We start from the raw sequence: 57,671 nt of genomic DNA on the forward strand, positions 1-57,671 counted from the left end.
GGAGCTGACCGGTACTAATAGGCCGAGGACTTGACCTCAAAGCAGACTTTTCTAGTCGTGTTGCTCGCGTCCATTATGTGATTCTGAGACAGCAAGCAGTTGCTGTTTCGAGGGGTTACGGCGGTTATGGCGGGAAGGAAACACCCGGTTACATTCCGAACCCGGAAGTTAAGCTTCTCTGCGCCGATGGTACTGCACTCGGGAGGGTGTGGGAGAGTAGGTCGCCGCCGGACAATCTTTGTAGGGGCTCGACGCCTTGTGCGTCGGGCCCCTTTTTTTGTTGTCTGGGCGGGTCTGGGTGGCGCTGTGCGGCGCTCTCCCGTACGACCGGCTGCTCTCCCGTACGACCCGGTTGCCGGTTCCGCACCTGAGCACCTGACGCCCGAGGCGCGCCTTCACGCGCCCGCGGGACTGGCTCAAGGCACGCATTCTCATACGCGCGTCCACTGCACTCATCCACCCAGCTGTCCATCGGCCCGCACGCCGCACCGAATTCGCGCCCCCTCGCTGCCTCCGTTGAATAGAAGACGGGGATCTGGTGCTCCAGCAGGTGACCACAGAGGGTGACTTCGAGCGGCGAGAGGGGGCCGGCGGGGCGAATTGGCGAGGCTCCGCGCGGTTCATCCCGGTGGCTACTCTCTGCATCCGACCATGAGTAACCGGAGTGCCCAGCAGGCGGAGCGCCGCGGGATTAGGCTTGAAAACCTTGCTGGTGAAGGGGCGTCGACAGTGAAGAGGCGCACGTGGCCGTAGGCGGGCGGTGGTCGGATATCCAGATGCAAGCGGGCTGCAAGCCGTACAAAATGGAATTAGGGCTGGGCGTGTCGCGTGGCGAATGCGGAATCGTCGGTTACCGTCCAATGTGTAGGGACGTGCCGATTACGGTGAGTTCCTGAGGAAAGGACAAGCCGATGGGGGCAGTGCGCAAGGTGGTGAGCTACCTTGGCCTGAGCGGGGTCGATCACTACGACGAAGGCTATGACGACGACGAGAACTACGAGGACGAGTACGTCCCCGCGACCGAGCGGGCCGCCAGAAGGTGGCGCGCGAACGTCGACTCGTCACGAATCGTGATGGTCCAGCCGCTCAAGTACAACGACGCGCCGTTGATCGGCCAGCACTTCCGCGACGGACAGACCGTGATCATGGACGTCTCGGGCATGGCGATGCCTGAGGCGACGAGGATGGTCGACTTCGCCGCCGGGCTGGCCTATGGGTGCGAAGGGCGGATCGAGCGCATCGCCGACCGCGTCTTCCTGCTCGCGCCGGCGCACGTGGAGATCGAGACCACCTGAGGGTGGTAACCGGCCTGCTGGGCCGTGGTCGGCGCGCGGAGGCGGGCTGCGCTGGCCACGACCGCCCGGCGGGGTCGAACCGGTGGCCAGGTACGGCGGCGGATCGTCGATGCGCCCCCGACCTGGGCCATTCAGGCGGGCCGACGACGAACCGCGGCCCGCTGGTCCTCGGCCGGCTTCTCCACGACCAGCCCCCTACGCCAGCCCGGCCGAGCCGTCGCCGGGCGACTCGCTTACGTCGGCTCAGGTGTGGCCCGCCGGACAACGGACGGTAACCGGCGGGCCACCCACCCACAGCATCCGAAGCCAGGCCCCCAGCCGCGAGCCACCGGCCCCCGACGGCTGTGGCAATGACCATCCAGCACCCCAGCCAAGTAGGCGCCGACCGCAGGCATCCGGCTCATCCATCAGGGTCCGATGGCCGTGAGCGTCCAGCTCATTGGCTATGCGTCGACGGCCAGCCGATGGCCGATCCGCTGGTCAGGGGCCGCTGGCACCCAGCCCATTAGGCCAGGGTCCAATAGCCGCGAGCGCCCAATCCCTCGGCCGAGCGCCGACGGCCGTGAGCGTTCAGCTCGATCGTCAGGCGGCCGATGGTTGTGAGCGCTCGGCTCGATCGTCAAACGGTGTGCTCAGCCCGTTCGTGAAACGGTCGACGGGCACGGCCGGGTTGGCTGACAGCTGGGCTAGCTGGCGCGTGGCCCGCGGCGGATGAGGCGGGTCAGTTCGGTGGCGTCCTCCATGGCCTGCGTCGCGCGCTCGTCCGCCTCCCTGGCGTACGCGTGCAGGGCCCACACCGCCCCCTCCGCCAGCTCCTTCAGCTCGCTGACCTGCCCGGCCACGTACCGGGCGTCGGCTTCGACGAGCTTGCGGCGCTGCCAGAGCTGCCATCCGGCCAGGCCGATCATGGCCACCGCGGCGGCGGCGAACAGGCTGCTGGAGATCACCGCACCGACGAGGCAGGCGATGCCGGCCACGATCAGTAGCATGGCAGCCCACGGACGCGGCCGGGGCACGACGCCGTCCGTGAGGATCGCCGTCTCGGCCGCGGCCAGCGACGAGGCCTCGGGGCCCTCCGGGCGCAGGTGGATGCGGTGGCCGAGAAGGGCGACGGTGAGCGTGGTGGGCGGCGCGAGGCGGCTGTCGGCTTCGAGCTCCTCGGCCACGCCACGCAGGATCGGCCCCGCCACGTGCAGGGCGATCGCCGCCAGGTGCGGGTCGGAGTTGGGGCGGAGGTCTTCGAGCAGGTACGCGTTGAGCGAGGCCATCGGGCCGGCCGGGCCGCCCAGGCCGATCAGGGAGCGCAGGATGGCGAGCGGCTCGTCCTCGGCCCAGCTGGCGGCCGGGCTGCCGGAGCTGTTGTCGAGCGAGACGACGGGGTCCTGCTCGGTCTGGCGCGTCGAGGTGATCTCGGCGCACCGTCCGCGCAGCCGCGCGAGGCGGGCGGCCGCCATGGCGGGTCTGGCCAGCTCGGGGATCTCGGCCATCTCGGGGAAGTCGACCAGGGACGGCGGCACCACGACCGAGGGCTCGCCCGGCACCAGCGCCTGCACCCACTGCTCCGGGTCGGTGTGTTCCTGCACGGCCAGGGCGTCGAGTTTGCGCAGCACGAAGATCTTGCCGGCGGGGCCGTACGCCCCCCGGGCGGCGGCCAGCCAGAGCGAGCGCTGGCCGTGGGAGACCGGCCGGTCGAGCGAGAGCTCGCCGAAGGCGGTGCCGAGCCAGGAGGCGTGGATGCGACTGCCCTGCCCGGAAACCGCGAGGGCCAGGCAGAGGAAGAGCGCGGTCTGCTGCTGGTCACGCCCGGCGGCCCTGCTCAGGGGCTCCAGCGGGTCCTCGCCCGCGAGGATGGCGACCAGCGCTTCGATGGCCGGAGGCAGCCAATAGCCGGGTATATCGCGAAAATCTGGTGCGGCGGGAGGGGCGGCGCCCTTGGCGGCGAGGTGAGCGAGCAGCGCCTCAGCGTAGCGATGCAACTCCGTAGGTGCATGGGGGCTCGCAGTCAGGTCCGTGCTCAAGGCAGAGAACTCCCCCATTTCGGCCTCAATTCATGACCGCGTAAAGCCTAGCCGTTCGGGCGCGCCAACCAGGTGAAGACGCGCCCACGGCGGATCTGCGGACTTTGAGGCAACTGCCTGTTACATACGCTCCGGAACGGGGACACCCAGAAGATCGAGCCCCTTCTCCAGGACGTCCAGGACCAGCTTGCACAGGGCCAGCCGGTGCTGCCTGGTCTCCGGGTCGACACCTTCCTTGGTCACCGGGCACTCATCGTAGAACGTACTGAACAGGCTGGCGGTCTGGAACAGGAAGTTGCACAGCCGGTGCGGCTCGGATTCGGCGGTGACCTGGGAGATCAGCTCACCGAAGCCCAGCACGTGCAGGCCCAGCGCGCGTTCGGCCGGGGCGGTCAGCACGATGGGGCCCGTCGCGTCCGCCGGGGTCACGCCCGCTCTGCGGAAGATGGAGCGGATCCTGGCGGTGGCGTACTGCATGTACGGGCCGGTGTTGCCGGTGAAGCTGAGCATGCGGTCGAAGTCCAGGACGTACTCGCTGTCGTGGCTGACCGACAAATCGGCATATTTCACTGCGCCCATGCCGACGGCGTGCGCGATCTCCGTCGTGGTGGCTTCGTCGTAGCCCCGGTCGGCGATGGCCGCCCTGGCCCGTTCGATGGCCTCCTGGAGCAGGTCCATCAGCTTGACGGACTCGCCGGACCGGGTCTTGAACCTGCGCCCGTCCTTGCCCAGCATCATGCCGATCTGGACATGCTCGGCCGAGACCGACTCGGGCAGCCAGCCGGCCAGCCGCGCCGCGGCGAACACCATCCGGAAGTGCAGCGCCTGCTCGTTGCCCACGACGTAGAGGATGCGCTCGGTCTTCAGGTCGTGGACGCGGTAGCGGATCGCCGCCATGTCGGTGGTGGCGTACCCGTATCCGCCGTCGCTCTTCCTGATGATCAGCGGCAGCGGCTTGTCGTCGGAGCCGGTGAAGCCGGGCGGGAACACGCAGAGCGCGCCGTCGCTGATCACCGCCGCCCCCGACGCCTCAAGGTCGTCGCACGTCTTCTGGAGCATGGGGTTGTACATGCTCTCGCCGGCGAGGTCGGCGTCGGTCAGCGTGACACCGAGCAGTTGGTAGACCTTGTTGAAGTAGCGGACCGTGGCGTCCATGAACACGTGCCACACCCGCATCGTCTCGGGGTCGCCCGACTGCAGCGTGGTCACCCGCACCCGGGCGCGCTGCCTGAACGCGTCGTCGCCGTCGAACTTCGCCCGCGCCGCCTGGTAGAACTCCGTGCCCTGGCCGGCCTCCAGCTGCGCGACCGCGGCCTCCTCGCCGATCTCGAGCAGGTGCTCGATGAGCATGCCGAACGGCGTGCCCCAGTCGCCCAGGTGGTTCTGCCTGATCACGGTGTTGCCGAGGTGCTCGTGCAGGCGGGCCAGCGAGTCACCCACGATCGTCGTACGCAGGTGGCCGACGTGCATCTCCTTGGCCGCGTTGGGCGCGGAGTAGTCGATCACCACGGTCTGCGACGGCGTGATCGTGCCGGCGCCGAGGCGCGGGTCGGCCAGCATCCGCGTCGCCTCGGACTCGATCCACGAGTCTTCGAGGGTGATGTTGAGGAAGCCGGGGCCGCTGACCTCGATCGTGCCGGGGAAGTCGGACAGCTCCGCCTTGATCGCCTCGGCGACCTCCCGCGGCGCCCGTCGCAGTCGCTTGGCCAGGCTCATCGCGACGTTCGCCTGGAAGTCGGCGAACTGGGAGGGCCGGATCAGCGGATCTGCGTCGGCGTGCTCCTGGCCGAACGCGCGGGCCAGCGCCTGCTGGACGCGTTCGGTGAGCACTATCTGCGGGTCGGTCATGTTCTAAGGGTACCGGCGACCTTGACAGCGACGCTTATCATTACGGCCGCCACGAGCGAGATGCCGACGGCGGTCAGACTGTTGCCGATGCCGCCGGGTTCGAGGGCGAAGAAATGCCGTACGAACGGGATCGTCAACCCGATCGCGAACGCCGCCGCCATCGCGGCGACCAGCGCGATCCGCCACCAGTTGAGCGGCCTGGCGATCAGCACGAGCACCCACCAGGTGGTGAGGAAGAGCGCGATCACCGCCGACGTCTGGTTCTCGACGAGCGTGGACGTGCCGCTGTGGGCGGCCCAGAACGACAGCAGCACCGCCGCCGCGCACAGCACCCCGGCGGGTACGGCGAAGCGCAGCACCCTGGGGACGAACCCCGGCTTCGAACGCTCGAACGTGGGCGCGAGCGCCAGGAAGAGCGCGGGAACGCCGATGGTCAGGGCGTTCGTCAGGGTGGAGTGGCGGGGCGCGAACGGGAACATGACCCCCGCCACGCCGACCAGCAGCGACAGCACGATCGCGTAGAAGGTCTTGGTGAGGAACAGGTTGGAGACGCGTTCGATGTTGGCCAGCACCCGCCGGCCCTCGCCAACGACGTGCGGCAGCGTGGCGAACTTGTCGTCGAGCAGCACCACCTGCGCGACCGCCTTGGTGGCCGGGCTGCCGGCGCCCATCGCGATACCCAGGTCGGCGTCCTTCAGCGCGAGCACGTCGTTGACGCCGTCGCCGGTCATGGCCACGGTGTGGCCCCTGGCCTGGAGCGCGGTGACGAACTGGCGCTTCTGCTGGGGGCTGACGCGGCCGAAGACGGTGTGGGAGTCGAGGAGCTCGCCCAGCTTGGCCTGGTCGTCGTAGGGGAGGTCGCGGGCGTCGATCGAACGGTGCGCGTCCGGGATCTCGAGGCCGGCGGCGATGGCGGAGACCGCGACCGGGTTGTCGCCGGAGATGATCTTGACGGTGACGCCCTGCTTGGCGAAGTAGCGGAGGGTTTCGTGGGCATCGGGCCTGACGCGCTGCTTGAGCGTGACGATCGCCACCGCCTCGACGCCCCCGCCGCCGCGCTCCTCGTCGACTGGTGAGCCGTCGCCGCGCTCCGCGCCGGGCCCTGAGCTGCCGCCGTCGTTGCCGTCCCCGGGTGTGAATCGGGGTCCCGTCTGAGGCGCGGGCAGGGTGCGGACGCGGCACAGCACGAGCACGCGGGCCCCGGTGGCGGCCAGACCGGCGGCCCTGTCGTAGGCGTCCCCGCCGTCGAGCAGCACGTCCGGCGCCCCCAGCAGCCACGCGCCCCGCTCGCCGAAGTCGGCCCCGCTCCACTTGCGCGCCGACGAGAACGGCACCGTCTCACCGGCCGTCCACCCGTCCCGGGCGCCCGGGTAGCGGGACCGGATGGCCTGGGCGGTGGCGTTCGGCGAGTGGTCGAGGTGGGACAGGGCGGCGAGGGCGTCCTCGACCGGGTGGCCGTCGCCGAGGGGCAGCACCTGGTCGAGGTCCATGCCGCCGGCGGTGAGCGTGCCCGTCTTGTCCAGGCACAGCACGTCCACCCTGGCCAGGCCCTCGATCGCGGGCAGCTCCTGAACCAGGCACTTGCGCCGGCCCAGCCGTACGACGCCGACGGCGAACGCGATCGAGGTCATCAGCACCAGCCCCTCGGGGATCATGGTGACGATGCCCGCGACGGCTCCGGTGATCGCGGTGCCGAAGTCGGCGGAGTGCTTGAGCTGGCTGTAGATCAGCAGGGCGCCGATCGGGATGACCAGCCAGGTGATGTACTTGATGAAGTTCGCCACGCCCTCGCGCAGCTCGGAATGGGCGAGGTGGAACTTGCTCGCCTCTTCGGCCAGCTTCACCGCGTACGCGTCGGTGCCGACCCGCGTGGCCACGAACGCGCCCGCGCCCGCCACGGCGAAGCTGCCCGACAGCACCTGGTCGCCGGGCTGCTTGTGCATGGGATCGGCCTCGCCGGTCAGCAGCGACTCGTCCACCTCGAGCCCGTCGGACTCCACCACCTCGCCGTCCACCAGCAGGCGGTCGCCGGGGCCGAGCAGGATCAGATCGCCTAAGACCACGTGGCGGGGCTGGACCAGCCGCTCCTCGCCGTCCCGCCGGACCCTGACGGGGGCCTCGTTGATCACCGCGAGCTTGTCGAGCGTACGCTTGGCACGTAGCTCCTGGATGATGCCGATCAGCACGTTGGCCACGATGACCAGGCCGAACAGGCTGTCCTGCCACTCGCCGAAGATCAGGACCAGTGCCCAGAGCACGCCGATGACGAGGTTGAACAGGGTGAAGACGTTCGCCCTGACGATCGCGCTGAGCGACCTGCTCGACCGCCGCGGAACATGGTTGGCCTTCGCCCCCGCCACCTGCGCCGAAGTGAGCCCGTTGGTCACCGTGGAGAGCCGGTCCACATAACCCCCTGTTTCTGTGGATCGGTCACACCCTACGGGCTCACCACAATCTGTGGGAGCGATGTGTAACAGCGATCTTGTCGCCGATGCGGGCCACGATTCCGGCTGAGGACAGGTCGGCCGCCAGCTTGCAGGCCGCGCTGATCCCGTCGGCCCTGGACGAGCCGTGGGCGATCACGACGGTGCCGTTCAGGCCGAGCAGCACGGCGCCCCCGTACGCCTCGGGGTCGAGGCGGCGGCGCAGCTCGCGGATGCGCGAGCGCTGCATCGCGGCGCCCAGCCTGGCCAGCCTGCTGTCGGTGACGGCCTGCCTGAGCTCGGAGAAGGCGTAGCGGACCGCGCCTTCCATGGTCTTCAGCGCCACGTTCCCGGTGAACCCGTCGGTGGTGATCACGTCCACCTTGCCGGTCAGCAGGTCATGTCCCTCGATGTTCCCCTCGAACCGGAGGCCGGGGGAGGCTAGCAGCAGCTCGTGCGCGCGTTTGACGAGCTTGTTGCCCTTCTCGGCCTCGCTGCCGATCGTGAGCAGGCCGACCCGGGGCGCCTCGGTGCCGTACGCCAGCTCGGCGTAGGCCGACCCCAGATGGGCGAACTGCACCAGCATCTCCGGCTTGACCTCGGCGTTCGCGCCCGCGTCGATGAGCAGGGTGGGGTTGGGGAGGGTGGGGATGGCGACCGCTATGGCCGGTCTGAGCACCCCTTGCTGGCCTTTGAGCCGTAGCCTGCCGGTGGCCACGATGCCCGCCGTGGAGCCCGCGGACACGACCGCGCCGGCGTCGCCGCGGCGTACGAGGTGGCAGGCGACGGCGATGCTCGAACGCGGCCGGCGCAGGCTCGCCAGCGCGCCCTCGTCCATGGCCAGCGCCTCCTCGGCCCGTACGATCGGGACCTCCTTGGTGGCGTCGTGGTCGGCGAGCGCCTCGTAGAGCACGCGGGGCGAGCCGACGAGCACGACGGACAGGCCGCGTTCCCGCACGGCGTGCACCGCTCCCGCCACGATCTCGTGCGGTGCGTGGTCGCCGCCCATGGCGTCGATCGCGATGGGCCTGCTGTCGGACAATGATCACCTCGTACGGCCTCGAACCCGCCGCCACGGCTTGACCGGAACGCGGGCTCGGTATGTCCGCATCGTAGGCAAGGCAGATGCCAGGTTAACCGGCGGGTAGGCCCTGTTGGTTCCCCCGAAGGCCCCCTCCAGTCTCGCCGACCCCCACCAAATCCCACCGCCCGCTCCCCGCCCGCCCTGCGCTCGCCTGCCCAAGGGACGCCGCGCCTGCGCTTGCCCGCCTGGGACGCTCGCCCTGGGATGCCGCGCCTCCGCTTGCCCGGTCTGCAATTGCCGCGCCCGGTGGAAGCGTTGGGTTGTGGAGGGCGGGGGCGATCAGTGGAGGTTCCAGTCGTCCATTCCGCGCGACACGATCACCTTGGAGAACTTCGACGCCCCCGTGATCCGGATCAACGGCCCGTCGGCCTCCGAGCCGCCCGTCACGTTGCGCTTGCCGAACATCGAGCTGCCCTCGTCGATCACATGCGCATTGTCCGGAACGCGCACGATCAGCTTGCTGAACCAGGCATCGGTCTCGATGGTGATCTCGCGGCCGGGCAGCACCGCGTCCGAGAGGTCGATGATGAGGGCCCCGAAGCGGGCGGACAGCCGGGTGTTGCGGGAGGCCACCCACCGCCCCTTGCGGACGATCTTGCTGAACTTCGAGTCGATGACCTGCTGCTCGATGGCGGCGGGCACGTTGGACGCGGACACCTCGGGCAGGTCCCGGGTGATGGGGACGAGTTCGCCCACCGTCTTCGCCGCGTAGGCGACGTCCAGGCGGTCGGCGTGCTCGACGCTGGTGAGCCTACCTGTGGCGAGGGCCTCTGAGAGGACCGCGGCCACGCGGTCACGGTCGGCGTCTGAGGCCCGCTGGTCAGGGTCATGAGTCACGGTAAATCAGTGTATGCCTAATCGCGATATGTCGCGAGTGCCCGCAAACCTCAAGGAAAACTTGGAGTCCAGCGGAACCGCTGACGTGCCTGACAGCGTCCGGGTATTAAGAACCGTAGACGCGCGACAGGGTCGTGAGGTTTACACCCGATCGAACAAAAAAGATGGGAACGGCCTAGTGATCTTGAACCAAGCTGGCACGCGACGCTTCAAGGCGTACACGTCCAAGCACCTTGACGAGCTCTTGAAGCGTGCGGGGCTGGGCGACGAGGAGCGGCTGAAGGTCCGCGCCGTCGCCACGGTGCTGCCGTTCCGGACCAACGCCTATGTCGTCGATGAACTCATAGATTGGTCGGCCGCGCCCGACGACCCCATCTACCGGCTCGTCTTCCCGCAGGAGGACATGCTCCCCGCGACCGACGTCGCCCGGCTGGCGGACCTGCTCAAGGCCGAGGCGCCGAACAGCGAGATCCAGGCGGAGGCGAACCGGGTACGCGCACAGCTCAACCCGCACCCCGCGGGCCAGAAGGAGCTCAACGTCCCGAAGATGGGCGACGAGCCGGTGCCCGGCATGCAGCACAAGTATTCAGAGACCGCGCTGATCTTCCCCAAGCAGGGGCAGACCTGTCACGCGTACTGCACGTACTGCTTCAGATGGGCGCAGTTCGTCGGTGACGCGGACCTGAAGTTCGCCTCCGACGACATCGACCAGATGGTGGCCTACATTCGCCAGCATCCCGAGATCACCAGCGTCCTGATCACCGGCGGCGACGCGATGATCATGGGTGAGCCCGTCATCAGGCGATATATCGAGCCGTTGCTGGATCTGGAGCAGCTCGAGTCCATCAGGATCGGCACCAAGGCGCTGGCCTACTGGCCACAGCGCTTCACCACCGACCCCGACGCCGACGCCACGCTCGGGCTGTTCGAGGAGGTGGTGAACGCGGGCAAGAACCTCGCGTTCATGGCCCACTTCACGCACCCGCGCGAGCTGGAGTCGCCGCTGGTGGAGTCGGCCGTCAAACGCATCCTCGGCAGCGGGGCCACCATCAGGACCCAGGCGCCGCTGATCCGGTCCATCAACGACGACCCTGCCGTGTGGTCGCACATGTGGCGACGGCAGCTCAGGATGGGGATGATTCCTTATTACATGTTCGTCGAGCGCGACACCGGCCCGCAGGACTACTTCGCGGTGCCGCTGGCGCGCGCGTTCGAGATCTTCAGGGACGCGTACTCGAGCGTCTCCGGGCTCTGCCGCACGGTCCGCGGGCCGTCGATGTCGGCCACGCCGGGCAAGGTGTGCGTCGACGGCGTCACCGAGATCGCGGGAGAGCAGGTGTTCATGCTCCACTTCATCCAGGCGCGCGACCCCTCACTGGTGGGGCGGCCGTTCTTCGCGCGCTACGACCCGTCGGCGGTCTGGCTGACGGATCTGCGCCCGGCCTTCGCCGAACGGTTCCCGTTCGAGCCCGCCGACGCGCTGCTGCCCGTCTGACCGGTCGCCCGCGCCCACGCGACCGAAAATCCGCGCCCGCGGCCCGTGACATTTGTTTTCGCGACCCTTTGTTCACGGGCCGTCGGGCAGGTAAATTCCGAGGAACCACTCCAAGTTTTCGTGTACGCGATCCAAAGCTTCCCGTACGCGGTCCAGAACCGGCGCGCTCGTGACACCGAACCGAACGCGCGCAATATTGGAAACTAGACCCATCTATTTCCCGTTTTGTCTCCCCGCTCAACGCTCTCCCCTTACTCGGTAACCGGCCTGCAAACCCCTGCTACATGGGCATTCATGCGCCTGCGGCCGATCACAGCGAGTGATAGAACTGCTGGCGTAGCTCAGCCGTGACGGCACGCTTCGTGTGGTGCCCATAGCGCGCCCGCCACGGCATTCGGGGGTTATCGATTCGCATTTCCACCGCATTCGAGAGCGATCGATCACGAGCCGGGAAGGCAATCATGAATCGAGTAGTCAAGACGGCGGTCGCCGTCACAGCATTCGGCTTGGCGGCGGCTTTGGCCGTTCCGGCGCAAGCAGAAGTCCGGCACAACGCCGCCGGTTACGTGGGCTCGGGCGGTGGCACCGGCAGCCCGCTCGACGGCCTGCTGGGCGGCAGCCTCACCGACAGCCTGCTGGGCGGCCTCGTCGGCGGCGTCCCGCTGAACGGGCTGCTGGGCGGCGTCAGCCAGCCCAAGTCCGCCGCGCGGCCCAGCCGCCCGATGACGGACGTCGAGCGCGACATCGCAGCCGAGAACCAGCAGGGGCCCGCCCACTACAACGGCAGCAGCACCACGCCGAACGCGGCAGAGGACGTCACCAACTTCGGCGGTCCGCTGCCGGAGCTGTCGCCGATCGTCGGCGGGTTCTCGCTCGGCGGCGGGGGCCTGACCGAGTCCCTGCCCGTGCCCGCCCTGACGGGCGCGGCACGTATGGCCCAGCCCGCCGCGACCTCGGTGAAGGCAGGCAAGCAGGGGGCCGGCCAGGTCGTGTCCGATGGGACGACCCTGCGCGGCGCATACGACACGACGACGGGCGTGCTCGGCATGTCCGTCGGTGACGCGATGAACAAGGTGACCAGCGACAGCCTGTTCCCGGGTGCCGGCTCCAGCGTCCTGGACACCAGCGCGGCCACGGCCAAGACCATGAACAGCACCACCCAGGGCATCGAGTCCCTGTCGGCCGGGTCCATCGTGGCCGGCCTCGGCGTGGTGGCCCGGCAGGCCCTGCCGCAGGCCGCGAGCAAGGAGCTGTCGCCGGTGGTCGGCCAGGTGGCGCCGGTCGAGATGGCTCCGGTCATCGAGGCGCTGCCCGGCACGGCGCAGGCAGCGTCCATGGACGAGCTCTCGCCGCTCGTCGAGGACGCCTCCGGGTTCGTGTCCGCCAACGGCACCAAGGCCACCGGCACCTACGGTGACGTGCTGACCGCGCTTGGATGGACCGCCGACGCGCTGACGAGCTCGGTGCGGGAGTCCTGGATTCGCAACTAGAACGACCAGAGCGAGTAGCGCGACCAGACGCGATGGAGGCGCCGTAGAGCGGCGGCTCGTCGAGGGCCGGGATGACGGTTCGCGGGCGTCCTAGGTGCCGACGCCCGTGAACCGGCCGTACCGGTTTCGAGGTGGCCCCGTTCGCGCCCCAGCTCTTCCCTTAACGGCGTGTTCCCTTTCCCGGGACCAGCGGGTGCCGACGTTCCAGCGCGGCAGCCCGTGTGGCCACGCGCATCCGGTTCCGGACGCGGCAGACCGCGTGCCCGGTCCGGCGCGGCAAGCCGACTGCCGGCGCTCTGGCGCGGCAGGCCCGGTGTCGTGGCCGCGAGGTGGCAGCTCGCGTGCCGTCGTGCTGGAACGGCAGCCCGCGTGCCGCTCGTTCCGCGCGGCAGTCCCGGTGCCGTCACTCTGGTGCGGTAGGTCGGCGGGGACTGACCGGGAACACCGCCACGCCGGCGCGACAGGCCGGTAAGGGGCTGAATGGGAACGCCGCCATGCCGGCGTGACAGGCCGGTAAGGGGCTGACACCGACGCGGCAGGCCGGCGTAGGCGCTCACAGGTGCCGAGCGCCTACGGCACCGGCGCGCGTGGGTTGCAAGACCCCGCGCAAGCGGGCAGGTCTCATGATCGGGCCTGGGCGGACGCGCCCAGGCCCTGGTTCGCGCAGCGCGCCGCCACTGCAGGGCAGCGGCGCCGCACGAGCCCGCCGCCGACCCCGGACTCCGGGGTCGGCGGCTTTTTCGCTTCTCCGTCTCCGGGGGCAGGTCAAAACCCCCATCTCGTACGGCAGAGCACGGGCGGCGCCACCCGCCGCACGTGGCCGAGCGCCTCCAGGGTGACGCCCGCTGACCCGCACGTGGCCGACCGCCGTCACGGCGCGCTGTCAGCTGTCCGAGGGGTTGTCGTGGGCCGGCGTGGCCGGGCCGAGGGCACGACTTCAAGGGATCGTCGCGGGCCGGCGGATCAGGCCGCGCAGTGGGTGATTGTCGGGATTGCGGGCAGGTCGGGGGCTCAGGGCAGGCGGACGCCGGTGCGCCGGGCTATCTGGGCCTGCAGTCTGGCCATCTGCCAGTGCAGCTCCAGCAGCTGCTCGGCGAGCTGTATCCGGGGAATCTCGGCCACGTCCTCGGTGGCCAGGTGGTCGATCGCGGCCGAAAGCTCCACCATCGCGCGCTCCCACTCCATCAGCGTACCTCGGATCGAATTGACGTTCGAATCCTATCGGAACGGCCGCCTCGATGTCAGTCTTTTGCCACTGCAGTCGCCTGCGTTTCGCACAGAAGATCGAAAGCCCGGGCATGGGCATGCACGGGCAGAGATGTCGGTGTTTGTGGCCGTAACCGCCGTAACCGGTAACGCGAACGAGGGCCGGAGCGGGGGAGACTCCGAGCCCTGGGCGTGGTGAGAGGTCAGCCCTTGTTGTAGGCGGCGATGACTTCCTTCGGGTCGCCGTCCATCTTGATCTTGCCCTTGTGCAGCCAGATGACGCGGTTGCAGGTCTCCTCGATGACCTTGAGGTCGTGGGCCACGAGGAAGACCGTGCCGGCGGACTCGCGGATCTGGCGGATGCGCTCCTCGCTCTTCTTGCGGAACTCGCGGTCGCCCGTGGCCAGGGCCTCGTCGATGAGGAGGACGTCGTGGGTCTTGGCCGAGGAGATGGCGAAGCGGAGCCGGGCGCCCATGCCGGAGGAGTAGGTGGACATGGGGAGCTGGACGAACTCGTCGATGCCGGAGAAGTCGACGATCTCCTGGTACTTCTCGCGGACCTCGGCGGGCGTCATGCCCATGGCGTAACAGCCGAGCACGATGTTGCGCTCGCCGGTGAGCTCGCGCATGAGGGCCGCGTTGACGCCGAGCAGCGAGGGCTGGCCGTCGGTGTAGACGGCGCCCTTGTGCGGCGGCAGGAGGCCCGCGATGGCCCGCAGCAGCGTGGACTTGCCTGAGCCGTTGCGGCCCACGATGCCGATGGCGTCGCCGTGGTAGGCCACGAAGGTCACGCCCTTGACGGCGTGGACCTCTTTCATCTGCGGGCGGCCCTGGCGCTTGAGGATGCGCGTGAGGGCGTTGACCGCGTTGCCCTTCTCGGAGTCGGAGGCCGCGCCGTAGACGCGGTAGACGATGTGGAGATCGTCGACGATGACGGTCGGAGTGCCCGTGGGGACGTCGAGTGGCCGCTTGCCCTGGGGCTCCGGATCGGGATGCACCCTCACATCCTTGCCGGGGACGGCGGGCGTCTCGCCCTTCACCTGTGACAGCTCCTTGGTAAGTTCAGCCACGCCCGTACCTCTCCTCGGCCCGCCAGAAATACCAGAAGCCGAAACCGAGTGCGAACACTGCCCAGAATACGCAAGACATCCACACCATCGGAGGGGCAGCGTGGTTCTCGATGAGGATGTCCCGCATCCACTCGATGAAGGCGGCCGCCGGATTCATATACATCACATCGGCGACCCACTGGGGGAGCTTGGCGCTGCCCACGACCTTCTCCTGGATGGAGAAGAACACACCCGAGGCATAGAGCCACGTGCGCGTGATGAAAGGCAGCAACTGGTTGAGGTCACGCATGGAGGCGCCCAGCCGGGCGATCACCAGGCTCGCGCCGATGTTGAAGAGCGTCTGCAGGAGCAGCACCACCGGCATCATCAGCCAGAACAGGGTGGGGGGCTCGCCGGTGATGATCACGATGACCAGGAGGACGCCCATGGAGATGGCGAGCTGCTGCAGCTCCTGGATCGTGTAGGCCAGGGGGAGGGACGCGCGGGGGAAGTGCAGGGCGCGGATCATCGAGAGGTTGCCCGTGATCGACTTGGCGCCCGCGGTGACGGTCCGCTGCGTGTAGGTGAAGACGAACATCCCGGTCAGCAGGAACGCGGGATAGTTTTCGATGTTGCCCTTGCCGCCCAGGATGAGGCCGAACATCACGTAGTAGATGCCGGCGTTGAGCAGGGGGGTCAGCACCTGCCAGAGCTGGCCGAGAGCCGAGCTGGTGTACTTCGAGACGTTGCGCGAGGTCGCGTACGTCAGGATGAAGTGTCGCCGCTCCCAGAGCTGGCGCATGTAGACAGGGAACCTCGGCCGCGCGATGGCACGGCGAAGTCCGTATCTCTTGGCGAGCTTGGCCAGCGGCTCCTGCCCGCTTCGGCCGCCCGCCTGGGCGTCCGCGACAGCGGATTCCGGCTGGCTCATGGCAAGGACTCTATTGGATCCCGGTCGGTGAGGTGCCTGTCACGCGGGTTGGCGACAGCGTCAGTTGGACGGAGTCTCGGGACACTCGGTTCCCAAGGTCCCGTCAAGACCTGCTCAACCGTAGCCCAGCGAGGCGCGGTGCGCTGGCAAGGGCACGACCACTCTCATGTAGGGGGTAATTTTCATCGGCTGTTCACGTCCCGGCCGTACCGGTTCCGGGGGTTATGTACGATTTGTTGCCTACTGGGCTGAATGTCTGTGACGCTGGATTGGCACACGTGTGACCGAACTGCAACGCGCCAGAGACTCCCTGGTGGCAAGTAGTAAGGGATAGTCGCGATCGACTGGCAGGGCGTCGGCTGGTTTGACCATGTCAGCCAAACCCGGGGGGAAAACCAGGATCCCCCCGTCAGGCTGCTCACGATCACCGCAGCTCAGCGCTTACGCCCACCTGTAGAGGGAGGAATTCTTTCACCATGCGTGTTACTAAGGGCGTACAGATCGTCGCCGGTACCGCGCTGCTCGCCCTCGCGGTTGCCGCGTGTGGCGGCGGTGCCTCGGACAGTGGCGGCACTGCTGCCGGGGGCGGAGGGGAGACGCCGGTCCGCATGGAGATCGGTGAGCCCCAGGAGCTCCTGAACCCGCAGAACACGACTGAGACCGAAGGCTCCGAGGTCCTCGCCGCAGTGTTCTCGCCGCTGGTGCGCTACGACGAGAACAAGCAGCCAGTCGAGGAGGCGGCCGAGTCGGTCACCACCTCGGACAGCAAGGTTTGGACGATCAAGCTGAAGTCGGGCTACACGTGGCACGACGGCACGCCGGTCACCGCCGCCGACTACGCTCGCGCGTGGAACTACGCGGCCCTGCAGGACAACGCCATGAGCTCGTCCTACTTCTTCGGGCGCGTCGACGGCTACAACGACGTCCACCCGGGTGAGGGCAAGACGCCGGCGGCCAAGGAGATGAAGGGTCTCAAGGTCGTCGACGACTCCACGCTCGAAGTGACGCTCGCGGCACCGTTCTCGCAGTTCAAGACGATGCTGGGCTACACCGCGTTCTACCCGATGCCGAAGTCGGCCATCGGCCCCGACGGCAAGGTGACGCAGGCCTTCGGCGAGCAGCCGACCGGCCAGGGTCTGTTCAAGCTCGACAAGCCCTACAAGAAGGGCACCGACCAGACCATCGACCTGACGGTTTACGACAAGTTCCCGGGCGCCAAGCCGAAGAACTGGAAGAAGCTCCAGTTCAAGGTCTACACGAGCTCCGAGACCGCGTTCAACGACCTGCAGGCCGAGAACCTGGACATCCACGACTCGCTGCCGCCGTCGACGATCGCCACCGCCAAGTCCGTGCTCGGCGACCGCTACCACGACGAGCCCGACGCCGCCGTGGGTTACATCGGCGTTCCGCTGCAGTACAACCCCGAGTTCAAGGACCCGCAGGTCCGCAAGGCCATCTCGCTGGCCATCGACAGGAAGACCATCACCGAGACGGTCTTCTCCGGCACCCGCGCCCCCGCTGACGACTTCATCAACCCGGCCATCCCCGGCTACCGCCAGGGCGCCTGCGACGCGTGCACGTACAACCCGGCCGAGGCCAAGAAGCTGTACGACGCCGCCAAGGGCCCCAAGACCATCGAGCTCGGCTACAACGCCGACGGTGGTCACAAGGAGTGGATCGAGGCGGTCGCCAACAACCTCCGCGCCAACCTGGGCATCGAGGTCACGCCGAAGCCGTTCGAGAAGTTCCAGGGCATCCTGGACGCTCTGGACGCCAAGGAGTACAAGGGCCTCTTCCGCATGGGCTGGGCGATCGACTACCCGTCGGCCGAGAACTACCTGACCCCGATCTTCGGCACCGGCTCCATCGGCACCGGTTCGAACTACGGCGGCTACTCCAACAAGGACTTCGACGCCCTTGTCGCCAAGGGTGACCAGGCCGCGGACGCCGCCGAGGGCCTGAAGTTCTACCAGCAGGCCGATGACATCCTGATCAAGGAACTCCCGTACATCCCGGTTTACTTCTACCGGAGCAACTTCGGGTACTCCTCGAAGGTCAAGAACGTCAAGCTCAACCTGCTCAACCAGGTTAACTGGACCGAGGTCGAGAAGGCCTGACGTTCGTTCGCGCGGTGGACGGCCCTTGCCGTCCACCCGCCGGAGGACTGAGCTTGGAGGCAGCCACTCGTGCCCGGTGAACCACGGGCTCCGAGGGCTGCCTCCAAGTCATGTACCGGAGGGCTTGTATGGGCCGTTATGTCATCAGGCGCTTGATCCAGGCGATACCCGTCCTGCTCGGCGCCACCCTACTTATCTTCATGATCGTCTTCGCGCTGCCAGGGGACCCCATCGCGGCGTTGTTCGGAGACAAGCGTCCGGACCCCGCGGTCGCCGAGGTCCTGCGCGAGCAGTATCACCTCAACGATCCGCTGTTGCTGCAGTACTGGTACTACATCAGCGGCGTGCTTCTCCGCGGCGACTTCGGAGTGAACTTCGCCGACGTCCCCGTGTCCCAGGTCATGGCCGGCAAGTTCCAGGTCACCCTGAACCTCGCGGTGACCGCCCTCGTGATGGAGGCGCTCATCGGCGTCGGTCTGGGCCTGTGGGCGGCGCTGCGCCGCGGCAAGGCCACCGACACCGCCATCCTCGCCTCCACGCTGCTGCTCATCTCGGTGCCCACGCTGGTCACCGGCTTCGTGCTGCAGCTGCTCCTGGGCGTCAAGCTCAAGCAGTGGACCGGGCTGGACATATTCCCGGTCGCGGGCACGTTCGCGGGCTGGCGCAGCTATCTGCTGCCCGGCTTCGTGCTCGCGGGGACGTCGATCGCGTACCTGACCAGGTTGACCAGGACCAGCCTGGTGGAGACGCTCAGAGCGGACTACATCCGCACGGCCACGGCCAAGGGCCTGTCGAGACGGCGCGTCATCGGCAGGCACGGGTTGCGTAACGCGCTGATCCCGCTGGTCACCTATCTGGGCGCCGACCTCGGCAACCTGATGGGCGGCGCGGTGATCACGGAGACGATCTTCAATCTCCCGGGGATTGGAAATCAACTCTTCCAGTCGGTTTACTTGCGAGAACAACCGGTTGTCGTGGGAATCATCACCGTTCTGGTGCTGATCTACATCCTGGCCAACCTGGTCGTCGACCTGTTGTACGCCGTGCTCGACCCGAGGATCCGCTATGAGTAACCCAATCCCGCCGGGCGGGCCCGGGCTCCCGGAGACGCAGACGCTGGTCACGGACACGGTCGCCGCCGCCCCGGAGCCCGCGCAACAGGGCAAGGAGGGCAAGCCCGCGAGCCTGTGGACCGACGCCTGGTACGACCTCAGGCGCCGGCCGATGTTCATCGTGTCGGTGATCATCATCCTGATCCTGCTCGTCATGTCGTTCTGGCCGTCGCTGTTCAGCTCGATCGACCCGTACAACGCCAGGACCTGTGACCTGTCCACGGCCAGGCAGCCGCCCAGCGCCGGCCACCTGTTCGGCAAGGACAGCCTGGGGTGCGACGTCTTCGCCAGGACGATCTACGGTGCGCGCAACTCCATCGTGATCGGCGTGCTCACCACGATCATCACCAGCCTGATCGGCGGCCTGCTCGGATTGGTGGCCGGCTTCCGCAGCGGCGTGGTCGACACGGTGTCGTCGCGTCTCACCGAGATCTTCTTCGCCATCCCCCCGATTCTGGGCGCGCTGCTCATCGCCGCCACCTTCCGCGGCCGGGCCAACAGCATCATGCTGGTCATCCTCGCGCTGGCGGTGCTCGGCTGGCCGATGACCTTCCGCATCATGCGAGCGGCCGTGATCACCGCGAAGAACCAGGACTTCGTGGTCGCGGCCAGGGCGCTGGGGGCGGGAGCGGGGCGGATCATGTTCCGCCACCTGCTGCCCAACTCGCTGGCGCCGGTCATCGTCGTGGCCACCATCAACCTGGGCGGCTTCATCGCCGCCGAGGCCGCGCTCTCGTTCCTGGGCGTGGGCGTGCAGTCACCGGACATCTCATGGGGCCTGATGATCGCCGACGCGCGGAACAGGTTCCTGGAGGCACCGCTGCCGCTGGTGTTCCCGGCCGTGTTCCTCAGCATCACGGTGCTGGCGTTCATCATGATGGGCGACGCCGTACGCGACGCGCTCGACCCGAAGCTCAGGTAGAAGGGGGGATCAAGTGAAGAAGACGTCAACGGATGTGTTGCCCGCCGAGGGAGGGCTGGGCGACCAACCGCTGCTCGCGGTCGACAACCTGCACGTGGAGTTCCGTACGCGTGCCGGGGTCGTCCGTGCGGTCAACGGCGTGAGCTACACGGTCAGCCCCGGTGAGACGCTCGCGGTGCTGGGCGAGTCGGGTTCCGGCAAGTCCGTGACCGCGCAGGCGATCATGGGCATTCTCGACATGCCGCCGGCGGTCATCCCCAAGGGGGAGATCCGCTTCAAGGGCACCGACCTGCTCAAGCTGTCGGAGGAGGCGCGCACGCAGGTGCGCGGCCAGCGCATCGCGATGATCTTCCAGGACGCGCTCTCCGCGCTCAACCCGGTGTTCACCGTGGGCTGGCAGATCAGCGAGATGTTCCGGGTGCACCGCGGCATGTCCAAGCGCGACGCCATGAAGAAGGCCATCGAGCTGATGGACCGGGTCCGCATCCCGGCCGCCAGGCAGCGCGTGAACGACTATCCGCACCAGTTCTCCGGGGGCATGCGCCAGCGCATCATGATCGCGATGTCGATCGCGCTGGACCCCGAGGTGCTGATCGCGGACGAGCCGACCACGGCCCTCGACGTGACCGTCCAGGCCCAGATCATGGAGCTGCTGGCCGATCTGCAGCGCGAGAGCCAGATGGGCCTGATCCTGATCACGCACGACCTCGGCGTCGTGGCCGATGTGGCCGACAAGATCGCGGTCATGTACGCGGGGCGCATCGTGGAGAACGCCCCCGTGCACGACATCTACAAGGGTCCGGCGCACCCGTACACGAAGGGCCTGCTGGAGTCGATCCCCCGGGTCGACCTCAAGGGCCAGGAACTGTACGCGATCAAGGGTCTGCCGCCCAACCTGCTCGCCCTGCCGTCCGGTTGCGCGTTCAATCCCCGGTGCCCCTACCGGCAGGACGACTGCGTGACCGACGCCCCCCCGCTCCACGAGATCAGCGGCACCCGAGGCAGTGCGTGCCACTACTGGAGGGAGGTCCTCGATGGCGAACGGTGAGCGCATCCTCGAGGTACGCGATCTGGTCAAGCACTTCCCGCTGACCCAGGGCATCCTCTTCAAGCGGCAGATCGGCGCGATCAAGGCCGTCGACGGCGTGTCGTTCGACCTGCACAGGGGCGAGACGCTGGGCATCGTGGGCGAGTCGGGCTGCGGCAAGTCCACCCTCGCCAAGGTGCTGATGGCGCTGGAGCGGCCCACCTCGGGCTCGGTGCGGATCAACGGGCGTGACATCGCCAAGGCCAAGGGCGGCGAGCTCAAGAGGATGCGCCGCAACATCCAGATGGTGATGCAGGACCCCTACACCTCGCTGAACCCCCGGATGACCGTCGGCGACATCATCGGCGAGCCGTTCGAGATCCACAGCGAGGTGGCGCCGCGCGGCGACCGCCGCAAGAAGGTGCAGGAGCTGCTGGAGGTCGTCGGTCTCAACCCCGACCACATCAACCGCTACCCGCACCAGTTCTCCGGAGGGCAGCGGCAGCGCATCGGCATCGCCCGTGGGCTGGCGCTTCAGCCGGAGATCATCGTCTGTGACGAGCCGGTCTCGGCCCTGGACGTGTCCATCCAGGCGCAGGTGATCAACCTGCTGGAGCGGCTGCAGAACGAGTTCGACCTGGCGTACATCTTCATCGCGCACGACCTGTCGGTGGTGCGGCACATCTCCGACCGGGTGGGCGTGATGTACCTGGGCAAGTTCGTGGAGCTCGGGAAGGACGCCGAGATCTACGACAAGCCCGCGCACCCGTACACGCAGGCGCTGCTGTCGGCAGTGCCGGTGCCCGACCCCGAGGGCCGGGAGCAGCGGGAGCGGATCATCCTGCAGGGCGACCCGCCGTCCCCGGCGAACCCGCCGTCGGGATGCCGGTTCCGTACGCGGTGCTGGAAGGCGCAGGAGATCTGCGCCGAGGAGGAGCCGCTGCTGCAGATCCGGCCGGGTACCGGGCACGAGAGCGCCTGCCACTTCGCGGAGACGCACGACGTGGTGCACGTGGGCTGACACGCCTCCGAAGACCCTCCGAGGGAGCTCCCCCGGAGGGTCTTCGCGTTTCTACGTCGTCACGATGAGGGCCGAGCCGTGGCCGAAGAGGCCCTGGTTGGCGGCCAGGCCGACGCGGGCTGCGGGCACCTGGCGGTCGCCGGCCCCGCCCCGCAGCTGCGTGGTCAGCTCGCAGAGCTGGGCGATCGCCTGGGCGGGGATCGCCTCGCCGAAGGAGGCCAGGCCGCCCGAGGGGTTGACCGGGATCCGGCCGCCGAGCGCCGTCTCCCCGTCGTGCAGCAGCTTGGCGGCCTCCCCGGGCGGGCACAGGCCGATGTCCTCCATCCAGTCCAGCTCCAGGGCCGTGGAGAGGTCGTACACCTCCGCCAGTGAGACGTCCTCAGGTCCCACTCCCGCCTCCTCGTATGCCGCGTGCGCGATCGCCGCCCTGAAGGGCCTCTCCGGGGCGGGTACGGCGGCGCGGGAGTCGGTGGCGAAGTTCGGCAGCTCCAGGATCGTGTTGGGGAAGGTCGGGGTGACGGTGGAGACCGCGGCCAGGCGCACCGGCGCCCGCAGGCCCCGGCGGCGGGCGTAGGACTCCGAGGCCAGGACCACCGCGGCGCCTCCGTCCGAGGTGGCGCAGATGTCCATGAGGTGCAGCGGGTCGGCGACCACGGGCGAGGCCAGCACCTCCTCGGCGGTGACGGGCTTGCGGTAGCGGGCCATGGGGTTGAGCGAGCCGGCCAGCGCGTTCTTGACCTTGACGGCGGCGAAGTCGGCCGGGGTCGAGCCGTGCACGGCCATGCGACGGCGGGCGTACAGGGCGAAATAGGCGGGGTTGGTGGCGCCCAGCAGGCGGAAGCGGAGCCAGTCCGGATCGTCGGGGCGGTCGCCGCCGACCGGTTTGAAGAAGCCCTTCGGGGTGGAGTCCGCCCCGACCACCAGCGCCACGTCGCACAGGCCCGCCAGGATGCGGGTGCGGGCGATGTCCACGGCCTGGGCGCCGGAGGCGCAGGCCGCGTAGCAGGAGGCGATCCTGGCGCCCGACCAGCCGAGCGCCTGCGCGTAGGAGGCGCCCGCGACGAAGCCGGGGTAGCCGTTCCTGATCGTGTCCGCCCCGACCACGAACTCCACGTCGGTCCACGCCACCCCGGCGTCCCGCAGGGCCGCGCGGGCGGCCGCCACGCCGTACTCCAGGAAGGGCCGGCCCCACTTGCCCCACGGATGCATCCCGACGCCCAGCACCACCACGTTCATGAGACTCGCTCCCACATCCACACCAGAGGTCCGTCGGACAGCGGCCCGGCGGTGAGCTCCAGCTCCATGCCCACTTCGAGCTCGTTCACCGTGAGGCCCTTGACCTGGCCGAGCACCACGATCCCCACCTCGTCGAGCTCGACGGCGGCCAGCGTCACCGGCACGTACGGCTCCGCGGCGACGTACGGGGCGGGGGGCGGGTAGCAGGCGTTCGTGTAGGACCAGACCCTGCCGCGGCGGGGGAGCCGGACGGTCTCCGTCGAGGTCCCGTCGCAGTGCGGGTTGGGGCAGAGGCCGGTCCTGGGCGGGAAGGTGACGGTGCCGCAGGTCGCGCAGCGGGTGCCCAGGAGGAAGACGCCGTCCTCGTCGACGGCGAACCAGCCCTCGATCGCTAACGTCATGCGGCCAGTATCGCACAAGCGCTTGCTAGGGTGGAGGAGGGTGCGCGTTCCGCGGACCTCCGGGCCGGTCAGGTGCGGCGTTTGCGGTGGCGGACGAGGATGCGGGCCGACATCGCCGCCGCCAGCATCACCATGCCCGCCACCACCGGCCCCCGGGAGGCGGGCGGAGGGCCGTCGCCGAAGTACGGGCCGGGGCGGGCCAGGCCGGAGCCGGGCAGGTCCAGGCGGGCGGCCTCGCGCAGGGCGAGCAGGGCGTTGGCCACCCCGTGCCCGTAGGCGGGGCTGTGGCCGTCGGCCGGCTGCCTCTTGGTGCCGAGCTCGATGGCCGTCCGCACGTGGTACGGCGACAGGCCCGGGTACGCCGACTTGATCAGGGCCGCGATGCCCGCCACCATGGCCGCCGCCGAGCTGGTGCCGTCGCTCACCACGTACGAGTCGCGCGCGTCGGCCGTGACGATCTCCGTCCCCGGCGCGACCACCGAGAGGTAGTCCTGCCTGTTGGAGAACGCGGCCACCCGCAGCTCCCGGTCCACCGCCCCCACGGCGATCACCCCGGGATAGGCGGCGGGGAAGTTCTTCCTGTTGGTCGTGCCGCCGTCGTTGCCCGACGAGGCCACCAGCACGGCGCCCCGCGCGATCGCGTACTGGATGGCCTCCTCCTCGGAGGGTGAGCCCTCCCACGTGCCGCTGCCGCCGCCCAGCGACATGCTGATCACGCCGGCCCCGTGGTCGACGGCGTACCGGATGCCCTTGGCCAGCGCGTCGCGCCCGCCGGAGCGCTGCTGCTCGCGCAGCGGGTCGCCGTTCTCCAGCGTGACCCGGATGGACATCACCCTGGCCGCGGGCGCCACCCCGATCACGCCGCCCCTGTGCTCGTCGCCGTGCCCGCGTCCGGCGATCAGGCTGGCCATGGCGGTCCCGTGCCGCCCCCACAGGCCCTTGGCCGTCCCGGTCAGGTCGGGGCCCTGGACCACGGCGCCCTCCAGGTCGGGGTGGCGGCCGTTCACGCCGGTGTCGAGGACGGCGACGATCACGCCCTCGCCCCTGCTCGTCCGCCACGCGTCGGGCAGCCGCATCGCGGCGAGCTGCCACTGCCCGGCCCGGGCGGCCTCGCCCACGTCGTCGGTGGCGCTCGCCGGGACGGTCCCCAGCACCAGCGCGGTGATGAGGACGGGGACGGCGAGCCTGATCATCGGGTCAGCGTCCGATGCAGCTCCGCGGCGAGCTGCCGCGCCGTGGCGCGCAACCGGGGCACGACGCGGTCACCCGGCCGGTACAACCGGCCGTCGGCGTACCCGGCGGCCGTCGCCACCACGTAACGCTCGTCGGACCTGAGCACCACCCCGGTGAAGTACTGCCGCCGGCCGAAGCGCTCGGCCGGCCCCTGGGGGAAGGCCACCGGCAGCACGGTCGCGGGCCGCCCCGCGCGGTAGTAGCCGCGTCCGGGCGCGTCGAGCACGGCGATGCCCACGGTGGCCACGAACGTCTGCGTGCTGTCGGCGTACGTGGCGCGCAGGGCCACGCGGCAGCCTCGCCGGACGGCGGCGGGCTGGAAAGCCGTCCGGCAGGGCGCCTCGGGGGCGACCCCGGCGAGCACGTACGTGACGCGTGCCCCCGACGGGCTGACCCCGGGCACGGTGGCGGGGAAGATCTGCGAGACGGGCCACGCGTGCCAGCGCTCTGACACGGGCGGCTCCGGCGCGGGCCAGATCGCGGACATTATGGAGAGCAGCACAACCGACAGCTGGTACACGTCGACCTCGGGAGGGCAGGAGGGGGACGCCCGCGCGTTGCATTCTGACACGTGACCGCTGATTGTTTCCGACGCTTCGGTAAACAGCCCGATACGCGGAGTAATTCCGATCTATGTGCTTTCGTACTAAGAAGTAGGCGAAAGTCGGACATGCGCTCCAGGTGGGAGCCCCAGCCGCTGCGCTGCGTCACCGGAGTTGACCGCGATCGCGATCAGCCCCGCCGAGTCCGCGAACGCCACCAGCTCCCCGGGCGGCACCGCCGCGAACGTCTCCCGGTACGGCAGCGCGAGCTGCCGCCGGCCCAGCCAGACCCCCAGCGTGTCGCCCACCCGCACGCCCAGCGCGTGCAGGTCGCCGGCCGCGATCGAGAGCTGGGTGTTGCCGTAGCGGTCGACCGAGACGACCTCGCCCTCCACCGCCCCCTCGCGCAGCAGCGAGGTCGGCTCCGGCAGCGTGACCAGCCGGCCGACCGGCACCTCCGGCCCCAGGTCCGACGGTCTCAGCCCGCCCCACAGCCGCCCGGCGACCGGCGAGAAGACGTCGCGCCCGTGGAAGGTCGGGGAGACCGGCCGCAGGAAGTGCTCCTCGTTGCTGATCGCGTAGGCGGCCTCGGCGCCGCCGCTGGCGCGCACCGCCCACGACAGCACCCCGTTGTCGGGGCCGATGAACACCCGGCCGCCCGCCTCGACGGCCACCGCGCGCCGGGCACCGCCCGCGCTCGGATCGACCGCGCCGATGTGGATGCCGACGGGGAGGTACGGGATGGTCTGGGCGAGAACCGCCGCGCCACGCCGTACATCACCCGAGGGAATCAGGTGGCACATGTCGATCACCCGCGCCTCCGGGGCGATTCCGGCGATCACTCCGTGACAAGCCGCCACATAGCCATCTTCGAGCCCATAGTCGGTGAGGAGCGTGATTACTGAGGTCACATTTCGTGACTGTACGTCTCTCAATACGCCGTGAACAGCCGCACTCCGCACATTACGATTGGCCACGGGCCGCGTGCGTGCGGAGTCGTCGCACGCACCTTTCCCGAGGAGGACACCATGGGAGCACCGCTCAGCGGTGACAACGCTGCCCAGGAAGCGTCCGGCCAACCCCTCTCAGAACGCGATCTCGAGCTCCTCGCCTTCGAACGCCAATGGTGGCGGTACGCGGGCGCGAAGGAGCAGGCCATCAAGGAGAGCTTCGGGTTCTCCGCCACGCGCTACTACCAGTTGCTCGGCGAGCTGATCGATCGGCCGGAGGCGCTGGAGCACGATCCCATGCTGGTCAAGAGGCTGCGCAGGTTACGGTCCACCCGTCAGCGTGACCGCGCCGCCAGGAGACTCGGCATGCGTCCCTGACCGGCTGGGTAAAGCAGCCGCGTGAGGAACATCCCTGGAATGAAAGCGATCTTGGACGATCCGGCCGGCGCCGTGATCGGGCTCGACTTCGACGGGACCCTGTCGCCGATCGTGCCCGATCCCGCCGAGGCCGTGATCCACCCGAAGGCGCCGGCGGTGCTGGCCGAGCTCGGCGCCCACGTCCTGGCGGTGGCCATCGTGACCGGCCGGCCGCCGGCCACCGCGCTGGCGCTCGGGCCGGGCCTGGCCGACGTGCCCGGGCTGGTCGTGCTCGGGCACTACGGCTTCGAACGCTGGGAGGCCGGGCGGATCTCCGGCCCGCCCCCACCCCCGGGCGTGCTCCAGGCCGAGGCCGAGCTGTCGTTGCTGCTCGACTCGCCGGGCCTGGAAGGCGTCACCGTCGAGGACAAGGGCCGGGCGGTGGCCGTGCACACCAGGCGCAGCCCCGACCCGGAGGGCGCGCTGGCCAGGCTGCGTGAGCCGCTGGCCAAGCTGGCCGACAAGCACGGCCTGGTGGTCGAGCCGGGGCGGTTCGTGCTGGAGCTGCGGCCGCCGGGCATGGACAAGGGGCAGGCGCTCAGCCTGTTCCTGGCGGAGCGGGCCGCCAGGTCCGTCATGTTCGTGGGCGACGATCTCGGCGACCTGGCCGCGTTCGAGGCCGTACGCGCCTCGGGGCTGCCCGGCGTGACCGTGTGCAGCGGCTCCGCCGAGGTCACGAAGCTGGCCGAGCAGGCCGACATCGTGGTGGACGGGCCCGACGGCGTCGTCGCGCTGCTGGCGGAGCTCGTGGCGGCTTCCAGTCGTTCGTGACCAGGCTGCAAGTCGCGCTCCCTAGGGTCGGGCGCATGCACAAGCGATACCTCGCCGCCGCGGCCGTGGCCGCGGCCACCCTCCTCGCGACCGCCCTGCCCGCGCACGCCGCGCCCGCGCAGGCGGTCAAGCTGCGGCACGGCCTGACCCTCTACGTCCCGATCAAGTGGAAGGTCTACCGTCACGGCGCCGACCAGGTCCAGATCGTGACCGGCAGGTGCGCCAAGCCCAGCGGCTGGGGGACGCCCGAGTGCGACGCCTTCTACGTCTTCGGCCCCAAGTACATCAAGATCGGCGCCGAGGGGTTCGGCCCGTACACCGGCAAGAACCCCTTCTACACGGCCGGCGATGTGCAGCCGTGCCCGTCCAACCGCAAGTGGGGCGAGCACGTCGGCCCGACGGTCACCAGGGGCCTGCGCCAGGTCGGGGCGGGGCACAAGGCCGCCTACAACGCGTGGAAGTCGACCTGCGTCAGCTATTCCGACGGGAAGGTCCTGGCCCGCTTCACGCAGCGCGAGTGGTATCTGCCGAAGAGCAAGATCCTCGTCGTGGACCAGTGGAACACGCCGGGGCTGGCCGACACGCTGGCGAACGCCGACTGGAACTGACCGCGCTCAGACCTCGCTCAGACCTCGGCCAGCGCGTCGAGCTGGGCCGCGAGCCACTTCTGCGGCGGCAGGGCGGTGGCCGCCGCGTGCAGCTTGTCGCGCCGCATGCGGCGCTCGTCCTCCGGCATGACGAGCGCGGCGTGCAGCGCGGCGGCCGTGCCGCTGATGTCGTACGGATTCACCACGAGCGCGTGCGGGCCCAGCTCGGCCGCCGCCCCCGCCTCGCGCGAGAGCACGAGCGCGCACCTCGTGGACAGGATCGGGCCCTCCTTGGCGACCAGGTTCATCCCGTCGCGGATGGGGTTGACCAGCAGCACGTCGGCCATCCGGTACGCGGCCAGCGAACGCGGGTAGTCGTCGTTGACGTTGAGGATCAGCGGGTCCCAGTCCTCGGTGCCGTACTCGTCCTCGATCTCCTGCGCGCAGCGCAGCACCGACGCGGTGTATTCGCGGTATTCGGGAAGGTCGTGCCTGCTCGGGTAGGCGAACGCCAGATGCACCACCTTGCCGTGCCACTCGGGATGCGCGGCCAGGAACTCGCGATAGGCCACCAGGCCGCGCACGATGTTCTTCGACAGCTCGGTGCGGTCGATGCGGACGATCAGCCGGCGGTCGCCCACCTGCTCCCTGAGCGCGATCATGTGCGACTCGACGTCGGGCTCGACGGCGCGCTCCCACAGCGCGTCGCCGTCCACGCCGAGGCTGTGCACGCCGATGCGGGTGGTCCTGCCCTCGTGGGTGACGCTGCGGCCCACGCGGTCGACCTCCGCGCCCAGCAGCGCCTCGCAGCAGTCCATGAACGCCTGCGCCCACCTGTCGGCCAGGAACCCGGCGTGATCGGCGCCCAGGATGCCCTCCAGGACCTCGCCGACCACCTCGTCGGGCAGCAGCGAGAAGTATTCGGGCGGCGCCCACGGGGTGTGGCTGAAGTGCGCGATGCGCAGGTCCGGCCGCTCGGCGCGGAGCATGGCCGGGGTCAGCGTCAGGTGGTAGTCCTGCACCATGACGCGGGCGCCGTGGCCGGCCTCCTCGGCCAGCGCCAGCGCGAACGCGCCGTTGTAGTCGCGGTAGGACTCCCACTCGCGCTCGAACCTCGTGCCGAAGTTCGGTGCGTTGGGGATGTCGTAGAGCAGGTGGTTGACGAACCACAGGGTGGAGTTGGCCACGGCGTTGTAGGCGCGGTGGAAGGTCGCGGGCGGGATGTCGAGCATCCGCAGCGGGCCCGTGTCGTAGCCGGCGTGGTCGATCCGGCCGCCGGGCACCAGGCGTACGGCGCTGCGGTCGCCGTCGGACAGCGCCGCGCACACCCACAGCACGCGGTCCTTCCTGGCCACCTCGGACAGCGCCGAGACCAGGCCGCCGCCACCGCGTTTCATGGTCAGCTCACCGTCGTCCGAGACGGTAAAAGAAACGGGTCCTCTGTTGGAGGCCACCAGGACGCTGTTCATCTACGCTCCCTTCGCCCATAGGATCCCAGCTATGGCGCTTGATGAGCTAACCGAGGAACTCGCCCGCTCGGCCGCAGGAGGAGATCATCGCGCACTTGGCGAGCTCCTGGCGCGGATCGAGCCCGATGTGATGCGACACTGCGCCCGGATCCTCCCCTATCACCAGGACGCAGAGGAAGCCTCCCAGGACACGTTGCTGGCCGTGGCGCGCAACATCGGCCGGTTCGAGGGCCGGGCGCGGTTCAGCACGTGGCTGCACATCGTGACGGCCAACTGCGCGCGCACCACGTACCGGTCGCTCAAGCGGCGGGCGGCGGAGCAGACCTCGGACGAGCTGCCCACGCAGAAGCCCGACGTGGCGCGGGTGAGCGTGATCGCGGGCTCGCGGCTCGACCTGCTCGACGCGATGGAGGCGCTGGAGGCCGACAAGCCCGACCTGGCGCAGGCGCTGGTGCTGCGCGACATCGTCCAGCTCGACTACAACGAGGTGGCCGAGCAGCTCGGCATCCCGCTCGGCACCGCCAAGTCGCGCATCCATCAGGCCCGCAAATACGTGCAGGGAGTGCTGGGTGATGATTATCGCTGAGACGCCACGTCCCGCATCCTGAGACGGGTGGCCGTTTCGGCCCCATGGGCGGGTAGAGTCCATTTCAACAACTGCATATTGCTCATCCAGAGGGGTGGAGGGACCGGCCCTGCGAAGCCCCGGCAACCCTCCCGGCTTGTGACTCGCGACCTGGCGAGGCCGACCGGGACAAGGTGCCAATTCCGGTCTGCGGTCAGGGTGGCCGCAGGCGAAGATGAGGGAAGGCCTCGCTTCATGTCGCTCGACTTTGGTCCTGCTGTCGGTCTGTCCTGCCGTGAGTGCGGCACGCGTTACCCGCTCGGTCCGAGCTTCGCATGTCTGGAGTGTTTCGGGCCGCTCGAAGCGGCCTATTCCTTCGGCGAGGTGACCCGCTCCGACATCGAGTCGGGTCCCGCCAACATCTGGCGTTACCGGTCGCTGCTCCCGGTGCCGGTTGACGTCGCCAGTAAGCCCAATATGAACCCCGGTTGGACCAAACTGGTCAAGGCCGGAAACCTCGGGCGCGCGCTGGGTCTCAAGTCCCTGTACGTGAAGGACGACTCGGGCAACCCCACCCATTCCTTCAAGGACCGGGTTGTCGCCATCGCCGTCGAGGCGGCGCGTAACTTCGGCTTCCACACCCTTTCCTGCTCCTCCACGGGCAACCTCGCGGGCGCGGTCACCGCGGCGGCGGCGCGCGCCGGGCTCGAGGCGTGCGTGTTCATCCCGGCCAACCTCGAAGCGGCCAAGATCGCCATGGCGCGCGTGTTCGGCGGCAAGCTGATCGGGATCGACGGCACCTATGACGAGGTCAACCGGTTCTGCTCCGAGCTGATCGGCGACCCGCTGGGCGACAAGTGGGGGTTCGTCAACGTCAACCTGCGGCCCTACTACGCCGAGGGCTCCAAGACGCTCGCGTACGAGATCGCCGAGCAGCTCGGGTGGCGGTTGCCCGAGCAGATCGTCATCCCCATCGCCTCCGGCTCGCAGCTCACGAAGATCGACAAGGGCTTCCGCGAGCTGGTGCAGCTGGGGCTGGTCGAAGACACGCCCTACAAGATCTTCGGGGCGCAGGCGGCCGGGTGCTCGCCGGTCTCCACCGCGTACAAGGCGGGGCACGACGTCGTGCAGCCGGTCAAGCCCGACACCATCGCCAAGTCGCTGGCCATCGGCAACCCGGCCGACGGGCCGTACGTGCTCGACATCGCCCGGCGCACCGGCGGGGCCGTCGAGGACGTCACGGACGCCGAGATCGTGGCCGCGATCAAGCTCCTGGCCTCGACGGAGGGTGTTTTCGCCGAGACCGCGGGCGGGGTGACCGTGGGCGTGCTGAAGAAGCTCGCCGAGAGCGGGCGGCTCGACCCCGAGGCCGAGACCGTGGTCCTCAACACCGGCGACGGCCTCAAGACGCTCGACGCGATCAGCGACGACGCCCAGCCCACGGCCGTGATCCGGCCCTCCCTCGACGCGTTCCGCGCGGCTGTCTGACAACCAGGAAAGGCAAGTTAAACCATGAGCGTTTCGGTGCGGATTCCCACCATTCTGCGCACCTACACCGGGGGCAACGCCGAAGTCAGTGGCGAGGGCGCGACTCTTCGTGACGTCCTCACCAAGCTCGACTCTGACTACCCGGGGATCGGCGCGAGAATTCTGGATGAATCGGGCAAGATTCGTCGTTTTGTCAACGTTTACGTTGGGGAAGAGGATGTCCGTTTCGCCGAAGGGCTGGACACTCCGGCACCTGAGGGCACTCAGATCTCAATCATCCCGGCGGTAGCCGGCGGCTGAGTGCCATAGATCACACCTGAGAAGGCGCCCCTAGTGGGCGCCTTCTCCATTTCCAGGCCAAATGAAACGTTGAACCGCCTTCGATGCGAAGAAATGCGTCGTTTGCAGATTGACTCTGTTGCCAAACCCCGTGCCACAGGTATGGTCGAGGGCGATCGTCTGGCTGATTTTCCGTTAAGTCGGGCGATAACGGGTCTCGCGGAGGAATGGGTGAGATCTGAAAGTCCAGTAAGAGGAGTCGGAAGTGGCGCAGGGCACCGTCAAGTGGTTCAACGCGGACAAGGGCTACGGCTTCATCGCGGTAGACGGTGGTAAGGATGTATTCGTCCATTACTCAGCGATCATGATGGACGGGTACCGATCTCTCGAACAGGGGCAGCGCGTCGAGTTCGAGATCACGCAGGGCCAGAAGGGGCCTCAAGCGGAGTCCGTCCGCGCGGTCTGATACACCCCCCTGGTATGCACCGGCGGGGATCGCACGGCAACGCAGTCCGGGCGAACCCGCAACCTTTCTCTCGTCGACTCGATCACGGCGAGCCGCGTTGAGGCGGCTCGCCGTGGGTACGGATCCCGCTACCTGCGGTGGCCTGGACGCGGCTCGTCGCAGGTACGGGGTCCCGCCGACGACGACGGACAGCCGGGGCACGGCCCGCCAAGCAGGCCGATCCGGGGAGGAAAGCCCCGGTAGGAGGCTTCTCGCTTGCACTCGGCAGGGTAGAGTGCTAAACAGTTCGTTGGCACTCTGTGCAGCAGAGTGCCAACATTCGGATCGGGACGATGGGGTCTGCCGCAGGAGATGCTGACCCATGCCGTCGCGGGCGTCGGCTCGGTCCACGACAAGCCACCCTGCATCTGGGAGGTCTAGCCTTATGGCAGCCAAGATGATCGCGTTTGACGAGGACGCCCGGCGCGGTCTCGAGCGCGGTATGAACCAGCTCGCCGACGCCGTCAAGGTGACCTTGGGGCCCAAGGGCCGTAACGTCGTGCTGGAGAAGAAGTGGGGCGCCCCCACGATCACCAACGACGGTGTCTCCATCGCCAAGGAGATCGAGCTCGAGGACCCGTGGGAGAAGATCGGCGCCGAGCTGGTCAAGGAAGTCGCCAAGAAGACGGACGACGTCGCGGGCGACGGCACCACGACCGCCACCGTGCTCGCCCAGGCGCTGGTGCGTGAGGGTCTGCGCAACGTCGCCGCCGGCGCCAACCCGATGGCCCTGAAGAAGGGCATCGAGGCCGCCGTCGAGCGCGTCAGCGAGGAGCTCTCCAAGCTGGCCAAGGACGTGGAGACCAAGGAGCAGATCGCTTCCACGGCCTCCATCTCCGCCGCCGACCCCGAGATCGGCTCGCTCATCGCCGAGGCGATGGACAAGGTCGGCAAGGAAGGCGTCATCACCGTCGAGGAGAGCAACACCTTCGGCCTCGAGCTTGAGCTCACCGAGGGCATGCGCTTCGACAAGGGCATGACGTCGATGTACTTCGTCACCGACTCGGACCGCATGGAGGCCGTGCTCGAGGACCCGTACATCCTGATCGTCAACAGCAAGGTCTCCGCCAACAAGGACCTGCTGCCGCTGCTCGACAAGGTCGTTCAGTCCGGCAAGCCGCTGCTGATCATCGCCGAGGACATCGAGGGCGAGGCCCTGGCGACCCTGGTCGTCAACAAGATCCGCGGCCTGTTCCGCTCCGTGGCCGTCAAGGCCCCGGGCTTCGGCGACCGCCGCAAGGCCATGCTCAACGACATCGCCATCCTGACCGGTGGCCAGGTCGTGGCCGAGGAGGTCGGTCTCAAGCTCGAGAACGCCACCCTCGACCTGCTCGGCCGCGCCCGCAAGGTCGTGGTGACCAAGGACGAGACGACGATCGTCGACGGCGCCGGTGACGCCGAGCAGATCTCCGGCCGGGTCAACGAGATCCGCGCCGAGATCGACCGCACCGACTCCGACTACGACCGCGAGAAGCTCCAGGAGCGGCTGGCCAAGCTGGCCGGCGGCGTGGCCGTCATCAAGGCGGGCGCGGCGACCGAGGTCGAGCTCAAGGAGCGCAAGCACCGCATCGAGGACGCCGTGCGCAACGCCAAGGCGGCCGTCGAGGAGGGCATCGTGCCCGGCGGTGGCGTGGCGCTGCTGCAGGCCGGTGCCAAGGCGTTCGACAAGCTGGAGCTGTCGGGCGACGAGGCCACGGGCGCGGCGATCGTGCGCAAGGCGCTCGAGGAGCCGCTGAAGCAGATCGCGGTCAACGCCGGCCTTGAGGGCGGCGTCGTGGTGGAGCGGGTTCGCAACCTCACCCCGGGTGAGGGCCTGAACGCCGCTTCCGGCGAGTACGTCAACATGTTCGAGGCGGGCATCCTCGACCCGGCCAAGGTGACGCGCTCGGCGCTGCAGAACGCCGCCTCCATCGCGGCGCTCTTCCTGACGACCGAGGCCGTCATCGCGGAGAAGCCCGAGAAGAACGCTGCAGCCCCGGCCATGCCGGGCGGCGGCGACATGGACTTCTAGGTCTTTTCTTCGCCGTTCATACGAAGAGCGGCCCGGTTTTCCGGGCCGCTCTTCTTTTCGTTTCTCAGCCATTACGTTTCATAATTGATCCGCTACTCCGGGTGAGGAAGGGTGGGTGATCACAGACCTCAACGAAGGAGTAGAGGATGTTTTCCCGCAGCAAGCGTATTTTCGGTATCGCCATTCTGAGCCTGGCCGCGGCCACCGCCGTCGCCGTGCCCGCCCAGGCGAACACGCCTCACACCAACGCCATCGCCGGTGAGCTTCCGGTCCAGCTCCTGAGCAAGATGCGGGCGCCGCTCTGCCTGCCCACGGGGGCGCTGGCCGGTGAGACCAAGCTGAACCTCCCGCTCGTCGAGTCGCTGCTGCCGCAGCTCTCGAACAGCTGCGGCTAGGGCTCAGCTGACGCCCGTCGCGCTCGTGGTCTCTCGGACGCCCCGCCCTTTCACGGCGGGGCGTCTCCCTTTTCCGGCTGGCCCGCTTCTGCCGGGCCTGGCTTGTCGGGCCCGGTGCACTTTCCGATAGGCCCGCTTTTGCCGGGCCCGGTGCGCCTTGTGATAGGCGCTTTTGCCGGGCCCGGCGCACCGCCCCCTGGAGGGCGGTGCGGCCGTGGGCGCGGTCAGGCGCTGTAGGTCGGGACGATGTGGCCGCGGGCCAGGGTGTTGGCGGTGATGTTGAAGCCCACCACCGCCGAGCTGGCGTCGCTGTCCACGCCCAGCTTGTCGACCCCCAGGGCGTGCACCGTGAAGACGTAGCGGTGCGGGGCGCCGGGGGGCGGGGCGGCGCCGCCGAACTCCTTGGTGCCGTAGTCGTTGCGGGCATGGACGGCCCCCGCGGGCAGGCCCTTGAACTCCGGGCCGGTGCCCGCTCCCGCCGGCAGCTCGGTCACCGAGGCCGGCAGGTCGAACAGCACCCAGTGCCAGAAGCCGCTGCCCGTGGGGGCGTCGGGGTCGTAGCAGGTGACGGCGTAGCCGCGGGTCTCGGCGGGCGCGCCGGACCAGCGGAGGTGCGGCGACCGGTTGCCGCCCTGCATGCCCCAGTCGTTGAAGACGTGGAGGTCGTTCAGCCGCTCGCCGTCCTGGATGTCGTCGCTCTCGACCACGAGCGCGGGAACCGACGGCAGGTGTTCATGTGGAAGCGGTGCTGGCACGGCATCCTCCTAGGTTGAGAGCTCCTTGCTCAGCCATCCTAGAAGCGGCCGTGCCCGCCGACGATCAGCCGCCGGGTCCCGCGGGTTCAGCTCGCGAGCTCGGCCGGCAGCGGCTTGTCGTGCAGCACCGTCAGGGACGTGACCGCACGGGTCAGCACCACGTACAGCCTGGCCAGGCCCCTGGGTTCGGCCGCGACGATGTCCGCGGGCTCCACGACGACGACGTGGTCGTACTCCAGACCTTTGGCCAGGGTCGCGGGCACGATCAGCAGGCGGTGCTCCTCGGCCGCGTCGGGATCGAGCACGGCGTGCGGGAGGTCGGCCAGCGCGCGGGAGACGTCGGCGATCAGGGCGTCGGGGACGATGACGCCGATGGAGCCCTCCTTGGTGAGGGCTTCGGCGGCGGCCTCGGCGACCGAGCCGCCGGGGCGCACCGCGAGCGAACCGAGGCCGGGGCGCAGCGACCGGGGCGCGGCCAGCTCGGGGGCGATGGAGGGGAGCAACTGGGCGGCGTAGTCGAGGACCTCGCGCGGCACGCGGAAGCCGAGCGTCAGCTCCGTCACCTCGCCCTCACGCTGGCCCAGATGCTGGAGCACCGACTCCCACGAGCTGGTCGACCACGGAGTCGTGCCCTGGGCCAGGTCGCCCAGAACGGTGGCGGAGCCGTTGCGGCAGCGGCGGCCGAGCGCTCGCAGCTGCATTTCGGAGAGGTCCTGGGCCTCGTCCACCACGAGGTGGCCGAGGGACGGGGTGCGCTCCATCAGGTCGCGGAGCTCGTCCAGGAGGGCGGCGTCCGCGGCGGACCATTTCGCGGACTTCCAGCCCCGGTACGGCTTCCGCCAGACCAGCATTTCCTGCTCATCGGGCAACAAATCGGATTTTGCGGCCTTTGTGAGGAATTCTGGGTCGGAAAGGAGTCGATAAAGGACTTGCTCCGGCGTTAGTTTGGGCCAGACCAAATCCACGAGCTGTTTCACCGGCTTCGACCGGGCCACGGCGTCCTGCACCCGGTCGTCGGGCGATTCGCCGCGCTGCTCCATTCGTACCAGCACCATGTGGGCCAGCCGCTGCGCGAGCGCCGCCCGGCCCGGGTTGTAACGCGTGGTGCCGCGCAAGGAGGCCACGATCTCGCGTACCTCGTAGTCCGCCACCCGGAAGCGGTAGGCGCCCTTGGTGAACACCACGCCGTCCTCGGGCTTGACGATGTGCAGCCAGAGCGCGCGTTCGAGCACCGCCGCCATCCTGGCGTCGCCCTTCAGCGCCGCCACCATCGGGTCCTCCGCGGTGGCGTGCTCGCCGAGCAGCCCCGCCACCGTGGTCTGGTCGACCTTGACCTCGCCGAGCGCGGGGAGCACCGAGGAGATGTACGACAGGAACGCCCGGTTCGGGCCGACGATCATCACGCCCGACCTGGCGAGCCGCTCGCGGTGGGTGAACAGGAGGTACGCCGCCCGGTGCAGGCCCACGGCGGTCTTCCCGGTGCCGGGGGCACCCTGCACGCACACCGTCTGGGTCAGGGTGGAGCGGACGATCTCGTCCTGGTCCGGCTGGATGGTGGCGACGATGTCGCGCATCGGGCCGGTGCGCGGGCGCTCGATCTCCTCGGTGAGGATCTTCGACGGGCCGATCTCACTGCCCTCGCCCAGCGGCTCGTCCTCGAACGCGGTCAGCGCGCCGCCGTGGTACCCGAAACGGCGCCGCCGTACGACTCCCATGGGTTCGGCGGGGCTGGCCTGGTAGAACGCCCGCGACACCGGGGCGCGCCAGTCGATGACCAGGGGCTTGCTGCCGCCGTCGTGCACGTGGCGGCGACCGACGTAGATCGTGCCGGGGAGGTCGTCCCCCGCCCCCCGGTCGAGGCGACCGAAGAACAGCGGGGTGTCGGGATGGTCGGCCAGCGCGGCCACGCGCTGGTCGAGGAGGGACTGGAGGATCTGCTGCGACACCCAGTCACCCGCCGCGTCCGCGGACAGCGACTGGGCATGGGCGCGCATCGCCTTGAGCGCGGCCCTGGACTCGGCCAGGTGGGCCTGCTCGGAGGCCAGTACGTCGGAGGGTATGTCGGGGGCCAACTGGTGTCCGGGCATGCGAAAGTGCCTCCCTTGGTCGGGAACGGAGGTGGTCAAGGCAGCGAATCGGCCAGTCTAGCGGCGGGGTCGGGCGGCTTCCAAAGCATTTACCCGCGGCCCGACCTCGCGTCCTTTCACACTCCCGCCCCCGCGTCTTTCGCACTCCGCCCTCGCGTCTTTCGCACTCCCGTCCCCGCATCTTTCGCACTCCCCGCTCCCGCCCGGTCGTCCGCCACGCTGAGCTCCGCGCCGGGGCCGCCGCCGACGGCGATTCGGAGGGCAACCCTCAACCAGCCGCGACGGCGTCCCCCACCTCCTCGGCAGCGCATCCAGGGGACCGGCACGGCATCGGTTCGGGCGAGGGCCGCGCGACCGGCCGTGGCCGCATCGGGGCAGGGGACGGCGGCATCGGGGGCAGGGGAGTGGCGTCGATCGCCGCGGCGGGATGCGTCAGCGGCTACGGAGGACGGGCCGGAGGATGGCCGGTGGCGGGGAGGCGGAGAACGCCGACGGGAGCGGGGGTTCGGGGCGAGTAGCGGACTTCGGGGTGGGGTAGGCATAGGTGATGGCGCGGATCCAGCTGCGTTTTTCGCCGATCATTCCCACGATCGCGAGCTTCCTGCTCGCCGCCCTCTGGTCGTTGTCCGTGTTCGCGGGCTGGGGGATGGAGGCGTTCTGCGAAGGCGGCGAGTCCGCTTCGACCTGCTCGCAACGTCTTGGTACCGTCTCCACGGTGTCGGGGCTGTTCGCCGCGCTCGCCGCCTGCTGCACGGCAGCCGCCTGGCTCGTCCCGTGGTCCAGGCAGGAACCGCGCACGTTCGGCCGGGTCATGGGCGCGGGAGTGGTCGCCTGGGTCGTCGCGGAAGGTGTGCTGTTCCTCGGCGGCATGATGGCGCGGTAGGGTGCGCCAACCGCTCGAATCCCTACGATCCGTAACAACCTGGAAATACCGAAAAATTCGGGCATATCAGGTGGGTTTGTCGGATCATGGGGGTATGTCGCAGGCGGCGTGATAGTACGCAGGTGAGGGGGGTGGTTCGATTGTCTTCGGCCCGCGGAGTTTCGTGGACGTGACACCACGCTGAACATGCCTGGCCGCTCAGCTGAGCGGCCGGGCATCACACTGTTCGCCGCCCGGCGGTGCCTCTTGGCGATTCGCCCGTTGCCGGGAGAAGGTCCTCGTCTGATCCGAGCGGGGATGCCCGATGCGAGGTAGACGATTCACAGCCACCGGCCCCGCGAGGCGAGGGCTTACGGTCGGCTCCACGTCCGTTTTGCGTCTCCGGGCCACCCTCGGCGACGGTGTGCTTCACGAGCGAGGCGAGGTTGATCGCGGCGTTGCGATCGCGATCAATGCTCAGGCCACACGACTCGCAGACATACCTGCGCGTACTCAGAGGCAGCTTGGCTTTCACTGCCCCGCAGTTCGAGCACATCCTCGACGATGGATACCAACGGTCGGCCACGACCAGAGTGCCGCCGTTCCACCGCGTCTTGTACGTCAACTGTCGGCGGATCTCACCGAACCCGGCATCGGCGACAGCGCGAGCCAGCCGCCGATTGCGCAGCATTCCGGTCACATTCAGGTCCTCGACCACGATTGTGCCGTACCGACGTGTCAGGTCGGTGGTGAGCTTGTGCAGAGCGTCACATCGCAGATGAGCGATCCGATGGTGGACTCGGTTGCGCCGGGCATCAGCCCGCGCCCAGCGTTTGGAAGCGGACTGCCCGGTTCGCCGGTCCGGACCCTGACGACGTGAGACGGTCCTTGACAGCCGCCGCAATCGCCGCTGGGCGCCGGCCAGGTGCTTCGGATTGTCAGCGGCGGGGCGGTCGTCGGAGAAGACCGCCAGATTCTTCACCCCGAGGTCCACACCGATCAGCGCGGCTGGGCGCGTCGGAGCACGCCCTGCACGTTGCACCAGCACGGAGAAGGCCACGAACCACCGTCCGGCCTCCTGCCGGACTGTCGCGGAGCGGATGGTGGCCGTGCCTTGCTCGATGCGGCGGGCCAGCTTGCGTGTTGACTCGTGGACCTTGATCCGGCCAAGTCGTGGAAGCACCACGTGCTTGCGGCCCTCCAGCCGGATCGCTCCGGTAGTGAAGCGCACGGACTGAACACTGGTCCGCCTGGTTTTGAAGCGGGGAAAGCCCACTGCCGGTCCCTTGCGCGTACCGGTCCGGGACTGGTGCCAGTTGGTGAGCGCCGCAGCCAGCCGCTCCAGCCCGCATGCATACGCCTCCTTGGAACACTCCGCCCACCACGGCGCCACGTGATGTTTCACGGTGTTCCAGCGCTTGCGAAAGGCGTATATCGACCATGAAACCATCGGCGTGAGCTGATCACCGTCGAGCCCGTAGGATCGTTCGGCCGTCCGCTGCGCCAGGTTGGCCCTGACCAGCGCCAGCCCCCAGTTGAACGCGACCCGAGCCGCGCCGCAGTGCGCGGCCAGCGCACCTACCTGACGTGGCGTCGGGTCGAGCGCGAATCTGTACGCCTGAACAGCCTGCATGCACCCCTCGGTTTCACAATGCGTGACCGTCAGGTTACAGGGCATTCAACTTTCGTGGGACACGGACCTGATGACCGTCACACCCCGCCGAGGACGTCGTCGGCGTCGATGATCTGGTATGCGTACCCCTGCTCGGCCAGGAACCGCTGCCGGTGGGCGGCGAACTCCTGGTCCACCGTGTCCCTGCTGACCACCGTGTAGAACCGGGCGCCCCCGCCGTCGGCCTTGGGGCGCAGTACGCGGCCGAGCCGCTGGGCCTCCTCCTGGCGTGAGCCGAACGTGCCCGACACCTGGATCGCGACCGCGGCCTCCGGCAGGTCGATGGAGAAGTTCGCGACCTTCGACACCACCAGCACCTGGATCTCCTTGTCGCGGAAGGCCTGGTAGAGCCGCTCCCGCTCCTTGACCCTGGTCTCGCCCTTGATGACCGGCGCGTTGAGGTGCTCGCCGAGCTCGTCGAGCTGGTCGATGTACTGGCCGATGACCAGCACCTGCTCACCGAGGTGGCGGCGGACCAGCGCCTCGGTCACGTGGGTCTTGGAGGGCGTGGTGGCGCAGAAGCGGTAGCGCTCCTCGGACTCGGCCATCGCGTACGCCAGCCGCTCCTCGTCCGTGAGCGTGACCCGCACCTCCACGCAGTCGGCGGGCGCGATCCAGCCCTGGTTCTCCATCTCCTTCCAGGGCGCGTCGTACCGCTTGGGCCCGATCAGCGAGAACACGTCGCCCTCGCGCCCGTCCTCGCGCACCAGCGTCGCGGTGAGCCCGACGCGCCTGCGGGCCTGCAGGTCGGCGGTCATCCGGAAGATCGGCGCGGGCAGCAGGTGCACCTCGTCGTAGACGATCAGGCCCCAGTCGCGGGCGTCGAACAGCTCCAGGTGCGAGTAGACGCCCTTCCGCCTGGTGGTCATCACCTGGTACGTGGCGATGGTGACCGGGCGGATCTCCTTCTTCGAACCGGAGTATTCGCCGATCTCGTCCTCGGTCAGCGACGTGCGCTTGAGCAGCTCGGTCTTCCACTGGTGGGCCGAGACCGTGTTCGTGACCAGGATGAGCGTGGTGGCCTGCGCGTGCGCCATGGCGGCTGCGCCGACGATGGTCTTGCCCGCGCCACAGGGCAGCACGACCACGCCGGAGCCGCCGTGCCAGAACGAGTCCGCCGCCTCCTGCTGGTACGGCCGCAGCGCCCAGCCCTCCTGCAGCAGCTTGATCGGGTGGGCCTCGCCGTCCACGTAGCCGGCCAGGTCTTCCGCCGGCCAGCCCAGCTTGAGCAGGGCCTGCTTGACGTTGCCGCGGTCGCTCGGGTGCACGATGACCGAGTCGGCGCCGAGCCGCTCGCCCAGCATCGGCTGGATCTTCTTGGAGCGCAGCACCTCCTCCAGCACCGCCCGGTCGGTGGAGGTCAGGACCAGGCCGTTGCCCGGGTCCTTCTCCAGCCGCAGCCGGCCGTACCTGGCCATGGTCTCGGCGATGTCCACGAGCAGGGCGTGCGGCACGGGATAGCGGCTGAACCCGATCAGCGCGTCGATGACCTGCTCGGCGTCGTGTCCGGCGGCGCGGGCGTTCCACAGTGCCAGGGGGGTGACGCGGTAGGTGTGCACGTGTTCGGGAGCGCGCTCGAGCTCGGCGAACGGCGCGATCGCCTTACGGCACTCGTCGGCTCGTTCGTGGTCGACCTCGAGCAGCAGTGTCTTGTCCGACTGGACGATCAGCGGTCCATCGCTCACTGGCTTTTCTCCGTGGGGTTCCGTACGGGGCCTCGCGCAACAGGACCATCGTCTCCCGATCCTGGCTCTCCCGCTCCGAGACTCCAACAACCGGCGCGCCCGGATTAGTCCTCAGTCGTCGAGATAGCCGGCCAGGCCCAGGAACAGGATGACGCCGACGCTGAGCACGAAGCCGAGCCCGAACATGATCCAGCTCCAGACCACCATCGTACGGGCGGAGCGCGGCTCCGTGCGGGCCTTGCCGAGCGCCAGGCCGGCCAGGATCGCGCCGGGCAGGCCCAGGAAGTTGCAGCAGGCGACGAGCGCGAGGGCGTTGAGCACGAGGGAGACGATCGCGTTGGCGCTGGGGCCGTCGTTCTGCGGGGGTGGGGGATAGCCGTAACCGTAGCCGTGCTGCGGCGGTGGCTGCCCGCCGTAGGGGGCGCCATAAGGCTGGTACGGGTAGTCCGACGGATCTTCCTGGCTCACGTTCACCTCCAGACACGTCAACACTTATCACGGAAATGAGACGTGCCTGACGGCGCTGTGAGATCTGGCCATAGATCGCGAGGCCGGGGGATCGCGAGCCGAGGTCCGCGGCCGGGCCGGTCGGGCCAGGACCGGGGCCCGGTCGAGCTGAGGTCGGGGCCCGGTCAGCCGAGGAGGGCCCGCAGGGCCTTGCGGTCGAGTTTGAGCACGCTGGTCACCGGCACCGCGTCCACGAACCTCACCTCTCGCGGGTACTTCACCCGCCCCACCCGTTCGCGAGTCCACTCGATCAGCTCCTCGGCCGTCACCGTCGCGTCCGTCCTGAGCTGGACGAACGCCACGACCTCCTCGCCGATCCGCGGCTCGGGGCGGCCCACGACGCCTGAGATCACCACGTCGGGATGTCGGTTGAGCGCGTCCTCGACGTCGCGGGGGAACACGTTGAAGCCGCCGCGGATGATCAGGTCCTTCTTCCTGTCCACGACGTAGAGGTAGCCGTCGTCGTCCACGCAGCCGATGTCGCCGGTGCGCAGCTCCCTGCCGATCAGCGCGGTGCCCTCGGGGTCGGGCTCGGCCTCGCCCCAGTAGCCGAGCATCAGCGAGTCGCCCGAGACGCAGATCTCGCCGACGTCCCCGGTCTCCAGCTCCTCGCCCTCGCCGTCGCGGATGGCGATCGTGTAGCCGGGCAGCGGGAGCCCGACGCTGCCGGCCCTGCGCCTGCCCGGCGGGTTGAACGTGGTGACCGCGCTGGTCTCGGTCAGGCCGTACCCCTCGAGGATCTGTACGCCCGGCATCCTGCGCTCGAACTCCTCCAGCACGTCCCGGCCGAGCGGCGCCGCGCCACAGGTGAGGAAGGCGAGGTCGGGCAGCGGATGCGACTCCAGCGGCTCGGCGAGGAGCTGCTGGAGCATGGAGGGTACGACCGTGCCGTACTGGACGTGCTGCTCGGCGGCCAGCGCGAGGAACGCCTTCGGCTCGAACCAGCGCATCAGCACCGCCTGCTGCGGCTCCGTGGCGTGCATCGAGGCGACCGAGATGATCAGCCCGTACGCGTGCGAGAGCGGCACGGGCACCAAAGCACGATTTTTCCCGTCTAGGTGGGACATTTCCCAGACGTCCTTGGCCACCTGCCAGAGGCCCCCGTGGCTCAGCATGACCCCCTTGGCCCGGCCCGTGGTGCCACCGGTGTACATCAACGCCGCCAGATCGCCGGGGTCCCTGGTCACGGGGCCGCGTTCGGATGCCCGTTCCAGCTCGGCCGTGTCTACATAAATCGGTATATCGACGGCGGTGGACCGTACGGTCTCCACCAGCTCGGGCGAGGTGACGATCGCGGACGCGCCGCTGTCGAGCAGGATGTGCCGCAGCTCATCGGCGCCCACCAGGAACACCACCGGAGTCACCACCGCGCCCGCGGCCCACAGCGCCTGATAGATCAGCGGCACCTCGGGCGAGGTCGCCATCATCACGACCACCCGGTCGCCGGGCCCGATCCCGGCCTCCGCGAACCCGCCGCACATCCGGCGCGCCCGCTCGGCGAGCGCGTGACTGCGGTGCCAGACGCCCTCGTAGAACGTCGCGTCGTGGTCGTCGAAGCGGCCCCATGACTCCTCGGCCAGCTCGCCCAGCGTTTGCTCGGTCACATGCCCAACCTGATGCGATCGAGGTCACGCCGTCAACCCTTGACTAGTCCGGGTGGGTGGGGCCCGCTTGGCCGATAAATGACAACATATCTCCCTCTATGGTGGTTCGTGTTTCTTGTTGGACTAGATCGTGTAATGGTGGAAGATCTAGGGGCCGTGGGGCCTGCCGAGGCAAGGGAAGTCATGATCGACATGTCCTTGTCAAGCGGCCCCGAATGCGAGCGCCACACGAAAGGCCAGGTCAGGATGGCCTTGGTGACGCTCCGCGAGCCCTTCGTGGTAAAAGAAGAAACTTGTTAGGCGTAGTTGTTTTCTGTAGAAAACTTTCCAGTCAATCCTGAGGTGAATTCGTGACCGAAACGCCTGAATCGGGCGAGATCGACCTCGATGACATAATGCTCGGACAGAGCTTGTTAACGGTATACGACTACCTGCGGCCACTCGCCGGACCGGTCCCCGGGGACCTGAAGAGGCGGGACGCCGACGCGCTCCTGCGCTCCTACCTGGAGCCCGGCCGCTTCCCCGAGGCCGTGCACCGGCTCTCCACCTGCCACCTGCTCGTCCTCGTGGGCGAGGAGGAGACCGGCAAACGCCTGGGCGCCATCGCCCTGCTCTCCCGGATGCCCCTGGCCGAGAGCACGATCACCGTGCTGTCGCCCGCCGGCACCGCCGCTGACCTGCTGTCCAGGACCGAGTACGAGCCGGGCCGGGCGTATCTGCTGCACGACTGGATCGCCGAGAGCACCGACAGGGTCGAGCTGGTCAACCTCGCGCGCAAGCTGGCCGAGCTGGGCTCGTACCTGGTCATCACCAGGAACGGCGCCCCCTCCCAGGCGGTCGAGGTGGAGCATCCGTGGAGCGCGCCGGACCCGGGGGAGCTGTTCGACCTGTGCCTGCGCGCGTACGGCCTGCGCGCGGGCCGCAGCCCCGAGGAGCTCACCCGGGCCAGGGACCTGGCGCTGAGCCTGCCGACGCCGGCCGAGGTCGTGCGCCTGGCCGGGCGGCTGGCGGGGACCGACGAGCCCTCGGGGGAGGAGGTGGCGGCCTGGTTCGACACCAAGCCGTCGCTGCACGAGGTGCGCGAGGTGGCCGCGCTCGCGTTCCTGCACGGGGTGGACGGGCCGGTGTTCGAGGGGCAGTTCGCCAGGCTTGAGCGGATCTGCCAGGCGCATGAGAGGCGCGGGCCGCAGCCGGTCGGGCCGCCTCATCCCCTGGTCACCCATGACGAGGGCCGCGTGGTGTTCCGGGCGCCGCACCACCGCGGGCAGGTGCTCGCGGAGCTGGCCGGGCGGTACGGGTTCTGGCTGTGGCAGCCGCTGCGCGAATGGGTGCGGTCGCTGGCCGGGGAGGAGGCCGACGTCCGGTCGCGGGCGGCGGAAGGGGTGGCGTTGCTGGCGGCGTACTCGCTGAAGGACGTCCAGGCGGAGTTCCTGGACGGGTGGGCGCGGGGCGGGAACGCGGAGCGGCTGGCGGCGGGGGACGCGCTGTCGTACATGTGCGCCGACGACACGCTCGCCCCTGAGGCGCTCAGGATCGCGCTGGCCTGGGCGGCCGACCCGCTGGACCCGCGGGCAGCGACGGCGGCCGTGGCGCTGGGCGGCGGGCTGTCCGTCCGGTATCCGGCCGACGCGGTGCGGCGACTCTGGCGGCTGGGATCCGGCGACGGGCCCTCGGCCGGGGTGGCGGGACGGGCGCTGGCGCTGCTGGTCGAACACGCGCGCCCGCACCAAGACGCCCGGGGGCGGACGGTGACCGCGCTGGCCGCGGCCCTCGCCGCGGACGCCTGACCAGGGCCCGATGACGCTCGCCGGGGCCGCGGGACCCCGGCGGGCCCCTCCACCCGCCCCGCCACCTCGCCCCAGCTGGCCGTGACCCCAGCCGGCCGTGACCCCAACGGCCGTGGCCCCAGCGGGCCGTGACTCCCGTCGCGCCGTGACCTCCACCGCGCCGTGCCCTCAGCCCACCGGGGGCAGGGGTCAGAGGCCGGCGACGCCGGTGATGCGGTGGAGGGCGAAGCGGTGGACGGCGGCCCTGGTCTCGTCGTAGGCGGTCAGGTAGCCGCCCTCCATCCGGGCCGGCTCCAGGATGCGCGAGGTCGCGTTGCCCTGCGAGTCGAGGTATCCGATCCACACGCGGACCCCCTGCTTGATCGCCTCCTGCAGGGCCGAGATGGTGGCCGTCGCGGGCCCGCGCGGTATCTGCCCGGCCGGGGCGTCGACGGGCTCGCGCCGCGCCAGGTGCGCCGCGTCTCCGGCCCGCAGCGCGCGTACGGCCGCCACCGCCACCTCCGGGTCCAGCCCGTTCGGCGACGACACGGTACGGGCCGGGGCCGGCCCCTCGGTACGGCGGCTGTCGAGCTGCGAGATGATCACGTCGCCGTCGAGCGACTCGGCGACCGGCGCGTACCCCATGGCACGCAGCGAGTCGACCAGCGCCGCCCTGGACGAGCGGGAGGCGATCACGGTGGGGGCCAGCCTGCGCAGCCGCAGCGCGGCGGAGCGCCGGTCGGCGGTGATCTGGTCGAGCAGCGCCGGGTCGTCGCAGCGGATGTACGCGCTGGCGGTGCCCACCCGGATGCGGCCGTGGCGCCTGGCCACGTCGGTCACCAGGTACGACAGCGCCTGCGGCACCGGCGTGGCCGAGTGGCGGGCCAGCATCGACACCAGCTCCTCGCCCCCGTGCCCCGCGTCGAGCGCCCGCCGGATCGAGCTCTCGCTGAACCGGTAGACCGTGGCCCCGCCCTTCGACTCGACGTCGGCGGTGAGCGTCATCCAGCGGTTGACCTCGCTCGTCAGCGGCCCCGGCGCGACGGCGGTCAGGTCGGCCTGGAGCAGCACGTGGTCGACGGGCTCCGGCAGCAGCGGCGCGAGCACCCCGGCGGGGTCGCCGCCGTCGAGCAGCGCCCGCCCGTGCGCCGACAGCGCGCCCAGCCCCGTCACGCCGACCTGCTCGGCCTCCCGCAGCGCGAACTCGGTGAGCTGCTCGCGCAGCGGCCCCCGGCGGCGCGGCTGCTCCCAGGCCAGACGTTCGAGTACGGAGTCGCGCGACGGCGCGAGGCCGGGCGCGGCGGCGAGCACGCCCAGCGTGGCCGCCCTGACGCCGGGAGCGGAGGAGCGGCGCAGGTCGGTGTGCAGGGCGTTGAGCGGCCGGTCGCGCTCGTCACTGCGCTTGACGGTCGCCTCGCCACCAGCCCCGTTGGCTCTCTCCTGGCGAGCTCCTGCACCCCGGTCGCCGACCAGGCCGGGGACGCGGTCCATGTGCAGCCACGTGGCCGCGAGGGTGACCCACCGGTCGGCGGTCGCCCTGACCCGCCAGAGGTCGTAGCCGGAGGTCGGCAGCCACTCGCCGTCCACGCCGCCGCCCGCCGCGATCAGCCCGGCCGCGTGCGCCACCTCGACGACCAGCGCCGCCACCCACTCGGGCAGGTCCAGCTCGCTCGCCGTGCGCTTCAGGTCGCGCACGCCCAGGCCGCCGGTACGCAGCACGCCGGGCGGCTCGACGCTCCACCGCTCGCACAGCTCCTCCACCGCCCTGACGAACGAGAACGCCTGCCCGGCCGCCGTGCGGTCGGCCAGCTTCCGGTCGCGCGCCGTCCCTTCGAGCGGCGGCGGGAGGGCCAGCAGGCCGCGGTGCACCCGGCCGCCGCGCAGGTAGAGGCCGACCTCGCGGGGCAGGGTCACGCTCTCCTCGCCGATGGCCGCCAGCAGCCCTCTGGCCAGCAGCTCCTCGATGGGCGAACGGGCGGAGGCCACGCTCACCTCGCGCCTGGCATTGGGCACGCGCCCGGTCGGCGGGCCCCAGGCGAGCTGCTCGAGCGCGCCCCTGGCCTCGGGCGAGACGGACTCGACGAGAGCGGCGGGCTCCGTCAGCGCGGCCGCCAGCCGTTCCTTGCCTGAGCCCTCGGTGCCCGGCGCGACGTCGTCGGCCATCTCGTCGAGCTGCTCGGGCGCGTGATGCCGGAACGCGTCGGCCGCCCTCGGCCCGAGCCCGGCCGGGTCCTCGAGCACTTTGCGCACGCCCGGCCCCAGGTCGAGCGCGTCATCGGGCCCGTAGACCAGCGCCAGCTCGAACAGCCTGTCCAGCGCCGCCGACAGCGCGGGCTCGGCACCGCCCGGCCCGCCCGCCGCGGTGCGCGACCTGCTCGCCGTGGCCCTCGACCTGCTCTTCGCAGCGCCCGCCCCACCTGCCGCGGTGTCCGGCCCGCTCGCCGCGGCGATCGATCCGTTCTTCGCCGTGCCCGGCCCGCCGTCGGCCCCGTTCTGCGTGCCGTCGCCCGACAGGCCCGCGCCGACGAGCTCGCGCAGCCGCTTCTTGGGCGTCGGCCCGTCCTGTACGGCCAGCGTCTCGACGACGGCCAGCGTGAACCGGTCGAGCCGGTCGAGCACCCTGGCGATCGCCGACGGGCTGCCCGCTCGCGAGGCCAGACCTTCCAGATGCGCGGGCACCGGAGTGATCAGCTCCGGCCGCGCGGAGACGAGCGCCCGCAGCTGTTCGTCGGTGCGCCCCCTGATCCACTCCGTGAACTCCATCGTTGCCATGGTATGTCCCCCCTGATTGGGGCAGCATTGCTTGACGTGATAGAGCGTGCGGACCAGCTCGTCCTGAACTATGTCTCGAAGGCCGCCGACGCCGCCCACGGCGTGCTCAGGGCCGACCAGCGGCTCGATTTCGCCAAGCGGCTGCGCGCCAGGATCGAGGTGGAGCGGGGCGGCAGCCAGAACGCGCGCGAGGTGTCGAAGGTGCTGGCCAGGTTCGGCGACCCGGCGGCGCTGGTCGAGCGCGAGGCGCGCAGGCTCGCCGAGGAGGGCGCCCCCACCGTGCGCCCCGCCACGCACGCTGCCGAGAGAGGTCAGGAGGAGCAGGGCTCCACGCGGCGCTTCCCCACGATCGTGGACGACGGCGACGCGCCTCCGGGCGTGCGGGCGTACCGGAAGATCGCCCGGGAGAACGTCGGCAAGGGGCGGGGCCTGCCGTTCGCCGGGCTGCGCAGGGTGGCCATGTCCAGCGCGAACCCCATGGCGACCGGCGGCAGGGACGCCAGGACCCTCGTCAAGGAGCATCCGCGCGACGCCGCCGCGATGGTCGTCCTCGTGGTGGCCGCGCTGCTGCTGCCGTTCGACCTGCCGCCGCTGGCGATCTTCGAGATCCCCGTGGTGGTGTGGGCGATCGGGGCGGCGCTCGTGCTGTTCAGCGAGAGCTGGAGCCTGCGCGACAGACTGCTCGGGATCGGGGCGCCGCTGCTCGGCTACTCGGTGGGCGGCGCGCTCGTCGGCGGTCTGCGGGTGGGGAGCGAGCCGGGGTTGGAGGCGTTCTTCGCGCAGTTCTACAGCGTCAGCGGCACCATGTTCATGATCGGGACCGGGTTGGGCGTGGTCTGGCTGGCCTACCGGCTGCTCGACGTCAGCTGACCGGCGCGGGGCTGGGCAGCAGGCCGACCGCCAGGCGCACCCACGCGGCGACGAACTGGTCCTTGTCCGCATGGCCCGGCAGCTCGCCCACCGTCTCCTGGAAGAGCCGGTAGTGCACCACGGAGCCGCCCAGCACCGCGGAGATGCCGGTCCAGTCGACCTCGACGTCCTTGTACTCGGGCTGCGCCCTGAACCAGGTGACGATCGCGTCGAACATGGGCTGCAGCAGCCCTTCGCGCACCACGGCGACCAGCTCGGGGAACTGGCTCAGGTCGCGGAAGAACACCCGGGTCAGCTCGGACTCCTCGCGGACCTTGGCCAGCCCGGCGCGGCACAGGAGGGACAGGCGATCTTCCAGGTTCGCCGACGCTTCCATGCTGCTCAGCTCGGCCAGGCTGTCGGCCACCTGGCTCCTGGTGCGGGTGGCGTGCTCGTTGATCGCCGCGGCGAGCACCTCGTACTTGGACTTGAAGTGCCGGTAGAGCCCGCCGGCGCCGGGCGAGAGCCCGGAGGCGGCCTCGATCTCCGCAACGGAGGTGGCGGAGTAGCCCCGCTCCGCGAACAGCCGCAGGGCCTCGTCGATGATCCGCGCACGGGTCGATCTGGTCATATCTATCCTGTTACCTCCGCCTTGAGAGTAGTCGCAGTAAGTGGCGGGGGCCGCACCTAAGGAGCGGCGCGCCGGATCAGACCTGCCAGCGCCGAGCCGATGATCAGCCAGACGACCGCGGCCAGGCCGTAGTTGACCAGCGCGGTCCAGCGCGGGTCGGCGAGCTGGAACAGGTTGGCCAGGCCCAGTGACAGCCAGGCGGCGAGCGACTCGACGAACTGGTACCAGACGTTCGCGGGGTTGGCCCTGAACACCGTGAAGACCGCGTACAGGATCACGACCAGCGCGGCCATCCGCGTGGCGACCTTCACCAGATAGGCCAGGGCCGACACGGCCCGGCTCCAGACCGTCACGGGCGGGCCGCCGGGGCGGGCGGGTCTGTGCGGGCGGGGTGGGGCGGAGGAGGCGACGAGCCGGTCTCCGGTGTGCGGCGGTTGGGGGGTGTTGGTCACGGCCGCTCCTCTCCGATAAGTAATTCCTTTCTTCCCATTCCTACAGTCCCACAACAAGGGGCCGTTACGCGGAGTGGAGAGGCGTTTGGCATCCTGCACACGTGACAACTTCTGTGGGATTCGACCTTGACATGACATTGGCGGACACGCGAGAGGGCATCGCGGCCGTTTACGACGAGCTGTCGGTGCGTTTGGGCGTGCCCATTGACTCGGCGGCGGTGGTGAGCCGGTTGGGGCCACCACTGGAGATGGAGCTGGCCAACTGGCTGCCCGCCGGGGAGGTCGCCGCAGCCGCCGACCTTTATAGGGAGATATATCCGGAAATAGGGGTGCCGGTGCACACGGCCATGGCCGGCGCGTACGACGCGATCGAGGCCGTACGGGAGCGCGGCGGCCGGGTGATCGTGGTGACCGGCAAGAACCTGCGGGACGCCATCGGCACGGTCAAGGTTCTCGGCCTGGCCGTGGACGAAGTGGTCGGTTCCGTTTTCGGAGCAGCCAAGGGATCGGCACTCGCGCGCTTCGGCGCGGCGGCTTATGTTGGTGACCATGTCGCGGACATCGAGGCGGCGCGCGCGGGCGGCGCCGTGAGCGTGGCGGTCGCGACCGGTCCTTACACGGCGGGAGAGCTGCGTGAGCACGGAGCGGATGTGGCGCTGGCCGACCTGACCGAATTCGCCACCTGGTTCGCAGGTTGGCGCAAGCATGATGAACTCCGGTAATTGCCCGGGATTTACCCGGTCGCCCTGGCGCGCTCCGGGGCATAACCTACATCCATCCATCTTTTCGACTGTTTGAACGAGGTCCTCCTGTGCCGAGTGGCAAGGTCAAGTGGTACGACGCCGACAAGGGTTTCGGCTTCCTCACCCGTGACGACGGCGGTGAGGTCTTCGTGCATTCCTCCGCGCTCCCCACAGGTGCGGGTCCGCTCAAGCCCGGCCAGAAGGTCGAGTTCGGTGTGGCCGAGGGGCGCCGCGGCCAGCAGGCGCTCTCGGTGCGGATCCTTGAACAGCCGCCGACGCTGGCCAAGACCAAGCCCAAGGCCAAGCGGAAGAAGCCGGACGAGATGGTGGTCATCGTCGAGGACCTGATCAAGTTGCTTGACGATGTCTCGACCTCATACCAGCGGGGCAAGCACCCGGAGGCGGCCCACGCCAAGAAGATCGCGCAGGTGCTCAGGGCCGTCGCCGACGACTTCGACGCCTAGCGCGGCCGCCCCGGGTCAGCTGTTCGGGTTGGTGAGCGGCTTGGTCGGGTCGAGCGTGTCGTTCAGCTGGAGCTCGTGACCGCCCGCCTCGGCCCGCTGCCTGCGCAGCTTGTCGTCGGTCGCGCGCACGCGCCGCCGCCGGGCGATCAGCAGCCAGCCGAGCGCGGCCGTCAGCGCGGCGGCCAGCGTGACGAGCCCGGCCACGCCGCTCTGCGACAGCGACAGCACCAGCCCGACCAGGCCGCCGAACACCCAGGCGAGCTGGAGCATCGCCTCGACCACGCCGAACGTGGACGAGCGCACCTCCTCGCCGATCTCGCGCTGCACGATCGCGTCGAGCGCGAGCTTGCCCAGCTCCTGGGCGAAGGCCGTGACCAGCGAGATGGCCAGGGCGGTCCACAGGCCGAAGAAGATCGCGGTCGCGATGCCGGTCACGACGGTCACGGCCAGCGTGACCAGCACGATCAACTGCGGCGAGTGATTACGCGTCCAGTTGGCCACGACGGCCCCGACCAGGCCCCCCAGCCCGGCCGCGGCCGCCAGCAGCGCGATCGTCTTGGGAATGTCGAAGAACGGATCCTGCAGCGGCCCCGCGGTCAGCCAGGGCACCGCCTTGTCCTGCACCAGGAACAGCAGGAAGAACAGCAGGAACCCGGAGAAGACGCGCAGCGCCACGTTGGCCCAGACGGCCTCGGCCACCGCCGGGCCCACCTTGAGCAGGGTGCGCCAGCGCGGGGCGGCCCCCTCCTCCTCCAGGTCGGGCGAGTCGATGTGGCGCGGCAGCCGTACCGCGACGACTCCCAGCAGCAGGAAGGCCACCATCGCGACGCGCAGCACCAGCGCGCTGCCCAGCCAGGCGGTCAGGCCGGCGCCGAGCGGCACCGCGACCCCGGCGGAGACTAACGTGAACAGCGCCACCCGCGCGTTCGCCGACACCAGCGTGATGTCCGCGGGCAGCACGCTCGGCATGATCGCGGCCCGCGACACGTTGTACGCCTTCGACAGCACCAGCACGCCCAGCGCCCCGATGAACAGCGTCGGCAGGTCGCCGGGGCCCACCGCGGCCGCCATCGCGAAGCAGAGCAGCCCCCGCCCGAACAGCGTGCCCGCCATCACGTAACGCCGCCCCGACCTGAACCGGTCGAGGATCGGCCCCACGAACGGCGCCAGCAGCCCGAACGGCAGCATCGTGATGACCAGGTAGAGGGCCACCGAGCCGCGGGCCTCGCCCACGGGCACGCCGAAGAACACCGTGCTCGCCAGCGCCACCGTGACCAGCGCGTCGCTCGCGCTGTTGCCCGCCGACAGCTCGATCAGGCGGCCGAGCCCGGTGCGGCCGGCGCCGTTGGCGTAGGTGAGGCGCCGGGTGGCCTTGCCGACTTTTCGCGCACCTTTTGCCGTGGCCTTACCCGCCCGCGCGGTGCCGCCGGCCGTGGCCTTGCCCGCGCGCACGGTGGCGCCGGCGGTGGCCCTGCTCGCGCGCACACCGGCGCGTCCCGCGTCGGCGGCCCCGCGTGCCACCCGCCGCGAGATGTCGCGTGCCCGGCCCCAGCCTCCCTCCACGCATACCAGTCTTACCTGATTCATCCGCGATCTCGGAGTGGGATCCCCCGTTGTGGGACTCTCCGCTCCGCCCATGGGTGAGAATGAAGTGTGAGCGAACAGCACCTTTCGGCGGAGGGCGCCCCATGAGCCGCACCCGGGCCCGCGTCTCCGCTCCCGACCAGGCCTGTGTCGCCGCGGTCGATCTGGCGCGCAGCGCGGCCGAGGAGCTCGCGCGGCCGGGCGAGCCCGGCGAGCACCTCGGGTTCGAGAACGAGGGCGACCGGATCGTCACCCATTACTTCGCCTGCCTCGACCGGGCCTACCGCGGCTGGCGCTGGGCCGTCACCGTCACGCGCGCCTCGCGGGCGAAGATCGTCACGGTCAGCGAGGCCGTCCTGCTGCCCGGCACGGGGGCGCTGCTGGCGCCCGAGTGGCTGCCGTGGAGCGAGCGCCTGCGCCCCGGCGACCTCGGCGTGGGCGACCTGTTGCCGACTCCTGAAGACGACGACAGGCTCACGCCTGGCTTCACCGAGACCGACGACGACGGCGACCAACAGGCGGTTTTCGAGTACGGCCTGGGCCGGGCCCGTGTGCTCTCGGCCATTGGCAAGGACCTGGCGGCCAGACGCTGGCACTCGGGCGAGCACGGGCCGCACACGCCGATCGCACACGCCGCTCCCGCGCAATGTTCCACCTGCGGCTTCTACTGGCCGCTGGCGGGTGGCTTGCGGCAGACGTTCGGGGTATGCGCCAATGAGTACGCGCCCGACGACGGCAAGGTCGTCGCCGCCGATCACGGCTGCGGCGCCCACTCCGAGGCCGCCGTCCTGCCGCCCGCCGTCGAGCAGGCCACGCCGATCCTCGACGACCTGGGCTACGACCTGATGGAGGAAGAGGCGGGCTCGGTCGACGAGTCGGCCTCCGAAGAACTCGGCCATTCCTGACAGAGCAGGCCGCTAACCTACGCGTGGCCGTTACCCCTCTACCAGGATCGTGATCGATGACCGACACCTATGGCACTGACCGGATGCGAGCCGCCGTCCTCTCCGCGTGGACGGCCTCGCCCGCGAGGTTCCGCGAAGACGCCAACGCCGAAGAGGACTTCGCGCTCGGCGGCTACCGGGACCGGCTGATCGTCGAGCTCGCCCAGAACGCCGCCGACGCGGCCTTGCGCGCGGGTGTGCCGGGGGTGCTGCGGCTGACGCTCACGGGCGACGTGCTGACGGCCGCCAACACCGGCGCCCCCCTCGACGCCACCGGCGTGGAGGGCCTGTCGACGCTGCGCGTCTCCGGCAAGCGCGACGAGGTGGGCGCGGCGGGGCGGTTCGGCGTCGGGTTCGCCGCGGTGGTGTCGGTCTGTGACGAGCCCGCCATCTGCTCGCGCGGCAGCGGCGCGGTCCGCTGGTCGCGCACGGAGACCGCGGCCGCCGTGGCGGAGATCCCCGCGCTCGCGAGCGAGCTGGCCGACCGTTCTGGGCACGTCCCGCTGCTGCGGCTGCCGTTCGACGCGCCGCCGCTCGACGTGCCCGAGGGCTTCGACACGGTCGTACGCCTGCCGCTGCGCGACGCGGCCGGCGTCGACGCGGTCCGCCGCATGCTCGCCGAGACCAGCCCGGCGCTGCTGCTCGGCATGCCCGCGCTGGAGGCCATCGAGATCGACCTCGACGGGTCGGTCCGCACGGTGGTCGCCGACGGCTGGCATGTCGTCTCGGAGTCGGGGGAGTTCACGCCCGAGGAGGTGAGCCGGCTCTTCGCCGACCGGCCCACCGAGGAGCGCGCCCGTCCGTTCTGGTCGCTGCGCTGGGCGGTGCCGCTCACCGGCACCGGCGAGCCCGGCGCGCTGCCCGCCGCGGTGCCGCCGGTCGTGCACGCGCCGACGCCCAGCGACGAGCCGCTCGACCTGCCCGCGCTGCTGATCGCGTCGTTCCCGATGGCCACCGACCGGCGCCACTTCGCCAAGGGGCCGCTGGCCGACTTCCTGGTCGAGCGGGTGGCCGACGCCTATGTCCGGGTGCTGCGGGAGCTGCCGCGCACGCCCAGGCTGCTCGACCTGGTGCCGTCCCTGATGGGCAAGGGCGAGCTGGACGCCCGGATCCGCCGGGCCGTGCTGACCAGGCTGCCCGTGACGCCGCTGCTGCCGGCGCTGTCCGCGCCCGCGCCCGCCGTGCAGACCCCGTCGTTCGCCGACGCGGAGGTCTACGAGCCCGACGCGGAGTGGCAGGTCGAGCACCCCGCGCGCGAGCCCGAGGAGGACGGATGGGTGGTCGCGGGCCGGGAGGCGGCCGTGGTGGCCGCCGGCTCCGGCGAGCTGCTCGCGGCGGTCGCCGACTTCGTGCCCGGGCTGATGCCCGCTGGGTGGCCCGCCAGGCACCCGGCGATGGCCGCGCTGGGCGTGCGCAAGGTCGAGCTGGCCGACGTGATCGATCTGCTGTCCGGCGAGGCCGTGGAGGCCCGCGAGCCGTCGTGGTGGCGTTCCCTCTACGAGGTGCTGCCCGCCGACGATCCCGAGTCGCTGGGTGCCCTGCCGGTGCCGCTGACCGACGGCCGGCTGGTGCGCGGGCCGCGCGGCACGCTGATCCTCACCGACGGCGGGGCCGAGCTGGACCTCAGCCCGCTGGGGCTGCGCATCGTGCACCCCGAGGCGGCCCACCCCGCGCTGCTCAGGCTGGGCGCGGCCGAGGCCACGCCCCGCACGATCCTCGAAGACCCGCTGACCAAGGCCGCCGTCTCGCAGTCGCTCGACAACCCCGACCCGGAGCCGGTCGCGCGGGCCGTGCTGTCGCTGGTGGGCGCCTCGGGGCTGGTGCCCGGCGAGGCGCCGTGGCTGGCCGAGCTGGCCCTGCGCGGCACCGACGGCGAGCTCTACCCGGCCGGCGAGCTCATGCTGGCCGACGGGGCGCTGGCGGGGCTCCTGGAGCCCGGCACGCACCTCGGGGTGGCCGCCTCCGAGCTGGAGGAGGAATACGGCGCTCGGGTGCTCGCGGCGGCGGGGGTGCTCGACGGGTTCGCGACGGTCCACGAGCCGGACGTGCTGCTCGACCAGGACGACTGCGACCACGACCTCGACGGCGAGGACGACTGGCTCGACCACGTGCTCGACCTGCTGCCCGAGCTGGGCGTGCCGCCCATGGTGCCGGAGTTCCTGGCGGTGCGCGACCTTGAGCTGGTGGCCGACTGGCCGGCCGCCCTCGAGCTGCTGAGCCGCCCGCCCTTGCGGGCCGCCCTCCACCCGCTGCGCGTGGCCGGCGTGGAGGTGCCGTCCTACACGGCCTGGTGGCTGGCCAACCACCCGGTGCTCGACGGCCGCAAGCCGCTGGAGCTGCGGCTCCCGGGGGCCGACCCGCTGCTCCAGGGCCTGTACGCCGACGCGCCCGCGGGGCTCGACGAGGCGGCGCTGTCGATGCTCGGGGTGCGCACGACGCTGTCCGAGCTGCTGGCCTCCCACGGCGGCCCGGAGGAGCTCCTGGACCTGATGGCCGACCCGGGCATCGAGGTGGACCGCGCGCAGCTGCGCGCCCTGTGGATCGCGCTGGCGGGCGTGGACCCGTCCCGGGTGGCGCCGCCGTCCCGGGTCCGCGCCGTCCAGGCGGGCTCCATCATGGTGGCCGCCGCGGACGAGGTCGTGGTGGTGGAGGCGCCCGACCTGCTGCAGCTCGTGGCGGACCGACCGCTGGTGCTGGCGCCGTACGACCTGGCCGAGTCGCTGTCCGAGCTGCTCGACCTGCCGCTGGCCGGGGAGCTGGCCTCCGGGGAGGTCACCTCGCAGGGCCAGGAGCGCCCGGTGCCCCCGGAGGTGCAGGCGCTGCTGCCCACGGCGCCCGCGAGCTACGTGGAGCACGAGAAGCTGCTGGTGGACGGGGTGGAGTGCACGTGGCGCTTCTTCGACGGCATGGTCCACTGCACGGGTCTCGACGGGCTCGCCCGCGGCCTGGCCTGGGCGACGGGCCAGTGGAACGACCGGCTGGCGGTGGCCGCGCTGCTGCGTGACCCGGAGTCGGTGCCCCTCCTGCTCGCCGAGGCCGACCTGTCCTGACCACCGGCGGGGAGGCGCCCCCGTGGTGCCTCCCCTTGAGGGTCAGCCGGCGCAGGCGGTGGACTTGGCGGGCACCTTGCCCTCCAGCACGTACGCGTCCACCGTCCGCATGACGCAGGCGTTGCCCGTCAGGTAGGCCCCGTGGCCCTCACCCTCGTACGTGACCAGGACACCGGTCCTGAGCTGGTCCGTGAGCCGCGTGGCCCACCGGTAGGGAGTGGCCGGGTCGCCCCTGCCGCCGATGACCACGATGGGCCCGGAGCCGGTCGCGTCGATGCGCTTGGCCGCGTCGTCGCCCGGCACCGGCCAGTGGGCGCAGGGGGCGCCCGAGCCCTCGAACGACAGCACCGGGAAGATCTTCTCCACCCGGTCGCTGACCTTGGCGACGTCGGCGGCTGTGGGCCGTTCGGTGGTGTCGGCGCAGTTGATCGCCTGCAGGCTCGTCATCGTCGTCGCGTACGTCCCGTCCGCCCTGCGGCCCGTGTACGCGTCCGCCAGCATGAGCAGCGCCGTGCCGTTC

The 57,671-nt window shown here is 69.9% G+C and carries 49 protein-coding genes, 1 rRNA gene and 1 riboswitch (1 of these 51 running past the window's edge); of the genes, 25 read left to right on the plus strand and 25 right to left on the minus strand.

Annotated features, from left to right (window positions below; translation table 11 throughout):
- The first annotated feature begins 116 nt into the window (after positions 1-116).
- Together rrf and ABZS69_RS25540 are read left to right on the plus strand one after the other, a co-directional pair.
- Positions 117-233, plus strand: a 5S ribosomal RNA gene (rrf, locus tag ABZS69_RS25535).
- A gap of 678 nt (positions 234-911) precedes the next feature.
- On the plus strand, positions 912-1,295 hold the full coding sequence (locus tag ABZS69_RS25540; RefSeq protein WP_350742559.1) for a cell division protein SepF: 384 nt from the start codon (positions 912-914) through the stop codon (positions 1,293-1,295).
- 686 nt (positions 1,296-1,981) lie between these two features.
- Here the strand turns inward: ABZS69_RS25540 and ABZS69_RS25545 are convergent.
- From ABZS69_RS25545 to ABZS69_RS25565, 5 genes are all read right to left on the minus strand, one after another.
- Entirely contained in the window at positions 1,982-3,271 is a 1,290-nt protein-coding gene (locus ABZS69_RS25545) for a hypothetical protein (RefSeq protein ID WP_355376893.1), read from the minus strand.
- Between the two features lie 162 nt (positions 3,272-3,433).
- Entirely contained in the window at positions 3,434-5,161 is a 1,728-nt protein-coding gene (gene argS / locus ABZS69_RS25550) for an arginine--tRNA ligase (protein ID WP_355376894.1), read from the minus strand.
- A complete protein-coding gene (locus ABZS69_RS25555; RefSeq protein WP_355376896.1) occupies positions 5,158-7,566 on the minus strand; it encodes an HAD-IC family P-type ATPase in 2,409 nt (802 codons plus the stop codon). Before ABZS69_RS25555 ends, argS begins: the two co-directional genes overlap by 4 nt.
- Before the next feature lie 40 nt (positions 7,567-7,606).
- A complete protein-coding gene (gene plsX, locus ABZS69_RS25560; protein WP_355376898.1) occupies positions 7,607-8,626 on the minus strand; it encodes a phosphate acyltransferase PlsX in 1,020 nt (339 codons plus the stop codon).
- A 321-nt stretch (positions 8,627-8,947) separates the two neighbouring features.
- A complete protein-coding gene (locus ABZS69_RS25565; RefSeq protein WP_355376900.1) occupies positions 8,948-9,505 on the minus strand; it encodes a DUF1707 domain-containing protein in 558 nt (185 codons plus the stop codon).
- Between the two features lie 178 nt (positions 9,506-9,683).
- Here ABZS69_RS25565 and ABZS69_RS25570 point away from each other — a divergent pair, with 178 nt between their 5' ends.
- Positions 9,684-11,000: a lysine 2,3-aminomutase gene (locus tag ABZS69_RS25570; RefSeq protein ID WP_355376902.1), complete on the plus strand. Its 1,317-nt coding sequence runs from the start codon at positions 9,684-9,686 to the stop codon at positions 10,998-11,000.
- A 461-nt stretch (positions 11,001-11,461) separates the two neighbouring features.
- The gene (locus ABZS69_RS25575) at positions 11,462-12,490 is read left to right on the plus strand and encodes a hypothetical protein (RefSeq protein WP_355376904.1); all 1,029 of its coding nucleotides are present in this window, start codon (positions 11,462-11,464) and stop codon (positions 12,488-12,490) included.
- Between the two features lie 1,011 nt (positions 12,491-13,501).
- On the opposite strand, the gene ABZS69_RS25580 is transcribed toward ABZS69_RS25575, so the two are convergent.
- The 3 genes from ABZS69_RS25580 to ABZS69_RS25590 form a co-directional block, all read right to left on the minus strand.
- Positions 13,502-13,675, minus strand: coding sequence for a hypothetical protein (locus ABZS69_RS25580; RefSeq protein ID WP_355376906.1), 174 nt, complete (start codon positions 13,673-13,675; stop codon positions 13,502-13,504).
- Positions 13,676-13,899: 224 nt separating this feature from the next.
- Positions 13,900-14,766: an ABC transporter ATP-binding protein gene (locus tag ABZS69_RS25585; RefSeq protein ID WP_355376908.1), complete on the minus strand. Its 867-nt coding sequence runs from the start codon at positions 14,764-14,766 to the stop codon at positions 13,900-13,902.
- A complete protein-coding gene (locus tag ABZS69_RS25590) occupies positions 14,759-15,676 on the minus strand; it encodes an ABC transporter permease (protein ID WP_355376910.1) in 918 nt (305 codons plus the stop codon). The genes ABZS69_RS25585 and ABZS69_RS25590 overlap by 8 nt, the downstream gene beginning before the upstream one ends.
- Before the next feature lie 476 nt (positions 15,677-16,152).
- Between ABZS69_RS25590 and ABZS69_RS25595 the strand changes: the two genes are divergently transcribed.
- The 5 genes from ABZS69_RS25595 (at position 16,153) to ABZS69_RS25615 (ending at position 21,875) form a co-directional block, all read left to right on the plus strand.
- Positions 16,153-17,793, plus strand: coding sequence for an ABC transporter substrate-binding protein (locus ABZS69_RS25595; RefSeq protein WP_355376912.1), 1,641 nt, complete (start codon positions 16,153-16,155; stop codon positions 17,791-17,793).
- A gap of 128 nt (positions 17,794-17,921) precedes the next feature.
- Positions 17,922-18,866 carry an ABC transporter permease gene (locus ABZS69_RS25600; protein WP_355376914.1) on the plus strand — a complete coding sequence of 315 codons (945 nt, stop codon included), beginning with the start codon at positions 17,922-17,924 and terminating at the stop codon, positions 18,864-18,866.
- On the plus strand, positions 18,859-19,827 hold the full coding sequence (locus ABZS69_RS25605; RefSeq protein ID WP_355376916.1) for an ABC transporter permease: 969 nt from the start codon (positions 18,859-18,861) through the stop codon (positions 19,825-19,827). The genes ABZS69_RS25600 and ABZS69_RS25605 overlap by 8 nt, the downstream gene beginning before the upstream one ends.
- Positions 19,828-19,840: 13 nt before the next feature.
- Positions 19,841-20,875, plus strand: coding sequence for an ABC transporter ATP-binding protein (locus ABZS69_RS25610; RefSeq protein ID WP_355376918.1), 1,035 nt, complete (start codon positions 19,841-19,843; stop codon positions 20,873-20,875).
- Entirely contained in the window at positions 20,862-21,875 is a 1,014-nt protein-coding gene (locus ABZS69_RS25615; protein ID WP_355376920.1) for a dipeptide ABC transporter ATP-binding protein, read from the plus strand. The genes ABZS69_RS25610 and ABZS69_RS25615 overlap by 14 nt, the downstream gene beginning before the upstream one ends.
- 51 nt (positions 21,876-21,926) lie before the next feature.
- On the opposite strand, the gene ABZS69_RS25620 is transcribed toward ABZS69_RS25615, so the two are convergent.
- From ABZS69_RS25620 to ABZS69_RS25640, 5 genes are all read right to left on the minus strand, one after another.
- Positions 21,927-23,111, minus strand: a complete 1,185-nt coding sequence (locus ABZS69_RS25620; RefSeq protein ID WP_355376922.1) for a lipid-transfer protein — start codon at positions 23,109-23,111, stop codon at positions 21,927-21,929.
- Complete coding sequence (locus ABZS69_RS25625) at positions 23,108-23,512, minus strand: OB-fold domain-containing protein (RefSeq protein ID WP_355376924.1); 405 nt, start codon at positions 23,510-23,512, stop codon at positions 23,108-23,110. Before ABZS69_RS25625 ends, ABZS69_RS25620 begins: the two co-directional genes overlap by 4 nt.
- Before the next feature lie 68 nt (positions 23,513-23,580).
- Positions 23,581-24,705: a S8 family serine peptidase gene (locus ABZS69_RS25630; protein ID WP_355376926.1), complete on the minus strand. Its 1,125-nt coding sequence runs from the start codon at positions 24,703-24,705 to the stop codon at positions 23,581-23,583.
- Positions 24,702-25,316 carry a hypothetical protein gene (locus ABZS69_RS25635; RefSeq protein WP_355376928.1) on the minus strand — a complete coding sequence of 205 codons (615 nt, stop codon included), beginning with the start codon at positions 25,314-25,316 and terminating at the stop codon, positions 24,702-24,704. Before ABZS69_RS25635 ends, ABZS69_RS25630 begins: the two co-directional genes overlap by 4 nt.
- 75 nt (positions 25,317-25,391) lie before the next feature.
- Positions 25,392-26,198: an SAM-dependent chlorinase/fluorinase gene (locus ABZS69_RS25640; protein WP_355376930.1), complete on the minus strand. Its 807-nt coding sequence runs from the start codon at positions 26,196-26,198 to the stop codon at positions 25,392-25,394.
- Positions 26,199-26,315: 117 nt separating this feature from the next.
- Between ABZS69_RS25640 and ABZS69_RS25645 the strand changes: the two genes are divergently transcribed.
- Genes ABZS69_RS25645 through ABZS69_RS25655 form a run of 3 tightly spaced genes read left to right on the plus strand, consistent with a single transcriptional unit; the run spans position 26,316 to position 28,033 of the window.
- A complete protein-coding gene (locus ABZS69_RS25645) occupies positions 26,316-26,615 on the plus strand; it encodes a DUF3263 domain-containing protein (protein WP_355376932.1) in 300 nt (99 codons plus the stop codon).
- A 39-nt stretch (positions 26,616-26,654) separates the two neighbouring features.
- Positions 26,655-27,425: a trehalose-phosphatase gene (gene otsB / locus ABZS69_RS25650; protein WP_355376934.1), complete on the plus strand. Its 771-nt coding sequence runs from the start codon at positions 26,655-26,657 to the stop codon at positions 27,423-27,425.
- A 35-nt stretch (positions 27,426-27,460) separates the two neighbouring features.
- Complete coding sequence (locus tag ABZS69_RS25655) at positions 27,461-28,033, plus strand: hypothetical protein (RefSeq protein ID WP_355376935.1); 573 nt, start codon at positions 27,461-27,463, stop codon at positions 28,031-28,033.
- Between the two features lie 17 nt (positions 28,034-28,050).
- Here ABZS69_RS25655 and ABZS69_RS25660 read toward each other — a convergent pair whose 3' ends face one another.
- Entirely contained in the window at positions 28,051-29,481 is a 1,431-nt protein-coding gene (locus ABZS69_RS25660; protein ID WP_355376936.1) for a trehalose-6-phosphate synthase, read from the minus strand.
- A 31-nt stretch (positions 29,482-29,512) separates the two neighbouring features.
- On the opposite strand from ABZS69_RS25660, the gene ABZS69_RS25665 reads away from it, so the two are divergent.
- From ABZS69_RS25665 to ABZS69_RS25690, 6 genes are all read left to right on the plus strand, one after another.
- Entirely contained in the window at positions 29,513-30,067 is a 555-nt protein-coding gene (locus tag ABZS69_RS25665; RefSeq protein ID WP_319719563.1) for an RNA polymerase sigma factor, read from the plus strand.
- Positions 30,068-30,146: 79 nt separating this feature from the next.
- Positions 30,147-30,288: riboswitch (SAM riboswitch) on the plus strand.
- A 13-nt stretch (positions 30,289-30,301) separates the two neighbouring features.
- Entirely contained in the window at positions 30,302-31,534 is a 1,233-nt protein-coding gene (gene thrC / locus ABZS69_RS25670) for a threonine synthase (RefSeq protein WP_355376938.1), read from the plus strand.
- A gap of 24 nt (positions 31,535-31,558) precedes the next feature.
- A complete protein-coding gene (locus tag ABZS69_RS25675) occupies positions 31,559-31,834 on the plus strand; it encodes a MoaD/ThiS family protein (RefSeq protein ID WP_355376940.1) in 276 nt (91 codons plus the stop codon).
- A 244-nt stretch (positions 31,835-32,078) separates the two neighbouring features.
- Entirely contained in the window at positions 32,079-32,279 is a 201-nt protein-coding gene (locus ABZS69_RS25680; RefSeq protein ID WP_068927743.1) for a cold-shock protein, read from the plus strand.
- 424 nt (positions 32,280-32,703) lie between these two features.
- The gene (gene groL / locus ABZS69_RS25685; protein WP_355376942.1) at positions 32,704-34,329 is read left to right on the plus strand and encodes a chaperonin GroEL; all 1,626 of its coding nucleotides are present in this window, start codon (positions 32,704-32,706) and stop codon (positions 34,327-34,329) included.
- A 146-nt stretch (positions 34,330-34,475) separates the two neighbouring features.
- Complete coding sequence (locus ABZS69_RS25690; protein WP_355376944.1) at positions 34,476-34,724, plus strand: hypothetical protein; 249 nt, start codon at positions 34,476-34,478, stop codon at positions 34,722-34,724.
- A 224-nt stretch (positions 34,725-34,948) separates the two neighbouring features.
- Here ABZS69_RS25690 and ABZS69_RS25695 read toward each other — a convergent pair whose 3' ends face one another.
- Both ABZS69_RS25695 and ABZS69_RS25700 read right to left on the minus strand, forming a co-directional pair.
- Positions 34,949-35,479: a YbhB/YbcL family Raf kinase inhibitor-like protein gene (locus ABZS69_RS25695; protein ID WP_355376946.1), complete on the minus strand. Its 531-nt coding sequence runs from the start codon at positions 35,477-35,479 to the stop codon at positions 34,949-34,951.
- Between the two features lie 86 nt (positions 35,480-35,565).
- Positions 35,566-37,566: an AAA family ATPase gene (locus ABZS69_RS25700; protein ID WP_355376948.1), complete on the minus strand. Its 2,001-nt coding sequence runs from the start codon at positions 37,564-37,566 to the stop codon at positions 35,566-35,568.
- A 547-nt stretch (positions 37,567-38,113) separates the two neighbouring features.
- Here ABZS69_RS25700 and ABZS69_RS25705 point away from each other — a divergent pair.
- Positions 38,114-38,449 (plus strand): hypothetical protein, encoded by a 336-nt coding sequence (locus ABZS69_RS25705; protein WP_355376950.1) that lies wholly within the window; start codon positions 38,114-38,116, stop codon positions 38,447-38,449.
- Positions 38,450-38,666: 217 nt separating this feature from the next.
- Here ABZS69_RS25705 and tnpB read toward each other — a convergent pair whose 3' ends face one another.
- From tnpB to ABZS69_RS25725, 4 genes are all read right to left on the minus strand, one after another.
- The gene (gene tnpB / locus ABZS69_RS25710; protein ID WP_355376952.1) at positions 38,667-40,061 is read right to left on the minus strand and encodes an IS607 family element RNA-guided endonuclease TnpB; all 1,395 of its coding nucleotides are present in this window, start codon (positions 40,059-40,061) and stop codon (positions 38,667-38,669) included.
- A gap of 77 nt (positions 40,062-40,138) precedes the next feature.
- Entirely contained in the window at positions 40,139-41,785 is a 1,647-nt protein-coding gene (locus ABZS69_RS25715) for a DNA repair helicase XPB (protein WP_355376954.1), read from the minus strand.
- 111 nt (positions 41,786-41,896) lie between these two features.
- Complete coding sequence (locus ABZS69_RS25720; protein ID WP_355376956.1) at positions 41,897-42,253, minus strand: hypothetical protein; 357 nt, start codon at positions 42,251-42,253, stop codon at positions 41,897-41,899.
- Positions 42,254-42,417: 164 nt separating this feature from the next.
- Positions 42,418-43,896 (minus strand): AMP-binding protein, encoded by a 1,479-nt coding sequence (locus ABZS69_RS25725; protein ID WP_355376958.1) that lies wholly within the window; start codon positions 43,894-43,896, stop codon positions 42,418-42,420.
- A gap of 350 nt (positions 43,897-44,246) precedes the next feature.
- Between ABZS69_RS25725 and ABZS69_RS25730 the strand changes: the two genes are divergently transcribed.
- The gene (locus tag ABZS69_RS25730) at positions 44,247-45,683 is read left to right on the plus strand and encodes a hypothetical protein (protein ID WP_355376959.1); all 1,437 of its coding nucleotides are present in this window, start codon (positions 44,247-44,249) and stop codon (positions 45,681-45,683) included.
- Between the two features lie 189 nt (positions 45,684-45,872).
- Here the strand turns inward: ABZS69_RS25730 and ABZS69_RS25735 are convergent, their stop codons facing one another.
- Complete coding sequence (locus ABZS69_RS25735; RefSeq protein ID WP_355376960.1) at positions 45,873-48,425, minus strand: helicase C-terminal domain-containing protein; 2,553 nt, start codon at positions 48,423-48,425, stop codon at positions 45,873-45,875.
- 45 nt (positions 48,426-48,470) lie between these two features.
- On the opposite strand from ABZS69_RS25735, the gene ABZS69_RS25740 reads away from it, so the two are divergent.
- Complete coding sequence (locus ABZS69_RS25740; protein WP_355376961.1) at positions 48,471-49,304, plus strand: hypothetical protein; 834 nt, start codon at positions 48,471-48,473, stop codon at positions 49,302-49,304.
- Here ABZS69_RS25740 and ABZS69_RS25745 read toward each other — a convergent pair.
- Together ABZS69_RS25745 and ABZS69_RS25750 are read right to left on the minus strand one after the other, a co-directional pair.
- Positions 49,297-49,914 (minus strand): helix-turn-helix domain-containing protein, encoded by a 618-nt coding sequence (locus ABZS69_RS25745; RefSeq protein ID WP_355376963.1) that lies wholly within the window; start codon positions 49,912-49,914, stop codon positions 49,297-49,299. The two genes, ABZS69_RS25740 and ABZS69_RS25745, sit on opposite strands and share 8 nt — an antisense overlap.
- A 56-nt stretch (positions 49,915-49,970) precedes the next feature.
- Positions 49,971-50,366, minus strand: coding sequence for a hypothetical protein (locus tag ABZS69_RS25750; protein ID WP_355376964.1), 396 nt, complete (start codon positions 50,364-50,366; stop codon positions 49,971-49,973).
- 101 nt (positions 50,367-50,467) lie between these two features.
- Here ABZS69_RS25750 and ABZS69_RS25755 point away from each other — a divergent pair, with 101 nt between their 5' ends.
- The gene (locus ABZS69_RS25755) at positions 50,468-51,088 is read left to right on the plus strand and encodes an HAD family hydrolase (RefSeq protein WP_355376966.1); all 621 of its coding nucleotides are present in this window, start codon (positions 50,468-50,470) and stop codon (positions 51,086-51,088) included.
- 89 nt (positions 51,089-51,177) lie between these two features.
- A complete protein-coding gene (locus ABZS69_RS25760; RefSeq protein WP_355376967.1) occupies positions 51,178-51,573 on the plus strand; it encodes a cold-shock protein in 396 nt (131 codons plus the stop codon).
- Positions 51,574-51,588: 15 nt separating this feature from the next.
- On the opposite strand, the gene ABZS69_RS25765 is transcribed toward ABZS69_RS25760, so the two are convergent.
- Positions 51,589-53,136: an MFS transporter gene (locus tag ABZS69_RS25765; protein ID WP_355376969.1), complete on the minus strand. Its 1,548-nt coding sequence runs from the start codon at positions 53,134-53,136 to the stop codon at positions 51,589-51,591.
- A 125-nt stretch (positions 53,137-53,261) separates the two neighbouring features.
- Between ABZS69_RS25765 and ABZS69_RS25770 the strand changes: the two genes are divergently transcribed.
- Complete coding sequence (locus tag ABZS69_RS25770; RefSeq protein WP_355376971.1) at positions 53,262-54,062, plus strand: DUF3027 domain-containing protein; 801 nt, start codon at positions 53,262-53,264, stop codon at positions 54,060-54,062.
- Between the two features lie 56 nt (positions 54,063-54,118).
- Positions 54,119-57,151, plus strand: coding sequence for a hypothetical protein (locus ABZS69_RS25775; protein WP_355376973.1), 3,033 nt, complete (start codon positions 54,119-54,121; stop codon positions 57,149-57,151).
- Positions 57,152-57,193: 42 nt separating this feature from the next.
- Here ABZS69_RS25775 and ABZS69_RS25780 read toward each other — a convergent pair whose 3' ends face one another.
- Positions 57,194-57,671, minus strand: partial view of an alpha/beta hydrolase gene (locus ABZS69_RS25780; RefSeq protein ID WP_355376974.1) — the 3' portion only. The gene runs 971 nt beyond the window's last position; 478 of the gene's 1,449 nt are visible here — the last part of the coding sequence; its start codon lies off the right edge, out of view — the gene reads right to left on this strand; the stop codon is at positions 57,194-57,196.

Origin of the sequence: Nonomuraea sp. NPDC005650 (genome assembly GCF_040605375.1) — a bacterium.
Taxonomy (GTDB): domain Bacteria; phylum Actinomycetota; class Actinomycetes; order Streptosporangiales; family Streptosporangiaceae; genus Nonomuraea.

What these genes read in the sequence shown, in the direction of transcription:
- ABZS69_RS25540 (WP_350742559.1), top strand. Translation starts at nt 912, where the DNA reads ATGGGGGCAGTGCGCAAGGTGGTGAGCTACCTTGGCCTGAGCGGGGTC.
- argS (WP_355376894.1), bottom strand. Translation starts at nt 5,161, where the DNA reads ATGACCGACCCGCAGATAGTGCTCACCGAACGCGTCCAGCAGGCGCTG.
- ABZS69_RS25575 (WP_355376904.1), top strand. Translation starts at nt 11,462, where the DNA reads ATGAATCGAGTAGTCAAGACGGCGGTCGCCGTCACAGCATTCGGCTTG.
- ABZS69_RS25580 (WP_355376906.1), bottom strand. Translation starts at nt 13,675, where the DNA reads ATGGAGTGGGAGCGCGCGATGGTGGAGCTTTCGGCCGCGATCGACCAC.
- ABZS69_RS25590 (WP_355376910.1), bottom strand. Translation starts at nt 15,676, where the DNA reads ATGAGCCAGCCGGAATCCGCTGTCGCGGACGCCCAGGCGGGCGGCCGA.
- ABZS69_RS25595 (WP_355376912.1), top strand. Translation starts at nt 16,153, where the DNA reads ATGCGTGTTACTAAGGGCGTACAGATCGTCGCCGGTACCGCGCTGCTC.
- ABZS69_RS25600 (WP_355376914.1), top strand. Translation starts at nt 17,922, where the DNA reads ATGGGCCGTTATGTCATCAGGCGCTTGATCCAGGCGATACCCGTCCTG.
- ABZS69_RS25605 (WP_355376916.1), top strand. Translation starts at nt 18,859, where the DNA reads ATGAGTAACCCAATCCCGCCGGGCGGGCCCGGGCTCCCGGAGACGCAG.
- ABZS69_RS25615 (WP_355376920.1), top strand. Translation starts at nt 20,862, where the DNA reads ATGGCGAACGGTGAGCGCATCCTCGAGGTACGCGATCTGGTCAAGCAC.
- ABZS69_RS25620 (WP_355376922.1), bottom strand. Translation starts at nt 23,111, where the DNA reads ATGAACGTGGTGGTGCTGGGCGTCGGGATGCATCCGTGGGGCAAGTGG.
- ABZS69_RS25625 (WP_355376924.1), bottom strand. Translation starts at nt 23,512, where the DNA reads ATGACGTTAGCGATCGAGGGCTGGTTCGCCGTCGACGAGGACGGCGTC.
- ABZS69_RS25630 (WP_355376926.1), bottom strand. Translation starts at nt 24,705, where the DNA reads ATGATCAGGCTCGCCGTCCCCGTCCTCATCACCGCGCTGGTGCTGGGG.
- ABZS69_RS25645 (WP_355376932.1), top strand. Translation starts at nt 26,316, where the DNA reads ATGGGAGCACCGCTCAGCGGTGACAACGCTGCCCAGGAAGCGTCCGGC.
- otsB (WP_355376934.1), top strand. Translation starts at nt 26,655, where the DNA reads ATGAAAGCGATCTTGGACGATCCGGCCGGCGCCGTGATCGGGCTCGAC.
- ABZS69_RS25655 (WP_355376935.1), top strand. Translation starts at nt 27,461, where the DNA reads ATGCACAAGCGATACCTCGCCGCCGCGGCCGTGGCCGCGGCCACCCTC.
- ABZS69_RS25660 (WP_355376936.1), bottom strand. Translation starts at nt 29,481, where the DNA reads ATGAACAGCGTCCTGGTGGCCTCCAACAGAGGACCCGTTTCTTTTACC.
- ABZS69_RS25665 (WP_319719563.1), top strand. Translation starts at nt 29,513, where the DNA reads ATGGCGCTTGATGAGCTAACCGAGGAACTCGCCCGCTCGGCCGCAGGA.
- thrC (WP_355376938.1), top strand. Translation starts at nt 30,302, where the DNA reads ATGTCGCTCGACTTTGGTCCTGCTGTCGGTCTGTCCTGCCGTGAGTGC.
- ABZS69_RS25675 (WP_355376940.1), top strand. Translation starts at nt 31,559, where the DNA reads ATGAGCGTTTCGGTGCGGATTCCCACCATTCTGCGCACCTACACCGGG.
- groL (WP_355376942.1), top strand. Translation starts at nt 32,704, where the DNA reads ATGGCAGCCAAGATGATCGCGTTTGACGAGGACGCCCGGCGCGGTCTC.
- ABZS69_RS25690 (WP_355376944.1), top strand. Translation starts at nt 34,476, where the DNA reads ATGTTTTCCCGCAGCAAGCGTATTTTCGGTATCGCCATTCTGAGCCTG.
- ABZS69_RS25700 (WP_355376948.1), bottom strand. Translation starts at nt 37,566, where the DNA reads ATGCCCGGACACCAGTTGGCCCCCGACATACCCTCCGACGTACTGGCC.
- ABZS69_RS25705 (WP_355376950.1), top strand. Translation starts at nt 38,114, where the DNA reads ATGGCGCGGATCCAGCTGCGTTTTTCGCCGATCATTCCCACGATCGCG.
- tnpB (WP_355376952.1), bottom strand. Translation starts at nt 40,061, where the DNA reads ATGCAGGCTGTTCAGGCGTACAGATTCGCGCTCGACCCGACGCCACGT.
- ABZS69_RS25735 (WP_355376960.1), bottom strand. Translation starts at nt 48,425, where the DNA reads ATGGAGTTCACGGAGTGGATCAGGGGGCGCACCGACGAACAGCTGCGG.
- ABZS69_RS25745 (WP_355376963.1), bottom strand. Translation starts at nt 49,914, where the DNA reads ATGACCAGATCGACCCGTGCGCGGATCATCGACGAGGCCCTGCGGCTG.
- ABZS69_RS25770 (WP_355376971.1), top strand. Translation starts at nt 53,262, where the DNA reads ATGAGCCGCACCCGGGCCCGCGTCTCCGCTCCCGACCAGGCCTGTGTC.
- ABZS69_RS25775 (WP_355376973.1), top strand. Translation starts at nt 54,119, where the DNA reads ATGACCGACACCTATGGCACTGACCGGATGCGAGCCGCCGTCCTCTCC.